Origin of the sequence: Nocardioides caldifontis, assembly GCF_008087345.1 — a bacterium.
In the GTDB taxonomy this organism is placed as follows: Bacteria; Actinomycetota; Actinomycetes; order Propionibacteriales; family Nocardioidaceae; genus Marmoricola_A; species Marmoricola_A caldifontis.
Map to the genome: position 1 here is coordinate 169,573 of NZ_VHIB01000008.1, position 57,671 is coordinate 227,243.

General features: G+C 72.9%; 52 protein-coding genes and 1 tRNA gene (1 of these 53 running past the window's edge). 9 read left to right on the forward strand and 44 right to left on the reverse strand.

The window, feature by feature from the left end; genetic code table 11:
- Positions 1–10: the 5' portion of a DUF4192 domain-containing protein gene (locus FIP57_RS15085; RefSeq protein ID WP_162529823.1), read on the reverse strand. Its footprint begins 1,019 nt before the window's first position; only the first 10 of its 1,029 coding nucleotides appear in the window; its start codon is at positions 8–10; its stop codon lies beyond the left edge, outside the window.
- 159 nt (positions 11–169) lie between these two features.
- Between FIP57_RS15085 and FIP57_RS15090 the strand changes: the two genes are divergently transcribed.
- Complete coding sequence (locus FIP57_RS15090) at positions 170–1,480, forward strand: DNA polymerase IV (protein WP_148574367.1); 1,311 nt, start codon at positions 170–172, stop codon at positions 1,478–1,480.
- Here FIP57_RS15090 and FIP57_RS15095 read toward each other — a convergent pair.
- From FIP57_RS15095 to FIP57_RS15105, 3 genes are read right to left on the reverse strand one after another with little or no spacing between them, the layout of a single operon-like run.
- Positions 1,455–2,315, reverse strand: a complete 861-nt coding sequence (locus tag FIP57_RS15095) for a 5-oxoprolinase subunit C family protein (RefSeq protein ID WP_148574368.1) — start codon at positions 2,313–2,315, stop codon at positions 1,455–1,457. The two genes, FIP57_RS15090 and FIP57_RS15095, sit on opposite strands and share 26 nt — an antisense overlap.
- Positions 2,312–2,926 carry a 5-oxoprolinase subunit B family protein gene (locus FIP57_RS15100; RefSeq protein ID WP_148574369.1) on the reverse strand — a complete coding sequence of 205 codons (615 nt, stop codon included), beginning with the start codon at positions 2,924–2,926 and terminating at the stop codon, positions 2,312–2,314. Before FIP57_RS15100 ends, FIP57_RS15095 begins: the two co-directional genes overlap by 4 nt.
- Positions 2,923–3,630, reverse strand: a complete 708-nt coding sequence (locus tag FIP57_RS15105) for a 5-oxoprolinase subunit PxpA (protein ID WP_238993496.1) — start codon at positions 3,628–3,630, stop codon at positions 2,923–2,925. Before FIP57_RS15105 ends, FIP57_RS15100 begins: the two co-directional genes overlap by 4 nt.
- A gap of 31 nt (positions 3,631–3,661) precedes the next feature.
- On the opposite strand from FIP57_RS15105, the gene FIP57_RS15110 reads away from it, so the two are divergent.
- Both FIP57_RS15110 and FIP57_RS15115 read left to right on the forward strand, forming a co-directional pair.
- Positions 3,662–5,767 carry a S9 family peptidase gene (locus FIP57_RS15110; protein WP_148574371.1) on the forward strand — a complete coding sequence of 702 codons (2,106 nt, stop codon included), beginning with the start codon at positions 3,662–3,664 and terminating at the stop codon, positions 5,765–5,767.
- Between the two features lie 155 nt (positions 5,768–5,922).
- Complete coding sequence (locus FIP57_RS15115; RefSeq protein ID WP_148574372.1) at positions 5,923–6,873, forward strand: sigma-70 family RNA polymerase sigma factor; 951 nt, start codon at positions 5,923–5,925, stop codon at positions 6,871–6,873.
- A 25-nt stretch (positions 6,874–6,898) separates the two neighbouring features.
- On the opposite strand, the gene coaE is transcribed toward FIP57_RS15115, so the two are convergent.
- Together coaE and rpsA are read right to left on the reverse strand one after the other, a co-directional pair.
- Positions 6,899–7,495 carry a dephospho-CoA kinase gene (gene coaE, locus FIP57_RS15120; protein ID WP_148574373.1) on the reverse strand — a complete coding sequence of 199 codons (597 nt, stop codon included), beginning with the start codon at positions 7,493–7,495 and terminating at the stop codon, positions 6,899–6,901.
- A gap of 78 nt (positions 7,496–7,573) precedes the next feature.
- Positions 7,574–9,031: a 30S ribosomal protein S1 gene (gene rpsA, locus FIP57_RS15125; protein WP_148574374.1), complete on the reverse strand. Its 1,458-nt coding sequence runs from the start codon at positions 9,029–9,031 to the stop codon at positions 7,574–7,576.
- A gap of 257 nt (positions 9,032–9,288) precedes the next feature.
- Here rpsA and FIP57_RS15130 point away from each other — a divergent pair, with 257 nt between their 5' ends.
- On the forward strand, positions 9,289–10,110 hold the full coding sequence (locus FIP57_RS15130; RefSeq protein ID WP_238993497.1) for a class I SAM-dependent methyltransferase: 822 nt from the start codon (positions 9,289–9,291) through the stop codon (positions 10,108–10,110).
- Positions 10,111–10,189: 79 nt separating this feature from the next.
- Here the strand turns inward: FIP57_RS15130 and FIP57_RS15135 are convergent, their stop codons facing one another.
- Both FIP57_RS15135 and FIP57_RS15140 read right to left on the reverse strand, forming a co-directional pair.
- Positions 10,190–12,676: a hypothetical protein gene (locus FIP57_RS15135; protein ID WP_148574375.1), complete on the reverse strand. Its 2,487-nt coding sequence runs from the start codon at positions 12,674–12,676 to the stop codon at positions 10,190–10,192.
- Positions 12,673–13,245 carry a hypothetical protein gene (locus FIP57_RS15140; protein WP_148574376.1) on the reverse strand — a complete coding sequence of 191 codons (573 nt, stop codon included), beginning with the start codon at positions 13,243–13,245 and terminating at the stop codon, positions 12,673–12,675. The genes FIP57_RS15135 and FIP57_RS15140 overlap by 4 nt, the downstream gene beginning before the upstream one ends.
- 218 nt (positions 13,246–13,463) lie before the next feature.
- On the opposite strand from FIP57_RS15140, the gene FIP57_RS15145 reads away from it, so the two are divergent.
- Positions 13,464–14,699 (forward strand): lipopolysaccharide biosynthesis protein, encoded by a 1,236-nt coding sequence (locus tag FIP57_RS15145; protein WP_238993498.1) that lies wholly within the window; start codon positions 13,464–13,466, stop codon positions 14,697–14,699.
- A 23-nt stretch (positions 14,700–14,722) separates the two neighbouring features.
- Here FIP57_RS15145 and polA read toward each other — a convergent pair whose 3' ends face one another.
- The 9 genes from polA to FIP57_RS15190 all read right to left on the reverse strand — a co-directional run bounded on the left by polA (position 14,723) and on the right by FIP57_RS15190 (position 24,210).
- On the reverse strand, positions 14,723–17,419 hold the full coding sequence (polA, locus tag FIP57_RS15150) for a DNA polymerase I (RefSeq protein ID WP_148574377.1): 2,697 nt from the start codon (positions 17,417–17,419) through the stop codon (positions 14,723–14,725).
- A gap of 47 nt (positions 17,420–17,466) precedes the next feature.
- A complete protein-coding gene (locus FIP57_RS15155) occupies positions 17,467–18,051 on the reverse strand; it encodes a GNAT family N-acetyltransferase (protein WP_238993545.1) in 585 nt (194 codons plus the stop codon).
- 209 nt (positions 18,052–18,260) lie between these two features.
- On the reverse strand, positions 18,261–18,980 hold the full coding sequence (locus FIP57_RS15160) for an ABC transporter ATP-binding protein (protein WP_148574379.1): 720 nt from the start codon (positions 18,978–18,980) through the stop codon (positions 18,261–18,263).
- Entirely contained in the window at positions 18,970–19,764 is a 795-nt protein-coding gene (locus FIP57_RS15165) for an ABC transporter ATP-binding protein (RefSeq protein ID WP_203231287.1), read from the reverse strand. Before FIP57_RS15165 ends, FIP57_RS15160 begins: the two co-directional genes overlap by 11 nt.
- A complete protein-coding gene (locus tag FIP57_RS15170) occupies positions 19,757–20,896 on the reverse strand; it encodes a branched-chain amino acid ABC transporter permease (protein ID WP_148574380.1) in 1,140 nt (379 codons plus the stop codon). The genes FIP57_RS15165 and FIP57_RS15170 overlap by 8 nt, the downstream gene beginning before the upstream one ends.
- Entirely contained in the window at positions 20,893–21,894 is a 1,002-nt protein-coding gene (locus FIP57_RS15175) for a branched-chain amino acid ABC transporter permease (RefSeq protein ID WP_238993499.1), read from the reverse strand. Before FIP57_RS15175 ends, FIP57_RS15170 begins: the two co-directional genes overlap by 4 nt.
- 95 nt (positions 21,895–21,989) lie before the next feature.
- Positions 21,990–23,156, reverse strand: a complete 1,167-nt coding sequence (locus FIP57_RS15180; RefSeq protein ID WP_148574382.1) for a branched-chain amino acid ABC transporter substrate-binding protein — start codon at positions 23,154–23,156, stop codon at positions 21,990–21,992.
- A gap of 195 nt (positions 23,157–23,351) precedes the next feature.
- The gene (locus tag FIP57_RS15185) at positions 23,352–23,978 is read right to left on the reverse strand and encodes an ANTAR domain-containing response regulator (protein WP_203231288.1); all 627 of its coding nucleotides are present in this window, start codon (positions 23,976–23,978) and stop codon (positions 23,352–23,354) included.
- A 25-nt stretch (positions 23,979–24,003) separates the two neighbouring features.
- Entirely contained in the window at positions 24,004–24,210 is a 207-nt protein-coding gene (locus FIP57_RS15190; RefSeq protein WP_148574383.1) for a hypothetical protein, read from the reverse strand.
- A gap of 108 nt (positions 24,211–24,318) precedes the next feature.
- Here FIP57_RS15190 and FIP57_RS15195 point away from each other — a divergent pair.
- Positions 24,319–24,391: transfer RNA gene (locus FIP57_RS15195), tRNA-Leu, on the forward strand.
- A 14-nt stretch (positions 24,392–24,405) separates the two neighbouring features.
- Here FIP57_RS15195 and FIP57_RS15200 read toward each other — a convergent pair.
- Together FIP57_RS15200 and pyk are read right to left on the reverse strand one after the other, a co-directional pair.
- Positions 24,406–25,155 carry a helix-turn-helix domain-containing protein gene (locus tag FIP57_RS15200; protein WP_148574384.1) on the reverse strand — a complete coding sequence of 250 codons (750 nt, stop codon included), beginning with the start codon at positions 25,153–25,155 and terminating at the stop codon, positions 24,406–24,408.
- A gap of 52 nt (positions 25,156–25,207) precedes the next feature.
- The gene (gene pyk, locus FIP57_RS15205) at positions 25,208–26,653 is read right to left on the reverse strand and encodes a pyruvate kinase (RefSeq protein WP_148574385.1); all 1,446 of its coding nucleotides are present in this window, start codon (positions 26,651–26,653) and stop codon (positions 25,208–25,210) included.
- A 194-nt stretch (positions 26,654–26,847) separates the two neighbouring features.
- On the opposite strand from pyk, the gene FIP57_RS15210 reads away from it, so the two are divergent.
- On the forward strand, positions 26,848–28,743 hold the full coding sequence (locus tag FIP57_RS15210; RefSeq protein WP_148574386.1) for an SGNH/GDSL hydrolase family protein: 1,896 nt from the start codon (positions 26,848–26,850) through the stop codon (positions 28,741–28,743).
- Positions 28,744–28,771: 28 nt separating this feature from the next.
- Here the strand turns inward: FIP57_RS15210 and FIP57_RS15215 are convergent, their stop codons facing one another.
- The 14 genes from FIP57_RS15215 to FIP57_RS15280 all read right to left on the reverse strand — a co-directional run bounded on the left by FIP57_RS15215 (position 28,772) and on the right by FIP57_RS15280 (position 45,612).
- Positions 28,772–30,229 carry a glutamate synthase subunit beta gene (locus tag FIP57_RS15215; RefSeq protein WP_148574387.1) on the reverse strand — a complete coding sequence of 486 codons (1,458 nt, stop codon included), beginning with the start codon at positions 30,227–30,229 and terminating at the stop codon, positions 28,772–28,774.
- Positions 30,222–34,760: a glutamate synthase large subunit gene (gltB, locus tag FIP57_RS15220; protein ID WP_148574388.1), complete on the reverse strand. Its 4,539-nt coding sequence runs from the start codon at positions 34,758–34,760 to the stop codon at positions 30,222–30,224. Before gltB ends, FIP57_RS15215 begins: the two co-directional genes overlap by 8 nt.
- 168 nt (positions 34,761–34,928) lie before the next feature.
- A complete protein-coding gene (locus FIP57_RS15225; protein ID WP_238993500.1) occupies positions 34,929–35,654 on the reverse strand; it encodes a VIT1/CCC1 transporter family protein in 726 nt (241 codons plus the stop codon).
- A 31-nt stretch (positions 35,655–35,685) separates the two neighbouring features.
- The gene (gene lgt, locus FIP57_RS15230; protein ID WP_148574389.1) at positions 35,686–36,594 is read right to left on the reverse strand and encodes a prolipoprotein diacylglyceryl transferase; all 909 of its coding nucleotides are present in this window, start codon (positions 36,592–36,594) and stop codon (positions 35,686–35,688) included.
- Between the two features lies 1 nt (position 36,595).
- On the reverse strand, positions 36,596–37,288 hold the full coding sequence (locus FIP57_RS15235) for an SCO family protein (protein WP_148574390.1): 693 nt from the start codon (positions 37,286–37,288) through the stop codon (positions 36,596–36,598).
- The gene (gene trpA / locus FIP57_RS15240) at positions 37,281–38,081 is read right to left on the reverse strand and encodes a tryptophan synthase subunit alpha (RefSeq protein ID WP_148574391.1); all 801 of its coding nucleotides are present in this window, start codon (positions 38,079–38,081) and stop codon (positions 37,281–37,283) included. The genes FIP57_RS15235 and trpA overlap by 8 nt, the downstream gene beginning before the upstream one ends.
- Entirely contained in the window at positions 38,078–39,334 is a 1,257-nt protein-coding gene (gene trpB, locus FIP57_RS15245; protein ID WP_148574739.1) for a tryptophan synthase subunit beta, read from the reverse strand. The genes trpA and trpB overlap by 4 nt, the downstream gene beginning before the upstream one ends.
- Before the next feature lie 32 nt (positions 39,335–39,366).
- On the reverse strand, positions 39,367–40,155 hold the full coding sequence (gene trpC, locus FIP57_RS15250) for an indole-3-glycerol phosphate synthase TrpC (RefSeq protein WP_148574392.1): 789 nt from the start codon (positions 40,153–40,155) through the stop codon (positions 39,367–39,369).
- A gap of 99 nt (positions 40,156–40,254) precedes the next feature.
- Positions 40,255–40,707 carry a DUF2752 domain-containing protein gene (locus FIP57_RS15255; RefSeq protein WP_148574393.1) on the reverse strand — a complete coding sequence of 151 codons (453 nt, stop codon included), beginning with the start codon at positions 40,705–40,707 and terminating at the stop codon, positions 40,255–40,257.
- 16 nt (positions 40,708–40,723) lie between these two features.
- Complete coding sequence (locus FIP57_RS15260) at positions 40,724–40,927, reverse strand: HGxxPAAW family protein (protein WP_148574394.1); 204 nt, start codon at positions 40,925–40,927, stop codon at positions 40,724–40,726.
- A gap of 60 nt (positions 40,928–40,987) precedes the next feature.
- Positions 40,988–41,575 carry a Trp biosynthesis-associated membrane protein gene (locus tag FIP57_RS15265; RefSeq protein WP_162529825.1) on the reverse strand — a complete coding sequence of 196 codons (588 nt, stop codon included), beginning with the start codon at positions 41,573–41,575 and terminating at the stop codon, positions 40,988–40,990.
- Positions 41,572–41,925 (reverse strand): phosphoribosyl-AMP cyclohydrolase, encoded by a 354-nt coding sequence (hisI, locus tag FIP57_RS15270; RefSeq protein ID WP_148574396.1) that lies wholly within the window; start codon positions 41,923–41,925, stop codon positions 41,572–41,574. Before hisI ends, FIP57_RS15265 begins: the two co-directional genes overlap by 4 nt.
- A 7-nt stretch (positions 41,926–41,932) precedes the next feature.
- Complete coding sequence (locus FIP57_RS15275; RefSeq protein WP_338039925.1) at positions 41,933–43,768, reverse strand: ABC transporter ATP-binding protein; 1,836 nt, start codon at positions 43,766–43,768, stop codon at positions 41,933–41,935.
- Positions 43,765–45,612 (reverse strand): ABC transporter ATP-binding protein, encoded by a 1,848-nt coding sequence (locus FIP57_RS15280; protein WP_338039926.1) that lies wholly within the window; start codon positions 45,610–45,612, stop codon positions 43,765–43,767. The genes FIP57_RS15275 and FIP57_RS15280 overlap by 4 nt, the downstream gene beginning before the upstream one ends.
- Before the next feature lie 92 nt (positions 45,613–45,704).
- Between FIP57_RS15280 and FIP57_RS15285 the strand changes: the two genes are divergently transcribed.
- Positions 45,705–46,349, forward strand: coding sequence for a TIGR03085 family metal-binding protein (locus FIP57_RS15285; protein WP_148574397.1), 645 nt, complete (start codon positions 45,705–45,707; stop codon positions 46,347–46,349).
- Here FIP57_RS15285 and FIP57_RS15290 read toward each other — a convergent pair.
- From FIP57_RS15290 to hisD, 10 genes are all read right to left on the reverse strand, one after another.
- On the reverse strand, positions 46,262–47,107 hold the full coding sequence (locus FIP57_RS15290) for a putative protein N(5)-glutamine methyltransferase (protein ID WP_148574742.1): 846 nt from the start codon (positions 47,105–47,107) through the stop codon (positions 46,262–46,264). The two genes, FIP57_RS15285 and FIP57_RS15290, sit on opposite strands and share 88 nt — an antisense overlap.
- Complete coding sequence (gene hisF, locus FIP57_RS15295; protein WP_148574398.1) at positions 47,104–47,865, reverse strand: imidazole glycerol phosphate synthase subunit HisF; 762 nt, start codon at positions 47,863–47,865, stop codon at positions 47,104–47,106. The genes FIP57_RS15290 and hisF overlap by 4 nt, the downstream gene beginning before the upstream one ends.
- Positions 47,862–48,575, reverse strand: a complete 714-nt coding sequence (gene priA, locus FIP57_RS15300) for a bifunctional 1-(5-phosphoribosyl)-5-((5-phosphoribosylamino)methylideneamino)imidazole-4-carboxamide isomerase/phosphoribosylanthranilate isomerase PriA (RefSeq protein WP_238993547.1) — start codon at positions 48,573–48,575, stop codon at positions 47,862–47,864. Before priA ends, hisF begins: the two co-directional genes overlap by 4 nt.
- On the reverse strand, positions 48,476–49,840 hold the full coding sequence (locus FIP57_RS24100) for an MFS transporter (RefSeq protein ID WP_162529826.1): 1,365 nt from the start codon (positions 49,838–49,840) through the stop codon (positions 48,476–48,478). Before FIP57_RS24100 ends, priA begins: the two co-directional genes overlap by 100 nt.
- The gene (locus FIP57_RS15310) at positions 49,837–50,991 is read right to left on the reverse strand and encodes a type III PLP-dependent enzyme (protein WP_203231289.1); all 1,155 of its coding nucleotides are present in this window, start codon (positions 50,989–50,991) and stop codon (positions 49,837–49,839) included. The genes FIP57_RS24100 and FIP57_RS15310 overlap by 4 nt, the downstream gene beginning before the upstream one ends.
- Positions 50,992–51,075: 84 nt before the next feature.
- Positions 51,076–51,420 (reverse strand): hypothetical protein, encoded by a 345-nt coding sequence (locus FIP57_RS15315; RefSeq protein ID WP_148574400.1) that lies wholly within the window; start codon positions 51,418–51,420, stop codon positions 51,076–51,078.
- A 12-nt stretch (positions 51,421–51,432) separates the two neighbouring features.
- On the reverse strand, positions 51,433–52,077 hold the full coding sequence (gene hisH / locus FIP57_RS15320; RefSeq protein ID WP_148574401.1) for an imidazole glycerol phosphate synthase subunit HisH: 645 nt from the start codon (positions 52,075–52,077) through the stop codon (positions 51,433–51,435).
- Positions 52,074–52,694, reverse strand: coding sequence for an imidazoleglycerol-phosphate dehydratase HisB (gene hisB / locus FIP57_RS15325; RefSeq protein ID WP_148574402.1), 621 nt, complete (start codon positions 52,692–52,694; stop codon positions 52,074–52,076). Before hisB ends, hisH begins: the two co-directional genes overlap by 4 nt.
- Complete coding sequence (locus tag FIP57_RS15330) at positions 52,691–53,776, reverse strand: histidinol-phosphate transaminase (protein WP_148574403.1); 1,086 nt, start codon at positions 53,774–53,776, stop codon at positions 52,691–52,693. Before FIP57_RS15330 ends, hisB begins: the two co-directional genes overlap by 4 nt.
- Positions 53,776–55,095, reverse strand: a complete 1,320-nt coding sequence (hisD, locus tag FIP57_RS15335; protein ID WP_148574404.1) for a histidinol dehydrogenase — start codon at positions 55,093–55,095, stop codon at positions 53,776–53,778. The genes FIP57_RS15330 and hisD overlap by 1 nt, the downstream gene beginning before the upstream one ends.
- A gap of 107 nt (positions 55,096–55,202) precedes the next feature.
- Here hisD and FIP57_RS15340 point away from each other — a divergent pair, with 107 nt between their 5' ends.
- On the forward strand, positions 55,203–55,877 hold the full coding sequence (locus FIP57_RS15340; RefSeq protein WP_148574405.1) for an LON peptidase substrate-binding domain-containing protein: 675 nt from the start codon (positions 55,203–55,205) through the stop codon (positions 55,875–55,877).
- A gap of 13 nt (positions 55,878–55,890) precedes the next feature.
- Here the strand turns inward: FIP57_RS15340 and FIP57_RS15345 are convergent, their stop codons facing one another.
- The gene (locus FIP57_RS15345; protein WP_148574406.1) at positions 55,891–57,588 is read right to left on the reverse strand and encodes a hypothetical protein; all 1,698 of its coding nucleotides are present in this window, start codon (positions 57,586–57,588) and stop codon (positions 55,891–55,893) included.
- Between the last annotated feature and the right edge of the window lie 83 nt (positions 57,589–57,671).

A 57,671-nucleotide genomic window follows, 5' to 3' on the forward strand; every position in this document is an offset into this window, starting at 1 on the left:
CGGTCGTCATGGCCGGTGAACCTGCCCCAGGACGAACGCCGGCGCGCAATGCCGAGAACGCCCTGTGGACAAGGGGATCGGCGGCGGGCTGTGCATGGTGGACGGCCTCGACCAGGGGAGCGGTCACTCGCCGGAGCCGGTGAGCAGGGGCTCGCGTCATGATGTGCGCGTGCGCGCCGAGCCGACGATCCTCCACGTCGACCTCGACGCGTTCTACGCCGCGGTGGAGCAGCGCGACAAGCCGTCGTTGAGGGGCAAGCCCGTCGTCGTGGGCGGCGTGGGCGGGCGCGGGGTCGTCGCCACGGCGTCCTACGAGGCCCGGGCGTACGGCGTGCGGTCGGCGATGTCCACCCGGGAGGCGAGGTCACGGTGCCCCCACGCGGCGTACCTCTCGGGACGGCACCACGTCTACCGCCAGGTCAGCGACCTGGTGATGGCGGAGCTCCGCGCGCTCTCCGCGCTCGTGGAGCCGCTCTCGCTCGACGAGGCGTTCGTCGACCTCGCCGCCGCCGACCTGCCGGACCACACGGTCGCGACCGTGACCCAGGTCGGCGAGGAGCTCAAGGAGCGGGTCCGGGAGGTCACCGGAGGGCTGACCGCGTCGGTGGGGATCGGCACCTCCAAGCTGGTCGCCAAGATCGGCAGCGACCTGCGCAAGCCGGACGGGCTCGTCGTCGTCCCGCCGGGCGAGGAGCAGGCGCTGCTCGACCCGCTGCCCGTGACCACGATCCCCGGCGTCGGCCCGGCCACCGCCGAGCGGCTCCGTCGGGTCGGTGTCACCACCGTCGCGGACCTCGTCCGCAGCTCGGAGGAGGAGCTGGTCCGGCTGGTCGGCCAGGCGCACGGCCACGGGCTGTACCTCCTGGCCCGCGCCCGCGACGACCGCCCCGTCGTGGCCGAGCGGGAGGCCAAGTCGATCAGCGCCGAGGACACCTACGACACCGACATCGTGGACCGGCGGCTCCTCGAGGGGCTCCTCGAGCGCCAGGCCCAGAAGATCGCCGCGCGGCTGCGCGAGGCCCGGCTCTCCGGCCGGACGGTGACGATCAAGGTGCGGCTCCACGACTTCACCACCCACAGCCGCTCCACGACGCTGGCGGCGCCGACCGACAACCCCGCGGTCGTCGCGCGGCTCGCGCGGTCGCTCCTCGCCGAGGTCGACACCACCGACGGGGTGCGGCTGCTCGGCGTGGGCGTCTCCGGGCTCGCCGACTGGATCCAGGAGGACCTGTTCGGCGAGGAGGCCCCGGCCACCGAGGAGCCGGTGGTGCCCGACGCCGAGCTGGAGCGGTTCGCCCGTCGCCGCGGCTGGCACCCCGGCATGGACGTCGTGCACGCCGAGCACGGTCCGGGCTGGGTGTGGGGGTCCGGCGTCGGCCGGGTGACGGTCCGGTTCGAGACCGCCGAGAGCGGACCGGGACCGGTGCGCACCTTCCGCGCCGACGACCCGCAGCTCAGCGCGGCGCCCCGCGAACCCTGAACCGGAGCTGCTCCCCCGGCCGCAGCTGGGCGCAGCGCCAGACCGAGGTGCGGTCGACGACTGCGACCACCGGGTAGCCGCCGGTGGTCGGGTGGTCGGCGAGGAACACGACGGGCTGCCCGTCGGGCGGCACCTGCACGGCCCCCAGCACCATCCCCTCGCTGGGCAGCTCCGCGGTCACCGCGCGCCCGAGCGGCGGCCCCGAGAGCCGCAGCGCGACGCGGTCGGACGCCGGCTCCACGGTGTACGCCGAGGTGGCGAGCGTCCCGAGCGCCGCCGCGGTGAACCAGTCGGCGCGGGGACCTGGGGTGGCCTCGAGCACCGCAGGACCCGGCTGTCCGGGCACGGCCTCGGCGGCGGACGGCTCCCCGGTGGCGGCGCCGACTGGGAGCACGTCGCCCGCCGCCACCGTGGGCGGACCGGTGCCCGACAAGGTGTCCGTGGCCCGGGAGCCGAGCACCGGCTCGACCGCCACTCCCCCGGCGAGCGCCACGTAGCTGCGCAGCCCGGCCGGTGGCGTCCCGAGCGAGAGCCGGGCGCCGGCGCGCACGGGCACCGCCGCACCGTGGGCGACGGACCTGTCGCCGACCCGCACCTCGGCCGGGGCCCCGGTCACCGCGACGGCCATGGCGGCGGTCGGCTCGAGCACCAGCCCACCGAGGACCACCTCGAGCACGGCCGCGTCCTCGGGGTTGCCGACGAGCCGGTTCGCGAGCCGCGCCGCGGGGTCGTCGAGCCACCCCGACCGCGGCACGCCCAGGTGTGCGAAGCCCACGCGTCCGGCGTCCTGGACGGTCACCAGAGGGCCGGTGGCCACCACCCGGACCGCCCTCACGAGACCTCCTCGAACCGGACCACGGTGCCGGGGGCGAGGAGCGCCGGCGGCTCGGCCGCCGCGTCCCACAGCCGCGCGTCGGTGCGCCCGAGGAGCCGCCACCCGCCCGGCGAGGTGCGCGGGTACACGCCGGTGAAGGGCCCCGCGACACCGACCGACCCGGCAGGCACCCGCACCCGCGGCCGCTCGAGCCGGGGAACCGCGAGCTCCTCGGGCAGCCCCGTGCAGTAGGCGAACCCGGGTGCGAAGCCGCAGAACGCGACCGTGAACTCCGTGCCGCTGTGGGTGGCGACCGCCTCGGCGCGGGTCATGCCCCAGGCCCTCGCGACGTCATCGAGGTCCTCGCCGTCGTAGACGGTCGGCAGCACCACCGGGTCGCGCCGCTCGTCCGCCGGCCGGGCCGCGAGGTCGACGCCTGCGAGCCACCGCTCCAGAGCCTCGCGGTCGCGCACCCCGTCGAACAGCACGGTCCTGGCCGCGGGCACGACGTCGCCCACCCCGACGCGGGCCCCCACGGACGCCGACCGGGCAGCGGCGTACAACGAGGTGGCCTCCTCCGCCGAGGCGACCTCGACGAGCAGCGCGTCGACGCCGACCGGGAGCACCCTCACGCGAACGGCTCCACGGACAGCCCGGAGCCCTCGAGCGCCTCGCGGACCGCGCGGGCCGCGGCCACCGCGGTCGGGCCGTCACCGTGCACGCAGAGCGAGTGCACCCCGTCGGCGAGCTCGACCGCCCGGGCCGCGATCTCGGCGGGCTCGTGCAGCACGGCCCCGGGGCGGTCGCGCGGCATCAGCCGGCGGGATCCGTCCGCCCCCTCGACGTACGCGCGGTCCGGGAACGCCTCGAGGAACGTCGCCCGCCCCGCCTGCGCCGCGAGGGCGAGCAGCCGCCCGCCCGGCAGGCCGAGGACCGGCAGCCGCCCCGAGCCCTCGAGCACCGCACGAGCCTGCTCCTCGTCGTCGACCACGCGGTTGTAGAGCGCGCCGTGCGGCTTGACGTAGGCGACCTCGACACCTGCCGTGGCCGCGATCTGCGAGAGCACGCCGACCTGCTCGGCCACCTGCTCGCGCAACACGTCGGTGGGCACGTCGAGCGGGCGGCGGCCGAACCCCTCGCGGTCCGCGTACGACACCTGGGCGCCGATCCGGACGCCGCGCTCGGCTGCGCCCTCGCAGACCAGCCGCATGGTGGTGGCGTTGCCCGCGTGGAAGCCGCAGGCGACGTTGGCGGAGGTGACGACGGCGAGCAGCGCCTCGTCGTCGGTGACCTCCTCGCCGAGGTCGGCGTTCAGGTCCACCCGACGGCTGCTCACGCGCCGATTGTGCACCCGTATCCTCGCCCCCATGCTGAGACCTCCCGTCGCCAAGCGGGTGCCGAAGGAACGGGTCCACCACGGCGACGTGTTCGTCGACGAGTACGAGTGGCTGCGCGACAAGGAGTCGCCCGACACCCTCGCCTACCTCGAGGCGGAGAACGAGTACACCCGGGAACGCACCGCGCACCTCGCGCCCCTGCGCGAGACCCTCTTCGAGGAGATCCGCAGCCGCACCAAGGAGACCGACCTGTCGGTGCCGGTCCGGATCCGCGGCCACTGGTACTACAGCCGCACGAAGGAGGGGAAGCAGTACGGCACCTCCTGCCGTCGCCCCGTCACCGACCCCGACCAGTGGCTGCCGCCGACCGACGGCGACGAGGGGCCCGTCGAGGGCGAGGAGGTGCTCCTCGACGTCAACGAGCTCGCCGAGGGCCACGAGTTCTTCTCCCTGGGCGCGAGCTCGGTGAGCCCGGACGGGACGCTGCTCGCCTTCAGCACCGACACGACCGGTGACGAGCGGTTCCTGCTGCAGGTCAAGGACCTCACCACCGGCGAGCTCCTCCCCGACCAGGTCCCCGGCACGTCGTACGGCGCCACCTGGTCGCTCGACGGGAAGCACCTCTTCTACACCACCCACGACGACGCCTGGCGCAACGACAAGATCTGGCGGCACCGCCTCGGCACCGACCCGTCAGAGGACGTCGTGGTCCACCACGAGACCGACGAGCGGTTCTGGGTCTCGGTCGGCCGCACTCGCAGCAACCGGTTCATCGTGGTCGCCAGCGGCAGCAAGACGACGACGGAGTACCTCCTCCTCGACGCCGACGACCCGACGGGGAAGCCCCGCGTCGTGGCGCCCCGGCGGCCCGGCGTCGAGTACAGCGTCGAGCACGCGGTCATCGGCGGCGAGGACGTCCTGCTGGTGCTCCACAACGACGGCGCGGAGAACTTCGAGCTCGCCGTCGCCCCCGTCGACGCGACGAGCCACGAGCAGTGGCAGCCGCTGCTCCCCCACGACCCGGCCGTGCGGCTCGAGGACGTGGACGCCTTCGCGACCCACCTGGTGGTCTCCCAGCGCAGCGACGGGCTCACCCAGCTGCGGCTGCTCCGCCTCGGGGACGACGGCATCGCCTCCGACGAGCTGGTGGAGATGGAGCACCCGCTCTACACCGTCGGGCCGGCCGGGAACCCCGAGTTCGACCAGCCGGTCCTGCGGTTCGCCCACACCACGATGGCCACCCCGCCGGCGGTCCACCAGCTCGACCTGCGCACCGGGGAGCGCACGGTGCTGAAGCAGACCCCGGTGCTCGGCGACTTCGACCCGTCGAGGTACGAGCAGCACCGCGCCTGGGCGACCGCCGACGACGGCACCCGGGTGCCGATGTCGATCGTCGTGCCCGCCGGCGCCCCGCGCGACGGCTCGATGCCGTTCCTGCTCTACGGGTACGGCGCCTACGAGACCTCGATCGACCCGTACTTCACGATCTCCCGGCTCTCCCTGCTCGACCGCGGCATGGGGTTCGCGATCGCCCACGTGCGAGGTGGCGGCGAGCTCGGCCGGCGGTGGTACGACGAGGGCAAGATGCTCCACAAGCGCAACACGTTCACCGATTTCATCGCGTGCGCACGCCATCTGGCCGCCGACGGGTGGACGGCTCCCGACCGGCTCGTCGCGGAGGGCGGCAGCGCGGGCGGGCTGCTGATGGGCGCTGTGGCGAACCTCGCTCCGGAGGCCTTCGTCGGCATCGTCGCCGACGTGCCGTTCGTGGACGCGCTCACGACGATCCTCGACCCGTCGCTGCCGCTGACCGTCGGCGAGTGGGAGGAGTGGGGCAACCCGCTCGAGGACCCGGAGGTCTACGCCTACATGAAGTCCTACACGCCGTACGAGAACGTCGAGGCCAAGCGCTACCCGGCGATCCTCGCGGAGACCTCGCTCCACGACACCCGGGTCTTCTACGTCGAGCCGGCGAAGTGGGTGGCGCGGCTGCGGGCCACCGCCGAGAACGGCGACGACGTGCTGCTGAAGACGGAGATGGCCGCCGGCCACGGAGGGGTCAGCGGCCGTTACAACGCGTGGCGCGACCGGGCGTTCAGCTACGCGTGGGTGCTCGACCGCGTGGGGCTCGCCTGAGAGTTCCCTGAAACCTTCCCCGCACCGCAACTTCGCAGGGTTGCCGGTCGTCCGAACTGGTGACTGAGAACGGGAATCCGACGCCACTCGGAGGCGTTGTGAAGGATGCGTGAGACGCACGTTTTGGCGCATCCGCACAGGGAAAGGGATGGGACGTGGCAGCTACTACTTCGCACCAGCGCGAGATCGAGGGACGCGACAGCGTCGGTCTGTACCTCGACGAGATCGCGCGCACTCCGCTGCTCGACGCCATCACCGAGGTCGAGCTGGCGAAGACGATCGAGGCCGGGCTCTTCGCCGAGCACCTGCTTGCCACCGGCCGCGTCGGCCGCCGCAAGGGTGGTGCCCCCAAGCGTGCCACCCAGGAGGAGCTCGAGTGGATCGCTGAGGAGGGCCGTCGGGCCGTCCAGCAGTTCATCACCGCGAACCTCCGGCTCGTCGTCTCCATCGCCCGGAAGTACGGCCGCAGCCAGATGCCGATGCTCGACCTGGTCCAGGAGGGCAACACCGGCCTGATCCGGGCGGTCGAGAAGTTCGACTACACCAAGGGGTTCAAGTTCTCGACGTACGCCACCTGGTGGGTGCGTCAGGCGATCACCCGCGGCATCGCCCAGCAGGCCCGTGTCGTCCGGCTCCCCGTCCACGTGGTCGAGGAGATCAACCAGGTCAACGCCGCCCGGCGCACGCTCGAGCGGCAGCTCGGCCACGACCCGGAGCCGGAGGAGATCGCCACCGAGCTCGGGATGGACCTCGACCGCGTCATCGACCTGATGACCTGGAGCCGGGAGCACGTCAGCCTCGACACCCCGGTGGACGAGGACGGCGACACCTCTCTCGGCGACCTGATCGCCCAGGAGACCGCCCCGGGCCCCGACGCGAACTTCATCGACGTCGAGTCCCGTGACCGGCTCAGCCACCTCGTCGAGCGGCTCGACGAGCGCGCGGCCGACATCATCCGGGCGCGCTACGGCCTCGTCGACGGGCGGGTCCACAAGCTGGCCGACATCGGCGCGAAGCACGGCATCTCCGCCGAGCGGGTCCGCCAGCTCGAGCGGGAGGCGCTGCAGAAGCTCCGCACGCTCGCCGACCCGGACATCGCCGCCTGACCTCGGCACCGAGCAGCCGCTGGCCTCACCCCTCCCGGGGTGGGGCCAGCTTCGCGTAGAGAGCCGTCACCTGGGCGCGCAGCTCCTCGAGCGTGCCGCTGTTGTCGATGACGTGGGTGGCGATCGCCCGCCGCTGCTCGCGGGTGGCCTGGGCCGCCATCCGCGCCCGGGCCTCCTCCTCCGTCCAACCGCGGCGCTCCACCATCCGCTGCACCTGCAGCTCCTCGGGAGCGTCCACGACGAGCACCGCGTCGAAGGTGCCGGCCCGACCCGACTCCGCGAGCAACGGAAGGTCGTGGACCACCACCGCACCCTCGGGGGCCTCGGTCTCCAGCCGGCGGACCTCCTCGTAGACCAGCGGGTGGACGATCGCCTCGAGCCGCTTGCGGGCCTCCTCGTCGGAGAAGACGATCCGCGCCATCGCCGGCCGGTCGAGCTCGCCGTGGGCGGTCAGGACGGCGTCGCCGAACTCCTCGACGACCGCGTCGAGCCCCGGCGTCCCCTTCGCGACCACCTCACGGGCCAGCTGGTCGCCGTCGATCACGACCGCGCCGAGCTCCCGGAGCACCGCCGAGACGGCGCTCTTCCCCGACGCGATCCCGCCCGTGAGTCCTACTCGCACGCGCCCGAGTATGACCGACGGGCGGCCACCCCTGAGGGTGACCGCCCGTCGTGAGCGCGCTCCGGTGGAGTCAGTGGGTCACTGACCGCCGGTGAGCTTGTCGCGCAGCGCCTGGAGCGCCTCGTCGCTGGCGAGCGAGCCGCCCTCCTGCGCCGGGGCCTCGGAGGAGTACGACGTGGCCTCGCCGGCCTCCGCGTCGGCCTTCCGCGCCTCCTGCTGCTGCTTGACGTGGGCCTCCCAGCGGGCGTGGGCCTCGGCGTACTGCTTCTCCCAGGCCTCCCGCTGCTCCTCGTAGCCCTCGAGCCACTCGCCCGTCTCCGGGTCGAACCCCTCGGGGTAGATGTAGTTGCCCTGCTCGTCGTAGGTCGCCGACATGCCGTAGAGCGTCGGGTCGAACTCCTCGACGTCCGCCGCGGTGGCGGTCTCGTTGGCCTGCTTCAGCGACAGCGAGATCCGGCGACGCTCGAGGTCGATGTCGATGATCTTGACCATGACCTCGTCGTTGACCTGGACGACCTGCTCCGGGATCTCGACGTGGCGCTCGGCGAGCTCGGAGATGTGGACGAGCCCCTCGATGCCCTCCTCGACCCGGACGAACGAGCCGAACGGCACCAGCTTGGTGACCTTGCCCGGCACGATCTGGCCGATCTGGTGGGTCCGCGCGAAGTGCTGCCACGGATCCTCCTGCGTCGCCTTCAGCGACAGGGAGACCCGCTCGCGGTCCATGTCCACGTCGAGGACCTCGACGGTGACCTCGTCACCGACGGTGACGACCTCGCTCGGGTGGTCGATGTGCTTCCACGACAGCTCGGAGACGTGCACCAGGCCGTCGACGCCGCCGAGGTCCACGAACGCACCGAAGTTGACGATCGAGGAGACGACACCCTTGCGGATCTGGCCGCGCTGCAGCTGGGTGAGGAAGCCCTGCCGGACCTCGCTCTGGGTCTGCTCGAGCCACGCCCGGCGGGACAGGACCACGTTGTTGCGGTTCTTGTCGAGCTCGATGATCTTCGCCTCGAGCTCCTTGCCGACGTAGGGCTGGAGGTCGCGCACGCGCCGCATCTCGACCAGCGAGGCCGGGAGGAAGCCGCGGAGGCCGATGTCGAGGATGAGGCCGCCCTTGACGACCTCGATGACGGTGCCGGTGACGACGCCGTCCTCCTCCTTGACCTTCTCGATCGTGCCCCAGGCGCGCTCGTACTGCGCGCGCTTCTTGGACAGGATCAGCCGGCCCTCCTTGTCCTCCTTCTGGAGGACCAGGGCCTCGACCTGGTCACCGACCTCGACGACCTCGGCGGGGTCGACGTCGTGCTTGATCGAGAGCTCGCGGCTCGGGATGACACCCTCGGTCTTGTAGCCGATGTCGAGCAGGACCTCGTCCCGGTCGACCTTCACGATGGTGCCTTCGACGATGTCGCCGTCGTTGAAGTACTTGATGGTCTCGTCGATGGCGGCGAGGAAGTCCTCTTCCGAGCCGATGTCGTTGACCGCGACCTGCGGCAGCTGGCTGGCCGGAAGAGTGGGAGTGCTCGTCATAAGGAGTAGGGAACCTTCGGGTGGGTCTCGTCGTTCGGGCGCACGCGAAGTCCGGTTTCACTACCTGAGGTTTCCTCGACCCGACGGGGCCGTTCACGAGTAGCGAGCGGGAGCCACCTCTGTCCGTAGCCCGGCAGACTCCACACGCACCCGCCAGTCTACGTGCTGCCCTCCGGTGGAGTCCAACCCGCCGCCGCGCCCCCTCCTCCCCCCGGACACCGGAGCCCCCGGGTCGCACCTTGGGGTACAACCCAGGAGTGACCACCACGCCCGACAGCGTCCACCCCGTGCGGCGCGACGTCTCCGAGGACGACTCGCGGCGGGCCAACCGCGGCGACTGGGACCTCTACGCCGACGAGTACCAGCAGATGCACGGGGAGTTCCTCGGCGACGTCGGGTTCGTCTGGGGCCCCGAGGGGCACCAGGAGGCCCAGCTCCAGGTGCTCGGCGACCCAGCCCAGCACGTCGGGAGACAGGTGCTCGAGCTCGGCAGCGGCGCCGGCCAGTGCGCCCGGTGGCTGCGCAGCCAGGGCGCGCTCGCCTACGGCCTCGACCTCTCCGAGCGGCAGCTGCAGCACTCCCGGCGGATCGACGAGGCGACCGGCATCACGGTCCCCTCCGTCTGCGCCACGGCGACCGCAATCCCGTTCGCCGACGGGGTGTTCGACATCGTCTTCTCGTCGTTCGGCGCGCTGCAGTTCGTCGCCGAGGCGCAGCCGATGGTCGACGAGGTCGCCCGGGTGCTCCGCCGCGGGGGCACCTTCGCCTTCTCGGTCACCCACCCGGTGCGCTGGTCCATGCCCGACGACGCCGGCCCCGAGGGGCTCCGGATCACCAGCAGCTACTGGGACCGGACGCCGTACGTCGAGGAGGACGACGACGGGACCCCGAGGTACGTCGAGCACCACCGCACCCTGGGCGACTGGGTGGCCCACCTGCACCGGTCCGGGTTCGCCCTCCGGGCCCTCCACGAGCCGCAGTGGCCCGAGGGGCTGGACCGGGTGTGGGGCGGGTGGGGGCCGCTGCGCGGCAGGCTCGTCCCCGGGACGGCGATCTTCGTCGCCGACCTGGTGCTCTGACTGCGCGTTCCCAAGGCCGACGGACGGGGCGCCGGCGAGTGGCACGCCCCATCCACGTGCCGTGGGCCCGCTGCTCCTGTCAGAGCAGCCGACGACGCAGCGCGAACACCCCGGCTCCTGCTGCCATGATCGCGAGCCCTGCAATGCCACGGGCGACGTTGCGGCCGCCCTCGCCGTCCTCGCCCTGGATCTCGAAGCTGTATGCCGCCAGTCCCAACGCGCCCTCCGGCGCGCCGACGACCATCTTGCTCTCGCGGGCTCGCTCCGCGCCGGCTTCGAGAGCGGCGTACATCGCGCCGTACTCCTGCGCCGTGGCCTCTCCTGCATCCACGAGCTTCGAGGTGCCCTCGTCGGAGAGCCGCTGCGCGCCGTCCCGGAGCTGGGGAGCGCCGTCAGCCGCCTCACCCACACCGTTGGCCAACAGCTCGGAACCGTCGGCCGCGCCGACCAGGCCTTCTGCGAGATCACCCGCGCCGTCAGCCAGCTGACCTGAGCCGTCGTACGCCTCGGCAGTCCCGTCGGCCAGCTCACCCGCGCCGTCGGCGAGGTCCCCGGCCCCGTCCGACAGCTCGCCGGAGCCCTCCGCCAGCGTTCCAGCGCCATCAGCGAGGTCCCCAGCCCCGTCGGCGATCTCACCCAGCCCGGCGGCCAGCTCCCCGCTGCCGGTGACAGCGTCGCCCGCACCGCTGTTGAGCTGCAGGACCCCGTCGACGGCCGAGGCGAGTCCGACGCCGAGCTGGTCGAGCCCAGCACGGACGTCCTGCACCCCGCCCCGCAGCAGTTGCGCGCCGCCGAGCAGCCGGGTGCTGCCCGCCTTCGCATCGGTCAGCCCCGCCTGGATTGCCAGGGCGCCCGCCATGATGCGGCCTGCCGGTTCGGTGAGCTCCGCGATGGCTCCTCCGAGGCCGTCGGAGACCTCGCCCAGCCCCTGGACCGCCGTTCCGAGCCCTCCGAGCTGGCCGAGCAGCCCCTCGACCTGCTGGGCGATGGTCAGCAGCGTCTGCTGACAAGTGGGGTCCGCGCTGCAGGCGGGGTTGCTGTTCGCCACGCCGCGGAGAGCGGTGACCAGCTCGCCGGCGCCGCCGGCCTGCTCGATCGCCGCCGCGAGGCCCTGGCGGACAGCGTCGACGCCGCCCTTGGCGCTCCCCAGACCGTCCCTCAGCGTGGTGAGGCCGGTGACCAGCTCGCCGGAACCAGCCGAAAGCTGCACCAAGCCTGCGTCGAGCTCGGTCAGCCCGCCGATGAGCGACTCGGGATCGCCTGCATCGCCGAAGCCTTCGAGGATCGTGTCGACACCGTCCTGGAGCTGGACCACCCCTTCCTGTGCTGCAGGCAGCCCTTCGACGCCGGCCAGCTGATCGAGTCCTTCACTGATCCTGCTCAGCCCTCTCGTGAGCTCACGGCCACCACGGGCTGCCTCTCGGGAACCGACCGAGAGCTGGCGGGAACCGCCGGCAACCTTCCCGGCGCCGTCCTCGACCTCCTCGGCGCCGTCGGCCACGCGCCGGGTACCGTCAGCGAGCCGACCGGCGCCGTGCTCGAGTCGACCGAGCCCCTGTCGGAGCTCCGCGGCGCCGTCCGAGAGCAGCCCGGCGCCGGGAACGGCGTCCTCGGTGAGCCCCTGCTTCAGCTGGTCGGCACCGTCGCGGAGCTGCAGGAGCCCGGCAAGCAGGTCCGCGGCCCCGTCACGGAGCTTGAGGAGGTTCTGGTCGATCTGCGTGGCGCCCTGGGTGAGTTCTGCCCCCGTGGCGGCACCAGCCTGGTAGGACTCGCCCGCAGAGGCGAAGGAGGGGGTGTCGAAGGGGTCGACGGGAAGGACCGAGATGGAGGTGTCCGGCACCAGCCCGTCGACGACCTCGGCGCTGTAGCCGAACGTCGCCGTGTCCGAGCCCACAGGGGCCAGCAACGTCATCGTGTAGCTGAGGCGCGTTCCGCCCTTGCCGTCCCCTGCCAGGTTGGCACCTGGGGCTTCCACGTCGCGGAAGCTGCCCGGCAGCTCGGTGGTGAGGCTACCGACAAGGGGCAGCATGACCTCAGCTTCCTGGCTGACGGTCCCTCCCTTGCCGTCCGGGAACGTGAGCGTCTGCATCTCCCGCGTCACGTTCCGGATCGTGTAGGTGACTTCGAGGTCGCCGGACGCACCCACGACGTCCTGAGGGTCGACCTCTTCGCCGTCCAACCGGTACTGGACAACCACCTCCAGCGGCAGGTCTCCCTCGTAGTCGCTCACCGACCGCAGGTTCTCCTCACCATCGACGGAGAGATTGACGACCTGCTCGTCGCCCTTCGTCTTGAATCCACCGAAACCGTCGAGGTTCCGCAACCCGTCGACGACGACGGGGTTCGTGAGGTCGACTGTGCCGTTGCCCGTCAACGCCACCTGCTCGTAGATCCGCGAGCTCCTCACGTCACCGGTGGCGTCCATGTACACCTGGACCGTCTCGGTGTTCACCACTTCGACGTCGCCGCCCGCGGCGAAGGCGGGATACGCGGTCAGGGCTGCGGCGATCGAGCTCACGGACGCCAGCGCGGCTGCCGGCGCCCACAGCCTCAGGGTCGTGTTCATCGGTTGGTCTCCAGGATCGAGTCGAGCGCGACGACGTCGTCGTCGCCGTCAGGGGGGTGGCGGTGACCCTTCGGCACGCGCGGCGGCGCCTCGGGCGCCGACCATGCGACCGCCAGCCACCCAAGACCGACGCTCAGTACGAGCGCGGTAGCGGTGCTGAGCGACGTGGACAGAACCTCCGGGGGTGCCTCGTCGTAAGTGCGTTCGTAGGCGCCGACGTAGGCGGCCACGCCGAAGAGCAGCATCCACAGCTGCATCCGACGGCGCGCCACCACGGTGATCCCGAGGCAGACCAGCACGATCGAGGCGGCCGCCACGGCGTGGCCGGCTGCGACGTCAGGAAGCAACGAGGCGCGGAGCACGTAGCCGACCCAGGCGACGCTGGCGCCGGCGAAGAGGCCGCTCAGCCGCGCCGCAGCACTGCCGACGGGTACGAGGGCAGCCACTGCACCCGTGCACGCCCCGAACAACACGACGGGCTCGACCTCGAGGTCGAGCCAGTCGCCCACCATGATGAGCAAGGCGACCGCGGCCGCCAAGCCCACACCCACCACAACGCGTGCGCGCACGTGTACGCACTCCTCCCGGCCCTCCGGCCCCGTGATCTGTCTCACGCCATCCCGGCGCGGAGGTCACAGTAGACGTTGTTACTGGGAAGTACGAATCCGATGCGGGCCGCGCGCCGGAAACGCTCGACGTGACGGCGCTCTCGACCGGAGAGGCTACGCACATGCGCACAAGGGACGGGACGTAGGTGCCCTCCCGCGACTGTCGTAGCGTTGCGCCCGTGCCAGGGTCCCGACAACTGCCGTCGTGGTTGGTGGGAACGGGGATCATCGCCGTCGCGATGGGCGTGATGAACGTCGCGACGTACGGCTTCACGATCATCGCTGCGCGCTACCTCGGTCCCCGGGAGTACGGCGCCCTCGCGGCGCTCATGGGGCTCCTCCTCGTGGTCAACGTCGTCTCCCTCGGGCTCCAGGCGACCGCGGCCCGCCGGGTCTCGGCCTCGCCGAACGACCAGGTGCACCGCATCGAGTCCGACATCCTCGCCGCCACCTACCGCTCCGCGGCCGCGCTGGGGCTCCTCTGCCTGGCGGCCTCGCCGGTGGTGACCCTCGTGCTGCGGCTCGACAGCTGGGTGCCCGCGGCGCTCATCGCCGTGACCGCCGTGCCGCTCACGATCATGGGCGGCCAGGCCGGGCTCCTCCAGGGCGAACGCCGCTGGCTCCCCCTGGCGGCCATCTACGTCGCCGTCGGGCTCGGCCGAGTGGTGATGGGGCTGGCCCTCCTGGTGCTCCTCGGCGGCGCCACCGGGGCGATGGTCGGCGTGGCGGTCGGCGCCTTCGCGCCGGTCGTCCTCGGCTTCTTCCTGCTGCGCCACCCGGCACGGCGCGACCGCACCGCCGCTCCCCAGCCGGGCAGCAGCCGCCGCGTGGTGCGCGAGCTGTTCCACAACTCGCTGGCGCTGCTGGCCTTCTTCGCGCTGTCGAACGCCGACGTCGTCATCGCCCGGATCACCCTCGACGAGCACGACGCCGGGCTCTACGCCGGCGGGCTGATCCTCGCCAAGGCGGTGCTCTTCCTGCCCCAGTTCGTCGTGGTCGTGGCGTTCCCGTCGATGTCGTCGGAGGCCAGCTCGCGCGCGATGACCCTGCGGGCCCTCGGCCTGGTGCTCGCCATCGGCGCGGTCGCCACCGCCGGCGCCTGGCTGCTCCAGGAGCTCGCCGTGCAGTTCATCGGCGGCCGGGAGTACGAGGAGCTCGCCTCCGACCTCTGGGCGTTCGCCGCCGTCGGCACGATCTGGGCGATGACCCAGCTGCTCGTCTACAACGTCGTCGCCCAGCAGGACCGCTGGCTCGTCGGCGTCGTCTGGGTCGGGCTCGCGGTGCTGGTCGCGCTCACCCTCGGCGCCGGGTCGCTGCACGGCCTGCTGGTGACGGTGGTCGCCGTGGAGGCGGTGCTGCTCGTCGTGCTGGTGCTGCTCACCCTGCGGCGGCAGCAGCAGCCCGCGGCCACCTGAGGCGTTGCTGCCGCGGACCGCGCCTAGTGCGCGGCCTCGTGCCAGCTCGCGCCGGTGCCCACCGACACGTCGAGGGGTACGGCGAGGTCGGCCGCACCGGCCATCTGCTGCCGGACCAGCACCTCGAGCGCCTCGACCTCTCCCGGCGCGACCTCGAACACCAGCTCGTCGTGGACCTGGAGGAGCATCCGGGAGGCCATGCCCGCCGCCCCCATCGCCTCACGCACCCGGAGCATGGCGACCTTGATGATGTCGGCCGCCGAGCCCTGGATCGGGGCGTTGAGCGCCATCCGCTCGGCCATCTCCCGACGCTGCCGGTTGTCGCTGGTGAGGTCGGGGAGGTAGCGCCGCCGGCCCAGGATGGTCTCGGTGAACCCGCTGCGCCGGGCCTCGTCGACGATCCCGCCGAGGTAGTCGCGGACCCCGCCGAAGGTCTGGAAGTACTCGTCCATCAGCCCGCGCGCCTCGGAGGGCTCGATCCGCAGCTGCTGCCCGAGCCCGTAGGCCGACAACCCGTAGGCAAGGCCGTAGTTCATCGCCTTGATCTTCGCCCGCATCGGCCCGGTGACCTCCTCGGCGGGGACGTCGAAGACCCGCGCCGCGGTCACCGAGTGGAAGTCCATGCCGGAGCGGAACGCCTCGATCAGCCCGGCGTCCTCGGACATGTGTGCCATGATCCGCATCTCGATCTGGCTGTAGTCGGCGGTCATCAGCGTCTCGTATCCCGGCCCGACGACGAACGCCTCGCGGATCCGGCGCCCCTCCTCGGTGCGGATCGGGATGTTCTGCAGGTTGGGGTCGGTGCTCGAGAGCCGCCCGGTCGCCGCGATCAGCTGGTTGAACGTGGTGTGGATGCGTCCGTCGGGCATGACCGTCTTCAGCAGCCCCTCGACCGTCTGCCGCAACCGGGCGACGTCGCGGTGGCGCAGCAGGTGGAGCAGGAACGGGTGCTCGGTCTTCTCGAACAGGCTCTGCAACGCGTCGGCGTCGGTGGTGTAGCCGGTCTTGGTCCGCTTCGTCTTCGGCATCCCGAGCTCGTCGAAGAGCACCACCTGCAGCTGCTTCGGCGACCCGAGGTTGATCTCCTTGCCGATGACCGCGTAGGCCTCCTCGGCGGCGTCCCGCACCCCGGCGGCGAACTCGCCCTCGAGCGCCTCGAGCCGCTCGACGTCGACCGCGATCCCCGTCTGCTCCATCTCGGTGAGCACCATGACCAGCGGCAGCTCCACGTCGGTGAGCAACGAGGTGCCGCCGCGGTCGGCGAGCTCCTCGTCGAGCGCCACCGCGAGGTCCAGGACCGCGCGCGCCTTCAGCATGGCGGTCTCTCCCGCCGTCGTGTCGCCGACGTCGTCGAGGGTCAGCTGGCCATCGTCCTCGGCCTCGGCCTTCAGCTCGCGCTTGAGGTAGCGCACCGTCAGGTCGGCGAGGTCGTAGGAGCGCTGGTCGGGGCGGGCCAGGTAGGCCGACAGCGCCGTGTCGCGGGCCAGTCCCTGGAGCCGCCATCCCCGCGCGGCGAGCGCGAGCATCGGCCCCTTCGCGTCGTGGAGCACCTTGTGGCGCGACTCGTCGGCGAACCAGGCCGCCAGGGCCGCGTCGTCCTCCGGGGTCACGGTCGTCGCGTCGAGCCACGCCGCCCCTGTCTCGGTGGCGAGCGCCAAGGCGTGGACGTCACCGCTGCCGGCACGCCAGCTGCCGTCGACCTGCACCCCGACCCAGTCGGCGCCGGTCTGGGCCTCGAGCCACCCCGCGACCTCGCCGGGGGCGAGCCGCACGGTCTCCATCGTGAACCCGCCGGCGTCGATGACCTCCTCCGACTCGAGCGTGGCGAAGAGCCGCTCGCGCAGCACCCGGAACTCCAGCGAGTCGAAGACGGTGTGCACCTCGTGGCGGTCCCAGGGCTGCACCGCGAGGTCCTGCGGCCGCAGCGGCAGCTCGAGGTCGCAGACCAGCGCGTTGAGCTGGCGGTTGCGCATCACGTCACCGAGGTGCTCGCGGAGGGCCTCCCCCTTCTTGCCGGTGATCTTGTCGGCGTTCGCGATCACGCCGTCGAGGTCGCCGTACTGCTTGAGCCACTTGGCGGCGAACCCTTGCCCGACCCCGGGGACGCCGGGAAGGTTGTCGGAGGTCTCGCCGACGATCGCGGCGAGCTCGGGGTACTGGTGGGGGGGCAGCCCGTAACGCTCCTCGACCGCGGCCGGGGTCATCCGCTTCATCTCCGAGACCCCGCGCATCGGGTAGATGATCGTCGTCCGGTCGTTCACGAGCTGGAACGAGTCGCGGTCGCCGGTGCAGATCAGGATTTCGAAGTCGTCCTCCATCGCCTGGGTGGCGAGGGTGCCGAGGACGTCGTCGGCCTCGAAGCCGGGCTTCTCGAGGAAGGGGATCCGGAGGGCGTTGAGCACCTCCTTGATCAACGGGATCTGGCCGGAGAACTCCGAAGGTGTCTTCGAGCGGTTGGCCTTGTACTCGACGTACTCCTCCGAGCGGAACGTCTGACGGGAGACGTCGAAGGCGACGGCGACGTGGGTCGGCTGCTCGTCGCGGAGCAGGTTGATCAGCATCGAGGTGAAGCCGTAGACCGCGTTGGTCGTCTGCCCCGTCGTCGTCGAGAAGTTCTCCGCGGGCAGCGCGAAGAACGCCCGGTAGGCCAGTGAGTGGCCGTCGAGCAGGAGCAGCCGGGGACGGCCGCTGGTGGTCGTGGCTGTCGTGGTCGCGGGCACGCGGCGACTCTAGTCGGCGCCGCCGACAGCCCGGTGGCCCGGCAGCCTCAGAGGACGACCTCGCCGCGGCGGCGGCGCTGGGAGCGGCGGGCGGCCACCACGTGGCCCACCATCCGGCCGTTGCGGCCGGACTGGCGCGCCGCGACCGGCGGCGCCGTCGGGAGCTTCGAGCGGACCGCGACGACGGTGGCGCCGCGGAGCACCGCGACCGAGGCGAGCCCGAGCCGGGCCAGGAACCGGTTGGCCTCGCGGTCGTTGGCGCCCGGCGCCGCGACGATCCCCTCGACGCCGCTCTGCTCCGCCCAGGCGACGGCGGCGTCGACGAGCGCCCGGCCGATCCCCTGCCGGGTCCGGCGGGTGTCGACCTGCAGGTGGCTCAGGTGCATCACGGGCTGCTCGGCGAGCGGCGAGACGGAGGCGATGCGGAGGTAGACGCACCCCGTCACCTCGCCGTCGGTCACCGCCACCACGATGCGGGCGCACGGGTCGTCCGCAGCGCGGGCGATCGCCCGGGCGGTCGTCACGTCGGGCTGCTCCACCCCGTCGGAACGGTGTGCCGTCAGCATCTCCGCCCACAGGAGCGCGAGCGCGCCGGCATCCCCTGCCACGGCGTCACGTACCTGCACCGGCACACGGGTCAACGAGGGCCTCCCAACCATTGGATCCACCACCCCACCGGACGAATCCGCACCACCCCTGGCGCCGTCCCGGTGAGCCTGCCCGCGACCGGCCGCCCCCCGACCAGCAGCACGCGCAGGGGAGAATCGTTCACCCGTCAAGGGTCCTGAGTCAACCTGGCCCCCTCTCCTGGGGAGCCAGTGACGGATGGGACGTCAGCGTGTCAGACGTCTCCGCCCAGGTAGGCGGCCTTGACCGCCTCGTCGCCGGCCAGCTCCGCGCCGGTCCCCGACCGCACGATCTGGCCGGTCTCCAGGATGTGCGCGGTGTGCGCCCGCTTCAGCGACTGCGCGGCGTTCTGCTCCACCAGCAGCACCGTGGTGCCCTGCTGGTTGATCTCCGTGATGATGTCGAAGATCTGCTGGATCAGCTTCGGCGCCAGCCCCATCGACGGCTCGTCGAGCAGCACCAGCCGCGGCCGGGCCATCAGCGCCCGCCCGATCGCCAGCATCTGCTGCTCGCCGCCGGACATCGTGCCGGCCACCTGCTGGCGCCGCTCCGCGAGCCGCGGGAACAGCGTGAACACCCGCTCGAGGTCCTGCTCGTAGGCGGTGCTCTTCCGGTCGCGCCGGACGTAAGCCCCCATGTCGAGGTTCTCGGTCACAGTCATCCCGGGGAAGATCCCGCGCCCCTCGGGCGACTGGCTGATCCCCATCTCGACCCGCTCGTAGGGCGGGATCGACGTGATGTCGCGCCCCTCGAACTTGACCGTGCCGGCACGCACCTTGCGGAGCCCGGACAGGGTCTTCAGCGTGGTGGTCTTGCCGGCGCCGTTGGCGCCGATCAGCGTGGTGATCGTCCCCTCCGGCACGCCGAAGGAGATGTCGCGGATGGCCTCGATGTGCCCGTAGTTGACGCAGAGACCTTCGACCTCAAGAAGCATCTTCTTCGTCCACTCCCAGGTAGGCCGCGATGACGGCGGGGTTGTCGCGGATCTCGTCGGGCAGCCCTTCGGCGATCTTGCGGCCGAACTCCAGCACCACGATCCGGTCGGTGACGCCCATGACCAGCCGCATGTCGTGCTCGATCAGCAGCACGGTGTAGCCCTGGTCGCGCACCTTGCGGATCAGCTCCATCAGCTGGACCTTCTCGGCCGGGTTGAACCCGGCGGCCGGCTCGTCGAGACAGATCAGCTTGGGGTCGGTGGCCATCGCGCGGGCGATCTCGAGCCGCCGCTGGTCGCCGTAGGACAGGTTGGCGGCCAGCTCGTCGGCGTGCCGGTGGATCCCCATGAATCGGAGCAGCTCCATGGCGCGGTCGTGGCCCTGCTGCTCCTCGACCCGGTGGCGAGGCAGCCGGAACAGCGCGCTCAGCATCCCCGTCTTGTGGTTGGCGTCCGCGCCGACCATGACGTTCTCCAGCGCGGTCATCGACCGGAAGAGCCGGATGTTCTGGAAGGTGCGTGCGATCCCCATCTGGGTGATCTGGAACCGCTTCCGGCCGACGATCGACTCGCCGTTGAACCTGATGTCGCCGCCCGTGGGCCGGTAGACCCCCGTGACCGCGTTGAAGCAGGTGGTCTTGCCGGCACCGTTGGGGCCGATCAGCCCGAGGATCTCGCCCTCGTTGATGTGGAACGACACGTCGTCGAGCGCGCGGAGACCCCCGAACTGCAGCGTCAGGGCGTCGACCTCGAGCACTCGCCTGCCAGGCGCTGACTCAGCCACGGGCCGCCTCCTCCTCCTCGAGCTGGCCCTCTTCGAGGGCCTCGATCTCGTGCTCCAGCTGCTTGGCCCGGACGGTACGCCGCGGCGGCAGCAGCCCCTCGGGGCGGAAGCTCGAGAGCAGCATCAGCGCGAGGCCGAACACCAGCACCCGGAACTCCGAGAACTCCCGGAACCGCTCGGGCAGGTAGGCCACCACGATCGCGCCCACGATCACGCCCCACCGGTTGCCCTGCCCGCCCACGACGACCGCTGCGAGGAACAGGATCGAGAAGAGCAGCAGGAACGACATCGGGTTGATGAAGCTCTGCCGGCTCGCGTACAGCGCCCCGGCGAGACCGCCGATGAAGGCGCCGGTCGAGAACGCCAGCAGCTTGAACCGGAAGGTCGGGACGCCCATCAGCTCGGCGGCGTCCTCGTCCTCGCGGGTCGCCTCCCACGCCCGGCCGACGCGGCTGTCCTTGATCAGCCGGTCGGCGAAGAGCAGGACGATGACGACGGTCAGGCCGAGCCAGTAGTACGGGATCTGGTCGAGGACGCCGAACTCGAGGAACGTCGTCGTGTCGTCGGGGTCGACGAGCGGCACCGCGCCGTCCCAGAACAGGTGCGGGATCTCGAAGAGCTCGATGCTCGGCGGCCGCTGGATCGCCGAGATCCCCTTCGCCGCACCGAGCCACTCGATGTTCACCGCGGTGAGCCGGATGATCTCGCCGAAGCCGAGGGTCACGATCGCGAGGTAGTCGCCCCGGACCCGCAGGGTCGGTGCGCCGAGCAGCACGCCGGAGACCATCGTCACCGCGACGGCGACCGGGATCGCCAGCAGCAAGGGCCAGCTCGCGTGGAACGAGGTCAGGATCGCCGCGGTGTAGGCGCCGATGGCGTAGAAGCCGACGTAGCCGAGGTCGAGGAGTCCGGCGTAGCCGACGACGATGTTCAGCCCCAGCGCCACCATGCAGTAGACCGTGACGGTGAAGAGCACACCGCCGAAGTCGGTGCCCGGGGTGGAGATCAACGGCGGCTCGAGGAGCGGCAGCGCGTAGGCGAGGACGGCCAGCGCCACCCACAGGGCGATCTTGGCGGGCTTCGGCAGCGCGATGATGCGCTGGCGGAACCCGGCCGACGACTTGTTGGTCATGTGCGGGCCTTTCCGAGCGACTCGCCGAGGATGCCGGTGGGGCGGAACAGCAGGATGACCACCAGCAGCACGAACGCGACCACGTGGCGCCACTCGGAGCCGAGGATCGCCGACCCCCAGTTCTCGACGACGCCGAGGACCAGGCCGCCGACGAGCGCACCGCGCAGGTTGCCGATGCCGCCGAGGACCGCGGCGGTGAACGCCTTGACGCCGAGCAGGAAGCCGACGTCGAACTTGGTGACCTCGATCTTGAGCATGTACAGGAACGCCGCCACGCCGGCCATCAGGCCGCCGAGGAGGAAGGTGAGCTGGATGACCCGGGTGGAGTTGACGCCCATCAACGCCGCGGTCTCGGGGTCCTGCGCGGTGGCGCGGATGCCTCGACCGAGCCTCGAACGGCGGACGAACTGGTCGACGGCCACCATCATGACGATCGCGGCGACGATCACGATCACGTCGACCATGCGGACGTCGGCGTCGCCGATGCTGAACAGCACCTTGTTGTCGACGATGTTCGGCATGCTGTTGTTGATGCGGGCGCGACCGACGTAGTCCCGAAGGTCGTCGTCGAGCCCGACCCACCCGGTGACCCGGTCGCGGAGCCCCATCAGCTCGGCGAGCACGAACGAGGCGCCGATCGCCGAGATCAACGCGATCAGCCGCGGGGCGTTGCGCTTGATCAGCGGCCGGTAGGCGACCCGCTCGAGGATCAACGCGATCAGGGCCGACATCGCCATGGCCGACAACAGCGCACCGATCAGGATCGCGAGCGTCTGGAACCCGCCCGGATTGCCGCCCCCGACGGTCGCCATCGTGAACCACAGCGCGGCGAAGGTGCCGTACATGAAGACTTCGGAGTGCGCGAAGTTGATGAGCTGCAGCACGCCGTAGACCATCGTGTAGCCGAGCGCGATCAGCGCGTAGATCGCGCCGAAGGCCAGGCCGGTGACGGTCAGCTCTGGGAAGTTGCTGAAGAAGAAGGAGAAGTTCAGGTCCACCAGGCCTCCTCGGCCCGAGAATCGCATGGTTGCGGCCGGGGAGCACGCTCCCCGGCCGCACTTGTCATGCCGGCCCAGTGGCCGTCACAGCAGTGTCACTCGATCTCTTGGTCGGAGACGATCTCGCCGTTCTTGACGCTGTAGGCGTAGACGTGGACGTCGGACGGCTCACCGGTCTCGTCGAACTTGAGCTGCTTGGTGACGCCCTGCTCGTCGTACTCGTTCACGAACGTGAGCATGTCCTCGCGGTTGTCGATCCCCTCGGCGATGCCGTCGAGGAAGATGTTCGCCGCGTCGTAGGCCTCGGCCGCGTAGGTGCCCGGCGCCTCGCCGAACTCCTCCTCGTACGCCGAGGCGAACTCGGCGACCGCCGGGTCCTCGGCCGGGATGCAGGGGCAGGTGATGATCGTGCCCTCGGCCGCGTCCTTGGCGCCGTCGAGGTAGCCGGGGTCCTTCACGCCGTCGGCGACGACGAACGTGCCCTCGTAACCACGGTCGCGCAGCTGCGAGACGATCAGCGCCGCCTCGGCGTAGTAGCCGCCGAAGAACACCGTGTCGGCGTTGGAGGAGGTCACCGCGGTGACGGTCGCCGAGAAGTCGGTGTCACCGACCTGGATGGTGTCCTCACCCACGACGGTGTCGCCGAGCTCCTCCTTGACGATGTCGGCGAGGCCGGCGCCGTACTCGGAGGCGTCGTCGATCACGAAGACCTGCTTGGCCTGCAGGGTGTCCTGGATGTACTTCGCAGCCGCCGGGCCCTGCGTCGCGTCGTTGCCGAGCGCACGGTGGAAGGTGTCCCAACCGTTGTCGGCCAGCGCCGGGTTGGTCGCCGACGGGCTGATGGTCGGGAGCCCGGCCTCGGCGAAGATCGGGCCCGCGGCGTCGGACTCACCGGAGAAGGCCGGGCCGACGACGCCGATGATCGCCTCGTTGCCCGCGGCCTCGGTGGCCAGCGAGGGCGCCTGGTCCGGGCTGCCCTGCGAGTCGATCAGCTCGTAGCCGACCTCGCACTCGGCGTCCGCGTTGTACTGGTCGATCGCCAGCTGGGCACCCTGGATGATCGGCTGGCCGAGGCCGGCCGCGGGGCCCGTCTGAGGACCGAAGAAGGCCAGGCTGACGTCGCAGGCAGCGTCCCCGCCGCCGCCACCGGCGTTCTCGTCGTCGCCGCCGCCTTCGTCGTCGGTGGTGCCGCAAGCGGCCAGCGTGAGCCCCGCGGCGACGGCCGCGGCGGCGATGCGCCAGCTCCGGGTAGTGCGGATCATGGATCCTCCGTGGTCGGTGGGTGAGGAACTCGGAGCACCCGCAGACCAGCGGGAGCCGTTCGTTGCGCGGGAACCTAGCACCGCGCGGAGGCGCAGAGCGATCACTCGGGGCCGATCGATCGAGCGTGTTGTCAAGTTGTGACCAGACCAGGATCGGGGCCGCGACCAGTGGCCCGGATCACGCGCCGAAGGTCCCTAGGCAGGAGGTCCGGCGTCGGCGACACCGGGGCCGTGGGTGAGCACGCCCTCCGCCACCTCGCGCATCGAGAGCCGCAGGTCCATCGCGGTCTTCTGGATCCAGCGGAAGGCGTCGGGCTCGCTCAGCGACAGCTGCTGCTGGAGGACCCCCTTCGCGCGGTCGACCAGCTTTCGGGTCTCGAGCCGCTCGGTGAGGTCGGCGACCTCCGCCTCCAGCATCTGCAGCTCGGAGAACCGGCTGACCGCCATCTCGACCGCGGGGACCAGGTCCTCCTTGGTGAACGGCTTGACCAGGTAGGCCATCGCACCGGCGTCGCGCGCCCGCTCGACGAGCTCGCGCTGGCTGAACGCCGTCAGGATGACCACCGGCGCGATCCGCCCCGCCGCGATCCGCTCCGCCGCCGCGATGCCGTCGAGCTTCGGCATCTTCACGTCGAGGACCACGAGGTCCGGCCGGTGCTGCTCGGCGAGCTCCACCGCGGCTTCGCCGTCGGCCGCCTGACCCACGACGTCGTACCCCTCCTCGGCGAGCATCTCCGCGAGGTCCATGCGGATCAGCGCCTCGTCCTCGGCGATCACCACCCGACGGGAAGGGTGCGGCTGGCCGACGGATGCAGAGGTCACGTCGGAGAAGCGTAGCCGCGCGGGGTCAGCGCGGCAGGGCCTGCCCCTGCACCGCAGTGACCGTCAGCGTCGGGCGTCGGCGGGCGGCGCGGTCCTCGAGCCGCCCGAGGAACAGCTCGACCTCCTCGCGCTCCACGCGCTGTCCCGAGAGTGCCGTCGCGGCGGTCCGGGCGTTGGCGACGGCACCGTCCTGGCTCACGAGGGCCCACAGCAGCTTCTTCACGATGGCCACACCCTATGTCCTCGGCAGTGGGACCTCAAAGTCAACAAGACCACTGGACCAAAGCCCAGGTCTGCCTCTCGGTGCGACGAACCCGTCGGCTAGCGTTGACCCGCCCGAGCCCCGGTACTCCAACGGCAGAGAGAGTGGTCTCAAACACCATCCAGTGTGGGTTCGAATCCCACCCGGGGCACCCGCGAGAGCCGTTCACACCTTCAGCCCGATGAGCCGGTCGAGCGCCTCGACACCGCGCCGGCGCGAGACCGAGATCGTCTTCCAGTTCGAGGCGCGCCACGGGATCCCCAGCACGTCGAGGGCGAGCGTGCACCACTCCCGGATCTCCTCCGAGTGGTTGACGAACTGCCAGCGCGCGTACTCGTAGATGCGGGTCGTGCCTTCGACATGGTGCGAGGTCCAGTTCGCCACCCGGCACCCGTCGGAGTGGAACAACCCGCGGAGGAAGTCGGCGGGGTGCGACCGCAGCGCCTCGCGCTGCCAGTCGGTGAGTGTCAACGCCCGCTCGTGCTTGCGCCCCGGGCCGTGCTGCGGGAACACGCAGGGCCAGTGGCTCCAGTAACCGACGACGACGATGCAACCCGGCGCTCGCACGTGCCCGACAGGTCCGGCACCACGGACGGCCGCGACGAGCCGCCCGACGTCCTCGACGATCCCGGGGTAGCCGGCGTCGCAGCTCACCCGCAGGGAGTAGGTCGACCGCTGACGAGAGACGTAACCGTCGCCGAGGTAGTAGCCGAGCAGTGCAGCGTAGGCACCGGGCACCGGAAGCGGCTCCCCGGCGCAGACGAAGCACGGTCGCCTGCGGACGGGCTCGATGCCGGAGTCCCTCCACGACCGGAGGGTCGACCTGGCGATCCCGAGCTCCGCGGCGACCGACGACAGGGAGCGGCCGTCGGCAAGCATCTTCATCGCCGCCTCCCGGACCGCTCTCCCGTGCACGGAGCGATCCTGTGCCCCACCACCGACAACGCGTGGCCGAGCGACCGAAGCGCTAGCGGCGGCGGTACGCCGGGGCGACCTCGTTGATCGCGTCGCCCATCCGGTGGATCCGCAGCGCGTTGGTCGAGCCGGCGATGCCGGGCGGGCTCCCGGCGATGATCACGACGAGGTCACCCTCCTTGACCCGGCCGATCCGGAGCAGCGCCTCGTCGACCTGCCGGACCATCTCGTCGGTGTGCTCGACGTACGCCCCGATGAAGGTCTCGACGCCCCACGACAGCGAGAGCTGCGACCGCACCAACGGCACGGGGGTGAAGGCGAGCATCGGGATGTGGCTGCGGTGGCGTGCCAACCGGCGCGCAGAGTCGCCGGAGGTGGTGAACGCGACGAGGTAGAGCGCACCGACCCGCTCGGCGACCTCGACGGCCGCCTTGGCGATGACGCCGCCACGGGTGCGGGGGTTCCACTCGATGGAGGACATCCGGGCGAGGCCGTGGTCCTCGGTGGACTCGATGATGCGGGCCATCGTGGCGACGGCCTCGATGGGGTACTCCCCCACGCTGGTCTCGCCGGAGAGCATCACGGCGTCGGCGCCGTCGAGCACCGCGTTGGCCACGTCGGAGGCCTCGGCCCGGGTGGGCCGGGGGGCGCTGATCATCGACTCGAGCATCTGGGTGGCGACGATGGCCGGCTTCGCGATGCGACGGGCGGCCTCGATCACCCGCTTCTGGAGGAACGGGACGTCCTCGAGCGGGCACTCGACCCCGAGGTCGCCGCGGGCCACCATCACGCCGTCGAACGCGTCGACGATCTCGTCGATGTTGTCGATCGCCTGCGGCTTCTCGATCTTGGCGATCACCGGGAGGAGGACCCCCTCCTCCTCCATGATCGCGCGGACGTCCTCGACGTCCTTCGCCGAGCGCACGAACGACAGGGCGACCATGTCGACGGTGAGGTGGAGGGCCCAGCGGAGGTCCTCCTTGTCCTTCTCCGACAGGGCCGGGACCGAGACCGCGACGCCCGGGAGGTTGATCCCCTTGTTGTCGCTGACGCGGCCGCCGACGACGACCCGGGTCCGGACGTCGTCGCCCTCGACCGCCACGACCTCGAGCCGGACGCGTCCGTCGTCGACCAGGACCTGGTCGCCCGGTGCGACGTCGCCCGGCAGCCCGGCGTACGTCGTCGACGCGACGTGCGCGTCCCCCGGCACGTCGCGGGTGGTGATCGTGAACTCCGCGCCCTCCTCCAGCAGCACGGGGCCGCCGGCGAACCGACCGAGGCGGATCTTCGGCCCCTGGAGGTCGACGAAGACGCCGACGCCGTGGCCGGTGGCGTCGGAGGCCTGGCGCACCATCCGGTAGACCCGCTCGTGGTCCGCGTGGCTCCCGTGGCTCAGGTTGAGCCGGGCGACGTCCATCCCGGCCTCGACGAGCCCGCGCACCTTCTCAGGCGTCGACACTGCCGGACCGAGGGTGCACACGATCTTGGCTCTCCGCACGGATCGACCCTACCGACCCTCTCTTGATCGTTCCAACGATCCGCCGGACGGAGGGCCCTAAGTCTCTGCGAACGGGAAGGAAGCGGACGTAGCCTGTGTGGGCCCTCGGGACCTTGGGGGACGGGACGAGGCTTGGAGCAGCAGTGGTGAGGGGTGGACGGCGCACTCGGGCGCGCCGGTCCGGTGACCGGCTGGTGACAGCGGCCCTGGTGGCGCTGCTGTCGTGCCTGGCGGCGACGTTCGTGGTGGCTCCCCCGGTCTCGGTCGCCGGCGCGCCGCTCACCCCCGACCCGACCCCGGCCGTCGACGGCGTCGTCACGGCGCTCGCCGCGGCGGGTGACCGCGTCGTGCTGGCCGGCGACTTCGGCGAGGTCGGTGGCGAGCAGCGGAGCAACGTGGCCGCGCTGACCGCCGACGGCGGGCTCGACCCCCGGTTCGCCCCCGAGGTCGACGGGCCGGTCGCCGCGGTCGCTGCCTCCCCGGACGGCGGCACGGTCTTCCTGGCCGGCTCCTTCGACGAGGTCGACGGCGTCGCCCGCGACGGGCTGGCGGCGGTCGACGCGACCACCGGCAGGCTCCTCCGCCGCTGGCACCCGGACCCCCACGCCGGGGTCGCGGCGCTGGCCGTCCACGGCGGCCGGCTGCTCCTCGGCGGCGAGGACGGCGTGCGGTCGGTCCGGCTCGACGACGGCACGGCGGCCGGGTTCCGGCTCAGCACCGACGGCCCCGTCCGCGCCCTCGTCACGCACGGTCGCCGCGTGCACCTGGGCGGCGACTTCACCACGGTCGAGGACCTGCCGCGCGCTGGGCTCGCCACGGCGCTCACCGGCGGCACCCTGACCTCCTTCTCGCCCGCGGAGCTCGGCGACCCGGTCCGTGCGCTCGCGGTCAGCGGCGAGCGGCTCTTCACCGCCGCCGGCGACCAGGTGGCCGCCTACCTGCCCGGGCGCTCCGACCTGCCCACGTGGACGAGCCGCCAGCCGGGTCCGGTCCGCGCCCTGGCCGCGGGCACCCACACCGTCTTCGTCGGCGGCGCGACACTCACCGGGCTCGGGCTGCCGGACGGCAGCGCCTCGACGTGGAAGCTCCCGGTGACCGGCGGCGACGGCCCGGCCGCCGCGCTGCTCACCGCGCAGGGGCTGGTCGTCGGCGGCGGGTTCGACGCGGTGGGCGGCCACGCCCGCACGAACCTGGTCCGCGTCCCCACCGGCCGCCCCGACGCGGTCGTGTGGGCAGGCCAGGACCTGCGGCTGCGCGACGACGCGCCGGTCACCCTCGCCGGGACCGTGCGGCTGCCGGCCGCGACCGACCCGGTCGAGGTCACGTGGCGGCAGACCGCGGGCGCCGCCGTCGCGCTCACCCCGGTGGGCCCGGCCGTCGCGACCTTCACGCCGAACCCCGGCCGCGACACCCTTGCCTTCGAGCTGGTCGCCACCGACGCCCGCGGCAACCGCTGGCGGGACGCGGTGACCGTCGACATCGTGGCCACGCCGACCGTCGCCGTCATCGGCGACTCCTTGACGGCCCGGGTCGACGCCCGTCGTGACCCCCCGACCCGGGAGAGCACGACCCGCGCGCTCCTGGTCGACGCCGGCTGGGACCCGGGATCGATCTTCTGGTGGGCCCGCGGCGGCAAGACGCTGACCACCCCCGACCGTGCGGGGCGCACGACGTTCGGCGACGTCCGCGCGGCGACCGCCGCGCTCGGCGGCCCCGTCGACCTGGTGTACGTCGGGCTCGGCACCAACGACTCCTCCACGACCGCCGAGGAGTTCGGACGGCGGCTGGCCCCGGTCCTCGACGCGCTCGACGCCTCCGGCGCGGGCCACGTCGTCTGGATGGGGCTGGGGTTCCGCGACCTCGACGACCCGCGGGCACAGCGGCTGACCCCGGTGCTCGAGGAGCAGGTCGCCGCGCGCGGGTGGACGCTGGTGGACTTCGCCGCCCAGATGCACGCCGAGGACGTCTTCGACCCGCAGGACTGGCTCTTCGCCGACCAGCCGGCGGACCGGGTGCACCTCACCGCGCAGGGCTACGCGAAGCGCGACGCCCTGATGGTCGAGGCGCTGGTGGCGGCCCGGGACCGCTGATCCCGGACCGCCCGGTCGGACGGGAGGGTCAGACCGCCAGCGGGCGCTCGGTCGGCGGGATCGGCGAGGGCAGCGTCGTACCTCCGGTGAGGAACCGGTCGACCGCGGCCGCGGCGGCGCGGCCCTCGGAGATCGCCCACACGATGAGCGACTGGCCGCGCCCGGCGTCGCCGGCCACGAACACGCCCGGGACCGAGGACTGGTAGTCCGAGCCCCGCGCGACGTTGCCGCGCTCGTCGAGGTCGACCTCGAGCTGCTCGAGCAGCCCCTCCTGCTCCGGACCGAGGAACCCCATCGCGAGGAGCACCAGGTCGGCAGGGATCTCCCGTTCGGTGCCAGCGACCTCCTGGAACTTCGCGTCGACCTCGACCAGGCGCAGCGCACGCACCCGGCCCTGCTCGTCGCCGACGAACTCCTTGGTGGAGACCGAGTAGACCCGGTCGCCGCCCTCCTCGTGGGCCGAGGAGACCCGGAAGAGCATCGGGTACGTCGGCCACGGCTGCGTCGGCGGGCGGTCCTCGCCCGGCATCGGCATGATCTCCAGCTGGGTCACCGACTTCGCGCCCTGGCGGTGCGACGTACCGAGGCAGTCCGCGCCGGTGTCGCCGCCGCCGATGATCACGACGTGCTTGTCCTCGGCGGTGAGCTGGTCGGGGACCTCCTCGCCGAGCGCGACCCGGTTCGCCTGCGGCAGGAACTCCATCGCCTGGTGGATCCCGTCGAGCTCGCGGCCGGGCACCTGGAGGTCCCGCGGCCGGGTCGACCCGATGGCGAGGACGACGGCGTCGAAGCGCTGCACGAGCTGCTCTCCCGTCACGTCCTTGCCGACGGCGACGCCGCTGCGGAAGACCGTGCCCTCGCGCTCCATCTGGCGCAGCCGCCGGTCGAGGTACTGCTTCTCCATCTTGAACTCGGGGATGCCGTAGCGGAGCAGCCCGCCCGGCTTGTCGGCCCGCTCGTAGACCGCGACCGTGTGGCCCTGGCGGGTCAGCTGCTGGGCGGCCGCCAGCCCGGCGGGGCCGGAGCCGACGACCGCGACGCGCTTGCCGGTCAGCCACTCGGGCGGCTGGGGCCGGACGAGCCCGCGGTCCCACGCCTGGTCGGCGATGGTGACCTCGACGTTCTTGATGGTCACCGCGGGCTGGTTGATCCCGAGCACGCACGCGGTCTCGCACGGCGCCGGGCAGAGCCGTCCGGTGAACTCCGGGAAGTTGTTGGTCGCGTGGAGCCGCTCGCTGGCGTCCTCCCAGTCGTCGCGCCAGACCAGGTCGTTCCACTCGGGGATGAGGTTCCCGAGCGGGCAGCCCTGGTGGCAGAACGGGATGCCGCAGTCCATGCAGCGCCCGGCCTGCGTGTTGATGATCGGCAGCAGCGCCCGACCCATCCCGCCGGGGTAGACCTCGTTCCAGTCCCGGACCCGCTCCTCGACGGGACGCCGCTCCGCGACCTCGCGGTCGTGCTTCAGGAATCCGCGTGGGTCAGCCATGCAGCACCTCCATGATCCTGGCCGCAGCCGCGTCGTCGTCCAGTCCGTCCTCGATCGCCTCGGCGCGTGCCTCGAGGACCCTCTTGTAGTCGCTCGGCATCACCTCGGTGAACCGGGCGAGCGCCGCCGGCCAGTCGGCCAGCAGCTCCTCGGCGACCGTCGACCCGGTCTCCTCGTGGTGGCGGCGGACCAGCTGGTGCAGCTCCTCCGCGGCCTCCCCCGCGACGGCACCGAGCTCGACGAGCTCGGGGTTGACCCGCCCCTCGTCGAGGTCGAGCACGAACGCGTAGCCGCCGGACATCCCGGCGGCGAAGTTCCGCCCGGTCGGGCCGAGCACGACGACGCGGCCGCCGGTCATGTACTCGCAGCCGTGGTCGCCGACCCCTTCGACGACCGCGGTCGCCCCGGAGTTGCGCACGCAGAACCGCTCGCCGACCTGTCCGCGGACGAAGATCTCGCCGCCGGTCGCGCCGTAGCCGATCACGTTGCCGGCGATGATCTGCTGCGAGGCGTCGAACGTCGCCGCCTGGTCCGGGCGTACGACGATCCGGCCGCCCGACAGCCCCTTGCCGACGTAGTCGTTGGCGTCGCCCTCGAGCCGCAGCGTGATGCCCGGCGGCACGAACGCACCGAACGACTGGCCGGCCGACCCGGTGAACGTGAGGTCGATCGTGCCGTCCGGGAGCCCCGCGCCGCGGTAGCGCTTGGTCACCTCGTGGCCGAGCATCGTGCCGACCGTCCGGTTGACGTTGCGGATCGGGAGCCGTGCCCGCACCGGCTCGCCCCGCTCGAGGGCGTCGGCGGCGAGCGCGATCAGCTCGTTGTCCAGGGCCTTGTCGAGCCCGTGGTCCTGGGTGGTGGTGTTGCGCCGCGGCGAGTCCGCCGCGAGCTCGGGCACGTGGAGGATCGGCGTCAGGTCGAGCCCCGAGGCCTTCCAGTGGTCGATCGCCGCGGTCGCGTCGAGTGCCTCGACGTGGCCGATCGCCTCGTCCAGCGAGCGGAAGCCGAGCTGCGCGAGGAGCTCCCGCACCTCCTCGGCGACGTACTCGAAGAAGTTGACGACGAACTCGGGCTTGCCGGTGAACCGCTCGCGGAGCACCGGGTTCTGCGTCGCCACTCCGACGGGGCAGGTGTCGAGGTGGCAGACCCGCATCATGATGCACCCCGACACCACGAGCGGCGCGGTGGCGAAGCCGAACTCCTCGGCGCCGAGCAGCGCGGCGATCACGACGTCGCGGCCGGTCTTCAGCTGGCCGTCGGTCTGCACCACGATCCGGTCGCGCAGCCCGTTGACGAGCAGCGTCTGCTGGGTCTCGGCGAGCCCGAGCTCCCAGGGGCCGCCGGCGTGCTTGAGCGACGTCAGCGGCGAGGCGCCGGTGCCTCCGTCGTGGCCGGAGATCAGCACGACGTCGGCGTGCGCCTTCGAGACGCCGGCGGCGACCGTGCCGACGCCGACCTCCGCGACCAGCTTCACGTGGATGCGGGCCGAGGGGTTGGCGTTCTTCAGGTCGTGGATCAGCTGCGCGAGGTCCTCGATGGAGTAGATGTCGTGGTGCGGCGGGGGCGAGATCAACCCCACCCCCGGCGTGCTGTGCCGGGTCTTCGCCACCCACGGGTACACCTTGTGGCCGGGCAGCTGCCCGCCCTCACCGGGCTTCGCGCCCTGCGCCATCTTGATCTGGATGTCGTCGGAGTTGGTGAGGTACTCCGCCGTCACGCCGAACCGGCCGGAGGCGACCTGCTTGATGGCGCTGCGCCGCTCCGGGTCGTGGAGCCGGTCGGGGTCCTCCCCGCCCTCACCGGTGTTGGACTTGCCGCCCAGCCGGTTCATCGCGATCGCCAGCGTCTCGTGCGCCTCCTGGCTGATCGAGCCGTAGGACATCGCGCCGGTCTGGAACCGCTTCACGATCTCGGAGACCGGCTCGACCTCCTCGATCGGCACCGGCGTGCGGCCGAGCGCCGCCGCGTCCTTGAACTTCAGCAGCCCGCGGAGCGTCATCAGCCGCTCGGACTGCTCGTCGACCCGCTTCGTGTACTGCTTGAACACGTCGTAGCGTCCGGTGCGGGTCGAGTGCTGGAGCTTGAAGACCGTCTCCGGGTCGAACAGGTGCGGCTCGCCCTCGCGGCGCCACTGGTACTCACCGCCGACCTCGAGCCGGCGGTGCGCCGGCGGGAGCCCGTCGACCGGGTAGGCCTTGGCGTGCCGGCGGGCGACCTCCTCGGCGACGGTGTCGATCGTGATCCCGCCGAGCTTGCTCGTCGTGCCGGTGAAGTACTTCTCGACCAGGGCGTCGGAGAGCCCGACGGCCTCGAAGATCTGGGCTCCGGTGTACGACGCGACGGTCGAGACGCCCATCTTGGACATCACCTTGAGGACGCCCTTGCCGAGCGCCTTGACGAGGTTCCTGACCGCGAGCTCGGGGTCGACGTCGACGAAGTACCCCTCGCGGGCAAGGTCCTCCACCGACTCCATGGCGAGGTAGGGGTTCACGGCGGCGGCGCCGTACCCGACGAGCAGCGCGACGTGGTGCACCTCGCGCACGTCGCCGGCCTCGACGACGAGCCCGACCTGGCTGCGGGTCCGCTCGCGCACGAGGTGGTGGTGGACCGCGGCGGTCATCAGCAGCGACGGGATCGGCGCGAGCTCGGCGTTCGAGTGCCGGTCGGAGAGCACGATGATCCGGGCGCCGTCGCGGATCGACGCGGAGACCTCCGCGCAGATCTCGTCGATCCGCGCGGCGAGCGCGTCGCCGCCGCCGGTGACCTCGTAGAGCCCCCGGGCCACGTGGGTGACGAACCCCGGCATGTCGCCGTCCTTGTTGAGGTGGCGCAGCTTGGCGAGCTCGTCGTTGGTGATCACCGGGAAGTTGAGCACGACGCGGCGGCACGAGGCGGCCGCCGGCTCGAGGAGGTTGCCCTCCGGGCCGATGGTGCCCTGCAGCGAGGTGACGAGCTCCTCGCGGATCGCGTCGAGCGGCGGGTTGGTCACCTGGGCGAACAGCTGGCTGAAGTAGTCGAACAGCAGCCGGGGGCGGCTCGAGAGGGCCGCGATCGGGGTGTCGGTGCCCATCGAGCCGATCGGCTCGTAGCCGGTGCGCGCCATCGGGCTGAGGAGGATCCGCTTCTCCTCCTCGGTGTAGCCGAAGACCTGCTGGCGGCGGGTGACCGAGGCGTGGGTGTGGACGATGTGCTCGCGGTCGGCGATCTCCTCGAGCCGGATCAGCCCGGCGTGGAGCCACTCGTCGTAGGGGTGCTGCTCGGCGAGCTCGCCCTTGATCTCCTCGTCCTCGATGATGCGGTGCTCGTCGGTGTCGACGAGGAACATCCGGCCCGGCTGCAGCCGGCCCTTGCGGACCACGGTCGCCGGGTCGATGTCGAGCACGCCGACCTCGGAGGCCAGCACGACGAGCCCGTCGTCGGTGACCCAGTAGCGGCTGGGCCGGAGACCGTTGCGGTCGAGCACGGCGCCGACCTGCGTGCCGTCGGTGAAGACCACGCACGCCGGGCCGTCCCACGGCTCCATCACGGTGGAGTGGAACTCGTAGAAGGCGCGCCGCTTGGCGTCCATCTCGGCGTGGTTCTCCCACGCCTCCGGGATCATCATCAGCACCGCGTGCGGCAGCGAGCGGCCGCCCATGTGCAGCAGCTCGAGGACCTCGTCGAAGGTCGCCGAGTCGCTGGCGCCCGGCGTGCAGATCGGGAAGAGCCGCTCCATGTCGCCGGGGATCACGTCGCTGGACAGCACCGCCTCGCGGGCGCGCATCCAGTTCCGGTTGCCCATCACGGTGTTGATCTCGCCGTTGTGGGCGATGAAGCGGAACGGGTGGGCCAACGGCCAGCTCGGGAAGGTGTTGGTGGAGAACCGCGAGTGCACCACGCCGACCGCGGACTCGACCCGCTCGTCGGTGAGCTCGGGGAAGAACCGGTCGAGCTGGTCGGTGGTCAGCATCCCCTTGTAGACGAGCGTCCGCGAGGACAGCGAGGGGAAGTAGACGTCGGTCTCGTGCTCGGCCCGCTTGCGGAGGCAGAACGCCCGCCGCTCGAGCGCCATCCCGAGCTCGCCGGGGCAGCTGAGGAAGAGCTGCGAGAAGGTCGGCATCACGGCCCGGGCGCGGCTGCCGAGGAGCTCCGGCGTGACGGGCACGTCGCGCCACCCCAGGACCGTCAGCCCCTCCTCGGTCGCGAGCTCCTCGATCCGGGCCCGGGTCTTGGCGACCTCCTCCTCGTCGCCGGGGAGGAACGCGGTGCCCACGGCGTAGCGCCCCTTGCCGGGCAGCTCGAAGTCGACGACCTCGCGGAGGAACCGGTCCGGCACCTGGATCAGGATCCCGGCGCCGTCACCGGTCTCCGCCTCGGCGCCGACGGCGCCGCGGTGCTCGAGGTTGCGCAGCGCCTGGACCGCCTTCGCCACGATGTCGTGGCTCGGCACCCCGGTGAGGGTGGCGACGAAGGCGACGCCGCAGGCGTCGTGCTCGTGGGAAGGGTCGTAGAGCCCCTGGGGCGACGGGAGTGCGTGCCCGACCTGCTGCATGGCGAGCCCTTTCGTCGTAGGCATCCGGACGGGCGGTGACGGTCCCGGACGGGACACGGCACGAGAGCCGGCTGGTGCAGATGCCGTGGATGGCAGCGCGGGACGACGTTGGCCCAAGCAGAATTCGGATCGTACCTCAGCCCCGGGCGAGGGTCAGCCCGGCAGATGTCACCCGAGACCGGCCCCTCCGACGAGCGAGCCGACCAGGTAGGTCACCCCGGCGGCCCCGCCCCCGAGGAGGACCATCCGGAGCCCGCCGTACCACCACGGACGGATGGTGACCCTCGTCACGGCCGCACCGCAGCAGAAGAGCGCCAGGAGGGTGAGCAGCACCCCGGGCAGCAGCGCGCCCGCACCGAACAGGTACGGCAGCAGCGGCACGAGCGCCCCGAACGCGAAGGCCGCGAACGACGAGACCGCGGCCAGCATCGGCGAGGCCAGGTCGTCGGGGTCGACCCCCAGCTCCTCCTGGGCGTGCACGTGGACGGCGGTGTCCACGTCCCGGTGGATCTGCCGGGCGACCTGCAGGGCCAGGGCGGGTTCCACCCCCTTCTCGACGTACGTCGCGGCCAGCTCGGCGGTCTCGCCCTCGACGTTGGCGGTGATCTCCCGGCGCTCCTTGGCGATCTCCTTCAGCGCGGCCTCGGCCTGGGAGGCGACGGAGTTGTACTCCCCCACCGCCATCGAGAACGCCCCGGCGGACAGCCCAGCGAGCCCCGCCAGCAGGACCGCCGTCGAGTCGCTCGAGCCCGCCGTGCCGCCCGCGACACCGGCGACCAGCGCGACGTTGGAGACCAGCCCGTCCATCGCCCCGAACAGTGCCGGCCGGAGCCAGCCACCGGTCACGTCGGCGTGCTCGTGACCGATCTCGGGAGTGACGACAGGAGTGCTCACACCTCAACGGTAGAGCGGCTCCCGCCACATTTCACCGAAGGTGAGCCTCGCCTGCCTCGTCCTCCTCGGGCTCGACCGAGCCTTCCGTCAGCACGCTCTCCTCCCGCCCCGGGCGCCGCTTCGCGGACCACAGGAAGTACGCCGCCGCGAGCAGGAACAGCACGATCGAGGTCCACACGTTGAGCCGGAGCCCGAAGACGTCGTCGCCCTGGACGGGGTCGATGCGGAGGTACTCGATCCATCCGCGGCCGGCGCAGTAGCCGGCGACGTACAACGCGAAGACCCGGCCGTGGCCGAGCCGGAACCGGCGGTCGGCCCAGACGATGAGCACCGCGACCGCGAGGTTCCACAGGCACTCGTAGAGGAACGTGGGGTGGAACGTCGTGAACTGCTCGTAGCCGGAGGGCCGGTTCTCGACGTCGGGGATCTCCAGCGCCCACGCCACGTCGGTCGGCTTGCCGAACAGCTCCTGGTTGAACCAGTTGCCCCACCGGCCGATCGCCTGCGCGACGAGGATCCCGGGGGCGAGGGCGTCGGCCATCGGCAGGAACTTGATCCCGGCCCGGCGGCCACCGATCCAGGCACCGAGCGCGCCCAGGGCGATCGCGCCCCAGATGCCGAGCCCGCCCTGCCAGATGTACAGCGCGGTGATCGGCTCCTTGCCCTCGCCGAAGTAGTTCCCGTAGTCGGTGATCACGTGGTAGAGCCGGCCCCCGACGATGCCGAAGGGCACCGCCCAGATCGCCACGTCGCCGATCTGGCCGGGCTTGCCGCCCCGGGCGACCCAGCGTCGCTCGCCGATCCAGACCGCGGCGACGATGCCGGCGATGATGCACAGGGCGTACGCGCGGACCGGGAACGGGCCCAGGTGCCACACGCCCTCCGACGGGCTCGGGATGGTCAGCGCGACCTGCTGGAGCTGCTGGAGCTGCTGGAGCACCTCACCCCTCCTGACGCTCGGGGATGCCCTCGCCGAGGGCCGTGGCGACGTCCTCGGCGAGCTTGGCGGCGGAGGTGCCCTCGGTCCACAGCATCGGGACCGTGCCGTCGGGCTCGACCGCGAGGATCGGCGTGCCGTGGGTGACGTCGTATCCGCCGGTCTCGAGCCGCTCGCCCTTCTCGATCGGCACGTGCACGGCGGTGGCCACGTCGACGATCGTGTCGAGCGGGCCGGTGAGCCCCTCGAAGTCCGGGTCGAAGCGGTCGACGTACTCCCCCACGGTGGCGGCGTCGTCACGCGCGGGGTCGGTGGTGACGAACCAGACCTGCACCCGCTCGGCGTCGTCGTCGGCGAGCCGGGCCTTCGCCGAGGCGAGGTCGGCCATCACCGCCTGACAGATGTCCGGGCAGTTGGTGTAGCCGAAGAAGACCAGCGTGAGGTCGGCCTCGGCGAACCCGTCGTGGAGGGCGACGTCGTCGCCGGTGGAGGTGGTGAGCGTGGCGTCCGGGACGGAGTACGGCTGGTCGAGGACCGCGCCGTGCATCCCGTCGTCGTCGCTGACCTTCAGCCCGGTCACCACGCCCTGGTCGTCGTCGCCGCCGCCTGCGCACCCCGCCAGAAGCGCGGCAAGCGCGACGACGGGGGCAGCGCGCCGGAGCCCGTCCAGGCGGCGCGGCGTCGTGCGGTCAGCCACGCCGGACCCCCTCGGCGAGCTCCTCGGTCAGGGCACGGAGCTCCTTCGCGGCCAGCCCGGCGTCGCCGCCGGCGTCGAGGATGCGGCGCACGAACGCCGAGCCGACGATGACCCCGTCGGCGTAGCCGGCGACCTCGGCGGCCTGGTCGCCGTCGGAGACCCCGAGCCCGACGCCGACCGGCAGGTCGGTGGCCTGCTTCGTGCGGGCGACCAGCGGTCCGGCGAGCTCGCTGGTGGTCGTCCGGGCGCCGGTGACCCCCATGACCGCGGTGGCGTAGACGAACCCGCTGCAGTGTGTGGTGGTGTAACGGATCCGCTCGTCGGTCGAGGACGGCGCGACCAGGAAGATCCGGTCCAGGCCGTGCTGCTCGGACGCCTCGAGCCAGGGTCCTGCCTCGTCGGGGGTGAGGTCGGGGGTGATCAGCCCGGAGCCACCGGCGGAGGCGAGGTCGGCGGCGAACCTCTCGACGCCGTACTTCTCGACGGGGTTCCAGTAGGTCATCACGACGGTCGCCACTCCGGTCGCGGCGGTCGCCTCGACGACCCGCAGCACGTCGGCGGTCCGGACCCCGCGCTCGAGCGCCTGCTGGGCGGCGGCCTGGATGGTCGGGCCGTCCATGACGGGGTCGGAGTAGGGCAGCCCGACCTCGATGACGTCGCACCCCGACTCGGCGAGCACGCGGATGGCGTCGATCGAGCCGTCGACGGTCGGGAACCCGGCGGGGAGGTAGCCGACCAGGGCGGCCCTGCCTTCCGCCCGGGCGCGAGCGAAGGCGTCGGAGAGCGCGGTCACGAGTCCTCCTCCGGGGTGCCCGCAGGCTCCTCCGTCGCGGTGTCGGCGAGCTCCTCGCCGCGGTCGCGGCCCAGCCCGAACCACTCCATGGCGGTCCCCATGTCCTTGTCGCCCCGTCCCGAGAGGTTCACCAGCAGCGTGGCGCCCGGCATCTCGCGGGCCAGCCTGAGGGTGCCGGCCACCGCGTGCGCGGACTCGATCGCCGGGATGATCCCCTCCGTCCGGGCGAGCAGCGCGAAGGCCTCCATCGCCTCGGCGTCGGTGACGGGGAGGTACGACGCCCGCCCGGTGGCGGCGAGGTGCGCGTGCTCGGGGCCGACCCCGGGGTAGTCCAGGCCGGCGGAGATCGAGTGGGAGTCCTTGGTCTGGCCGTCCTCGTCCTGGAGCACGTAGGTGCGGGCGCCGTGCAGGACCCCGACCTCCCCTGCGGTGATCGTGGCGGCGTGCCGGCCGGTCTCGACCCCGTCGCCCGCGGCCTCGAAGCCGTAGATGCGGACGTCGGCGTCGTCGAGGAAGGCGGTGAACAGCCCGATGGCGTTGGAGCCCCCGCCGATGCACGCGGTCACCGCGTCGGGAAGGGCGCCGGTGAGCTCGAGGCACTGGGCCCGGGCCTCGTCGCCGATGCCGCGCACGAACGAGCGGACCAGGGCGGGGAAGGGGTGCGGCCCCGCGGCGGTGCCGAAGAGGTACGCGGTGTGGTCGACGGTGCTCACCCAGTCGCGCAGCGCCTCGTTGATGGCGTCCTTGAGGGTGCGCGAACCGCTCGTCACGGGCACCACCTCGGCGCCGAGCAGCCGCATCCGGGCGACGTTGAGCGCCTGCCGCTCGGTGTCCACCTCGCCCATGTAGACGGTGCAGTCGAGGTCGAGGTACGCCGCCGCGGTGGCCGAGGCGACGCCGTGCTGGCCGGCGCCCGTCTCGGCGATGACCCGGTGCTTGCCCATCCGCTTCGTGAGCAGCGCCTGACCGAGGACGTTGCGGACCTTGTGCGCCCCGGTGTGGAGCAGGTCCTCGCGCTTGAGCAGGATCCGCGCGCCGGCGACCTCGGAGAGCCGGGTCGCCTCGTAGAGCCGGCTCGGCGTCCCGGCGTACTCGCGGAGCATCCGGTCGAGCTCGGCGGTGAACGCCGGGTCGGCCATCGCGTCCTGCCAGGCCTCGGTGAGCTCGTCGAGGGCGGCCTGGAGCGCCTCGGGCATGAACCGGCCGCCGAACCGCCCGAAGTGGCCGGTCGCGTCGGGGCCGGCGCTGTCCACCGCCAGTGGTGCCCGTTCGGTCGCCTGGTCCGTCACCGCGTCGCTCCTGCCTCGATCATCGCCGCCACCGCGCCCTTCGGGTCGCCACCGGTCACGAGCGCCTCGCCCACCAGCACCACGTCGGCGCCCTGGGCCGCGAACGTCTCGACGTCGCCGGGGCCGGTGACCCCGGACTCGGCGACCTTCACCACGCCCTCCGGCACCAGCGGCGCGACGCGGGCGAAGGTGCCCGGGTCGACCTCGAGCGTCTTGAGGTTGCGGGCGTTGACCCCGACCAGCCGTGCACCGGCCGCGAGCGCGCGCTCGACCTCGGCCTCGTCGTGCACCTCGACCAGGGGCGTGAGCCCGACCTCGACGGCCTCGCGGTGCAGCTGCTCCAGCAACGGCTGGTCGAGCGCGGCGACGATCAGCAGGATCAGGTCGGCGCCGGCGGCCCGGGCCTCCCACAGCTGGTAGGAGGTGACCACGAAGTCCTTGCGCAGGACGGGGATCTCCACCGCCGTGCGGACCGCCCGGAGGTCGTCGAGGCTCCCACCGAACCGGCGCTGCTCGGTGAGCACGCTCACCGCGGCGGCACCGCCCGCCTCGTAGGCGGCGGCCAGCGCGGCCGGGTCGGGGATGTCGGCCAGGTCGCCCTTGCTGGGGCTGCGCCGCTTGACCTCGGCGATGACGCTGACGCCCGGCGAGCGGAAGGCCGGCATCGGGTCGAGCGTGGGCGGCGCGTGCTCGACGAGCACCTGCAGGTCCTCGAGGGCAGTCGAGGCCTCGCGTTCCGAGAGGTCCGCGCGCACCCCGTCGATGATGTCGTCGAGGACGCTCATGTGGTTCCGCTCCCTGCCTTCTCTACCCGTGCCGAGCCCCCGGCCCGGCTGTCCCGCGGTCTAGCCTCTCACGCACGCCGAGCCCGGTCGGGCGGCGGTTTACGGAGCGAGCCAGCTGCCGGCCGGGACGTTGCGGACCACCCAGAAGACGGCGATCAGCGCCACCGTGGTCGCCCCGAGCACCGGGGCCGTCCACGGGGGCAGCGGGCGGTGGCTCCCGCGCCAGCGGACGGCGACGGAGCGGACCCAGGCCCCAGCCAGGAACGGCAGCGAGGCGACGAAGAGCAGGTTGCTCGACGCGGCGGCGAGGACCTCGCCGTTGGTGAGGTCGTTGACCGCGCGGAGCCCGCCGCAGCCGGGGCAGTAGGTGCCGGTGACGGCGTACCAGGGGCAGAACCCCCAGCTGCCCGCCTGGTGGGGGTCGCGGAGGTGGAGCGCGACGCTCGCCACGACCAGCCCACCGGCGAGGAGCAACGGGGGCGAGAGCCGCCGGAGCCTCGACCCCGGGAGCGTGCTCCGGGGCGGGAGCGTGGGCGGCGCCGTGGCGGTCATGACCGGGACGGGTCGGTCAGCGCTCGACCGGTTCGCCGCCGAGCCCCATCTTCGACATGACGTAGCCGACGATCGCACCGATCGGGGCGAGGGCCACGCCGATCCAGAAGACCGGCATCGACTCGATCACCAGCCCCAGGCCGCCGACCACGAAGGCCAGGAAGACGATGCCGGTGCCTGTCCACGCCGCGGGGGTGCTGCCGTGGTGGGCGCTGCTCATGTCAGGGGCTCCTCGGTGTTCTGGGCGGGACCGGCCCCATCCTAAGCGCAGCCCTCCCGCTCAGGCGGTCGGGTCGCGCCCCTCGTCGAGGGCCTTCCAGAGCTCGGCGTCGGTGCGCGGCTCCGCCGGGGCCTCGCCGTCGCCCCCGGTCGGGGCGTCGTAGCGGGCGCTCATCTCCGGCCACGCCGGCGCCCGCCACCAGGCCACCACCGCCGCGGCCGTCGAGAGCAGGAACCCGACCGCGGCGACCACCGGCCACGCGGTCGTCGACGAGGTGGCGTCGGGCAGGTCGCCGAGCGCCTCGACCGCCGCTCCTCCGGCGTCGGAGACCCCGGCCAGGGCGGCGACCGCTCCGGCGACCCCGGCCGCCGCGGCGAGCACCGCCACCACCCGGCGCCCGCGGCGCCGCAGCACCAGGACGGTCCCCCACGACGCGAGGGCGACCAGCGCCACCGGCAGCACGAGCGGGGCCACGGCGGAGCCGTCGACGGTCGCCGTCCGGAGCCCGGTGTCCCGGGTGGTCGCCTCGCCCCAGGTGGAGGTGGCGCCCACGGTCGCCAGCGCCGCGCCGGCGAGCCCCACCGCGACGGTCGGCCCGAAGGAACGACGCCCCCGGCTCGCCTCCGGCCGGTTCACGGGCTCGTTCACGGGCTGGTTCCCGGGCTGAGCAGCCCCTCGTCGAAGCAGGTGCGCGCCCCGGTGTGGCAGGCCGGCCCCTCCTGGTCGACCGCGACCAGCAGCGTGTCGCCGTCGCAGTCGAGCCGCACCTCCTTGACCCACTGCCGGTGGCCGGAGGTCTCGCCCTTGACCCAGTACTCCTCGCGGGAGCGGCTCCAGAACGTCGTGCGTCCGGTGGTCAGGGTGCGGTGCAGCGCCTCGTCGTCCATCCAGCCCACCATCAGCACCTCGCCGGTGTCGTGCTGCTGGACGACGGCGGGTACCAGTCCGGCGGCGTCGCGCTTGAGCCGGGCGGCGATGGCGGGGTCGAGGGAGCTCACCCCCCGATCATCCCTCGCGGTCGACGCGCGGCTCGTGCTGGGCCACCCAGCTCGCGTGGAGCCGGCCGTAGACCCCGCCCTCGCCGACCAGCTCGGCGTGGGTGCCCTGCTGCACCACGCGGCCCTTGTCGACCACGACGACGAGGTCCGCGCGCTCGGCGGTGGTCATCCGGTGGGCGATCGTCACCGAGGTCCGCCCCTCGGTGAGCCGGTCGAGGGCGGCGTTGATCCGCATCTCCAGCGACGGGTCGACCGCGCTGGTCGCCTCGTCGAGGACCAGCACGTCGGGGTCGGCGAGGCGGGCCCGGACGAGCGCGACGAGCTGCCGCTCCCCCGCCGACAGCGACTCCCCGCGCTGGCCCACCCGGCTGTCGAGGCCGCGCGGCAGCCCCTCCAGCCAGTCACGGAGCCCGAGCTCGTCGACGGCGGCGAGCAGCTCCGCGTCGTCGGCGCCGGTGCGGCCGTAGCGGAGGTTGGCGCGCAAGGTGGAGTCGAAGAGGAACCCCTCCTGGGGCACCAGCACGACCCGCTCGCGCAGCTGGTCGAAGGGCACCTCGCGCAGCTCGACGCCGCCGAGCCGGACCGCCCCCTCCACCGGGTCCATCAGCCGGGTCAGGAGCTTGGCCAGCGTCGTCTTCCCCGAGCCGGTCTCCCCCACGACGGCGACCCGGGTCATCGGCGGCAGCGTCAGCTCGACCTCGTGGAGCACCGGCGGCCCGCCGGGGTAGGCGAAGGTCACCCGGTCGAAGGTGATCTCGAGCGGCCCCTCGGGCAGCCGGGTGCCCGAGGCGCCCGGGTCGACCACGTCGGCCGGGGTGTCGAGGATCCCGATCACCCGCCGCCACCCGGCGAAGGCGTTCTGGGCGTCGGTGAGCACCTGGGTGCCCATCTGCACCGGCCCGACGAACAGGGTCACGAGGAAGGCGAAGGCGAGGATCGTGCCCGGCGTCATCCCGTCGCCGAGCAGCAGCACGCCGAGGACGATGACGCCGGCGTTGGCGAGCCCGGCCGAGACACCGCCGAGCGAGAACGAGAACGCGGTCAGGGCCTGGGCGCGGCTGCTCGCGTCGAGGTGCCGGTCGACGGCCTCGTCGATGCGCTCCTGGGTGCGCGCCTCCACGGCGTAGCTGCGGACCACTGCCGCCCCCACCACCGGCTCCGAGACCGCCGACAGCAGCGCGCCGACCTGGCGGCGCACCGTGGCGTAGGCCTGCGAGAGCCGGCGCTGGAAGTAGCGCAGCGACAGGAAGAGCGGCAGGAAGCAGAGCCAGACGAGGATCGTCAGCTCCCAGCTGTAGACCAGCATCACCACGGTGGCGACGAGGATCTGGCCGACGCTGACGATGGCGATCACACCGCCGAAGACCAGGAACTGCGAGACCTGGTCGACGTCGCTCGTCACCCGGGAGACCAGCGAGCCGCGCCGCTCGGTGTTCTGGGTCAGGATCGGCAGGTCGTGCACGTGGCGGAACGCCTTGGTGCGCAGGGTGGCCAGCCCGTGCTCGGCGGCCCGGAAGAGCCGTGCGGTCATCAGGGCCGACGAGATCCCGGTGAGCACCACGCCGGCCGCGGTCACCGCCACCATCGCGGTGACGAAGCCCGCGTCGGGCCCGCCGGGCGCGTCGATGCCCCGGTCGACGGCCTGCTGCACGGCGATCGGCACGAGCACCCGGCCGAGCGTCGCGACGACGGCGAAGACGATCGTGAGCCCGAGCCCCTTCGCGAGCTCGGGCGAGAGCTCGACGCCGCGGCGGAGGGTCGCCATCGCGGTGGCCGCCTCGCCGCTGAGCATGTCGGTGCCGGAGCCCTGGGTCCCGGGCCGGCTGGCGGTGGGCGTGCTCACCCCAGCACCTCCTCGTCGACCTGCTGGTCCTCGTAGGCGTTGACCAGCTCGGCGTACGCCGGGTTGCGGGTGAGGAGCTCGTGGTGCGGGCCCTGGTCCACGATGCGGCCGCCGGCCAGGAAGACGACCTCGTCGGCGAGGCCGATCGTCGCCTTGCGGTAGGCCACGACGACCACCGTGGAGTCGCGCGCCCCCGACCGGAGCGCGGCCAGGATGCGGGCCTCGACCTCGGGGTCGACCGCGGAGGTGGCGTCGTCCATCACCAGGAGCCGGGGACGGCGCACCAGCGCACGAGCGAGCGAGAGCCGCTGGCGCTGGCCGCCCGAGAGCGTCGCGCCGCGCTCTCCCAGCCGGGTGTCGAGCCCGTCGGGCAGGGCGGCGACGAAGCCGTCGCCCTGGGCGGTCCGCAACGCCTCCCAGACCTCGTCGTCGCCGACGTCGGCGCCGAGCGTGATGTTGCCGCGCACGGTGTCGTCGAAGAGGAAGGCCTGCTGCGGGACCAGCGCGGCCTGGGTGGCCAGCGTGCCGGGCGCGAGGTCGCGGAGGTCGCGGCCGTCGAGCGCGATGGTGCCGCGGTCCGGGTCGACGAGCCGGAACAGCAGCGTCGCCAACGTGCTCTTGCCCGCCGCTGTCGCCCCGACGAGCGCGACCGTGCGGCCGGGCTCCACGGTGAACGTCACGTCGTCGAGCACCGCCGCGCCCGGCTCGCCGTGCTCGTCGACCGCGTCGGGGTAGCGGAACCCCACGTGGCGGACCTCGAGCCGCGCCCCGCCGGAGCCGGCCGGCGCGGGCTCGGGGCCGTACTGCATCTCGCCGTGCTCGTCGAGCACCGAGCGCACCCGTCGGAACCCGACCACGCTGCGGGGGAACTCGCCGAGCAACCACCCCAGCGAGCGGATCGGGAAGGCCACCACCATGAGGAGGTAGGCGACGTTCACGACGTCGCCCGCCGCCGTCGAGCCGCTCTCCACGCGAGCGACGCCGACCGCGAGCACCACCAGCACGCCAAGGCTCGGCAGCGCCTCCAGGACCGGGTCGAACACCGCACGGACGAAGCCGGCCCGCACCGTCGTGTCGCGCAGCGTGGAGGCCTTGTCGGCGAAGCGCTCGGTCTCCTCGGTCTCGCGCCCCAGGGACTTCACGACGAGCGCGCCGTCGAACGACTCGTGGGCGATCTCGCTCAGCTCGGCGCGCAGCGCCTGGACCCGGGTCATCAGCGGTGACTGGAACCGCTGGAACACCAGGTTGCTCAGGATGACGAGCGGGAAGACCATCAGCCCGACGACCGCGAGGACGAGGTCGCTCAGCAGCATCTGGACGACGGCGATCACCATCATCGCGACCGTGCCGACCGCCATCGGCAGCGGCGCGATCGGCGCCCAGGCCGCCTCGACGTCGGAGTTGGCGTTGGAGAGCAGCTCGCCCGTGGGGTGGCGCTGGTGCCAGGCGAGCGGGAGGCGGAGGTACTGCCGGGTGACGGCGCGGCGGTCGTGGGCCTGCATGCGGTACTGCATGACGCCGGCACCCCAGCGGCGGGCCACGATGCTGGCCCCGCGCACGACGGCGACACCGACGAACATCGCAGCGGCGGTGATGAGCGCGCCGGTGGGCGTGACCCCCTCGTCCTGCGCCGGGACGATGACGTGGTCGGTCGCCCAGCCGAGCACCCAGGCGTCGGCCACGGTCAGGGCCCCGAAGACCACGGCGCCGATCGTGGAGAGGGTGAAGACCCACGGCTCCCGCTTGATCGCGACCCAGAGGACGGCGAACCCCTCGCGCAACGTGCTGTGCGTCGTGCGGCTGTGCATCGGCGGCGCGGGCCGCTCGGCACCGGCTGCGGTCACGCAGGTCCCTCCGTCTCTCCGGGCCGGCGACGACCGGCCCCGAACAGCGTACGGGGGGCCACCGACAGCCCCGCGCTCCCTAGGATCGACCGGTGACCACGATCGCGGCGTACGAACGCACCCACCTCGCGGCCCTGGCCCAGCAGCTGGGTCCCGACGCCCCGACGCTCTGCGAGGGGTGGTCGGTACGCGACCTCGTCGTGCACCTGGTCGTCCGGGAGCGCAGCCCCGCCGCGGCCGGCATCCTGGTGCGCCCGCTGGCCGGGGCGCTCGACCGGGTGAGCCGGCGCGAGGCGGCGAAGGACTTCGACGACCTCGTCACCAAGCTCCGCCACGGTCCGCCGCCCTGGTCTCCCTTCGGGCTCCCCGCGCTCGGGGACCTCCTCAACACCGTCGAGCTCTTCGTCCACCACGAGGACGTGCGCCGCGCCCAGCCCACGTGGCAGCCACGCGCCCTGCCGCCGAAGGTCGAGGACGCGCTGTGGCGCGCGCTGCGGGCGGCCGGGCGCGGGCTCACGGTGCGCACGCCGGTGGGGCTCGTCGCCGAGCGCAGCGACACGCGGGAGCGCACCCGGCTGCGGTCCCGGCCCCGAGGCACCGACCGCGACGTGCTGCTCAAGGGACGGCCCTCGGAGCTCGTGCTCTACGTCTACGGCCGCAAGGAGCACGCGGAGGTGGTGCTCGAGGGTGACGCCGAAGACGTCGCCTCCGTCGCGGGCACCCCGATGGGGATCTGACGCGCCACCACCACCGACGCCTCCTCGGTGGTGTCGCCGGACGCCTCGAACCCGTGGCCCCGGAAGAGCTCGACGGCGGCCGGCGCCTGGCGCGGGCTGGTCTCCACCAGCACCACGCCGCCCGGGGCGAGCCACCGCGGCGCAGCGGCCGCGATCCTGCGGACGACGTCCAGCCCGTCGGTCCCGCCGTCGAGGGCGCGACGCGGCTCGTGGTCCCGGGCCTCCCGTGGCAGGAGCGCGACCTCGTCGCTCGGGACGTACGGCGGGCTCGCGAGCAGCACGTCGACCCGACCGGCCAGCGTGGCCGGCAGGGGGGCGTCCAGGTCGCCGAGGTGGGTCGTGCCACCGACCGGCCCGAGGTTCCCGGTGGCGCAGCGCACGGCGCGTTGGTCCACGTCCGCGGCGTGCAGCTCGACGGGCACCCGTGTCGCGACCGCGAGGCCGACCGCCCCCGTCCCGCAGCACAGCTCCACGACCACCGACCCCGGCCGCACGTGGGCGAGGGCGACCTCTACCAGGTGCTCGCTGCGGCGCCTCGGGACGAACACCCCGGGGGCGACCGCGACGTCGAGACCGTGGAACCGGGCCCGGCCCAGGACCACCTCGAGCGGGGCCCCCTCGACCCGGCGCGCGACGAGGGCGGCCAGGTGCTCGGCGTCGGACGCGGCGGTCGCGAGCAGCGCGGCCTCCTCCTCGGCGAGGACGCAACCGGCCGCGCGCAGTGCGGCGACGACCTCGGGCGGGGGCGGCTCTGTCAGCGGACCGGGTGTCCTGACTCGGCGAGGGTCTTCTTCACCTCGCCGATCCGGAGGGTGCCGAAGTGGAAGACCGTGGCTGCGAGCACCGCGTCGGCGCCCGCGTCGACCGCCGGCGGGAAGTGCTCGAGCGCGCCGGCGCCGCCGCTGGCGACCACCGGCACGGTGACCGCCTCGCGGACCAGCCGGAGCAGCTCGAGGTCGAAGCCGTCCTGAGTGCCGTCGGCGTCCATCGCGTTGAGCAGGATCTCCCCCGCTCCCAGCTCGGCGCCTCGGGCCGCCCACTCGACCGCGTCGAGCCCGGCGCTGCGGCGACCGCCGTGGGTGGTCACCTCGAAGCCGCTCGGCGTGCCGGGGGCCCGGCGGGCGTCGACCGACAGCACCAGCACCTGGCTGCCGAACCGGTCGGCGATCTCCGCGACGAGCTCGGGGCGCCGGATCGCCGCGGTGTTGACCGCGACCTTGTCCGCGCCGGCCCGGAGCAGGGTGTCGACGTGCTCGACCGAGCCGACGCCGCCGCCCACCGTCAGCGGGATGAACACCTGCTCGGCGGTCCGCGACACGATGTCGAGGGTGGTGGCCCGCCCCTCGTGGGAGGCGGAGATGTCGAGGAAGGTCAGCTCGTCGGCCCCCTCCGCGTCGTACACCTTGGCGAGCTCGACGGGGTCGCCGGCGTCGCGGAGCTCCTGGAAGTTGATCCCCTTGACGACCCGTCCCGCGTCGACGTCTAGGCAGGGGATCACCCGGACGGCAAGGCTCATGCGGCGCCCCGGGTGAGCGCGAGGGCCTCCTCGAGGGTGAACCGGCCCTCGTAGAGCGCGGTCCCGACGATCGCGCCCTCCACGCCGTCGTCGAGCAGCCCCTGCAGCGCCTCGAGGTCGGCGAGCTCGGTGATCCCGCCCGACGCGACGACCGGCCGGTCGGTCGCGGCGCAGACGTCGCGCAGCAGCTCCAGGTTCGGCCCCTGCAGCATCCCGTCCTTGTTCACGTCGGTGACGACGTAGCGGGCGCACCCCTCCGAGTCGAGCCGGGCCAGCACCTCGAAGAGGTCGCCGCCCTCGCGGGTCCACCCCCGGGCCGCCAGCGTGCGGCCACGGACGTCGAGCCCGACGGCGACGCGGTCGCCGTGCTTCGCGATCGCCGCGGCGCACCACTCCGGCTTCTCCAGGGCCGCGGTGCCGATGTTGACCCGGCGGCAGCCGGTGGCCAGGGCAGCCTCCAGCGACTCGTCGTCGCGGATGCCGCCGCTCATCTCCACCTTGACGTCGACCCGGCCGACGATCTCGGCGAGCAGCTCCCGGTTGGACCCACGCCCGAAGGCGGCGTCGAGGTCGACCAGGTGGATCCACTCCGCGCCCCGTCGCTGCCAGTTCAGGGCAGCCTCGACGGGGTCCCCGAAGGTCTTCTCGGAGCCGGCAACTCCCTGGACGAGCTGGACGGCACGGCCGCCCTGGACGTCGACGGCGGGCAGGAGCTCGAGGTAGGCGGAGCGGGTGGAGGACATGGGGGAACTCTAGGCGGCGCAAGGGCTCCGCTCCGCCGCCACCCGAGTGGCGGGACGGCGCCGGAGAGCGCCACGACGGCTGCTCCGCCGCCGACGGCGACCAAGGCGGTGCGGGCGCCGACGAGGTCCGCCAGCGGCCCGGCCAGGAAGGACCCGACCGCCACCGCACCCACGTTCACCTGGTCGTAGAGCCCCATGACCCGGCCGAGCAGCCCGGCGTCGGCGCCCTCCTGCAGCGCGGTCACGGCGGCCACTTCTGCGACCAGCGTCGTCGCGCCCGCGAGCAGCACGAGCGCCGCGCCTGCGAGCCCTGGCCCGGCCACCCCGAGTGCCGCCACCGACGCGGCGAAGACGGCGAGCGTCACCGGCAGGAGCGCCGGTCCCGCGTGCTGGGCCAGCCGGTTGACCACCACGACGGCCGCGACCGCACCCACAGCGAGCGCGGCGTTCAGCCGGCCGAGCCCGCCGGCCCGGTCCTCGGTGAGCACCACCACCGCGACCACGAGGTAGCCGTAGAGCAGGTTGTCGAGGACCGCCCACCCCATCGGCCTGCGGATGGCGGGCGTGGCGACCACCGTCCGGGCGGCCCCGGCGAGCTCCGTCCAGGCGCCGGCCCGCGGCCGGCGCACGGGGCCGAGCCCTGCCGCGGCGGCGCACCCCGCGGCAGCGGCCAGGAGGACCGCCGCGAGCAGCACGGCGCCCGACGAGGGGACGCCGAGCGCCACCAGCGATCCGAAGACCCCGGGCCCGGCGATCCAGCAGCCGTTCTCGACCGAAGTCGCCAGGGCGTTGGCGGCCGGGAGGTGCTCGCGGCCGACGCACTGCGGGGTCGCCGCGGCGAGCGCCGGGTACGACGGGGTGGCGACGACCGCACCCGCGGCCGCGACCGCGACGACGACCGGGACGGGCCACCCGTGCCAGCACCCGAGCGCCGCCAGGCCCGTCAGGACGGCACGTGTCCCGGACGTGGCCGCCATCAGCGCGCTCCGCGACGTCCGGTCCACCAGCACCCCGGACAGCGACGAGAACACCGCGTAGGGCAGGAACGACAGCGCCACGACCGCCGACAGCCAGAACCCCGACCCGGTGCGCTCGAGGACGGCTACCCCGACGGCGAGCACGAGGACGAGCTGGGCGGTGGTGGCGAGGCCGTGCGCGAGGAGGAGCAGGGCGAAGGGGCGGGACCGGAGGGCTCCGAGGTAGCCGGGCCGGGCACCGCCCCCGCCGGTCACCGGAACTGCTCCCGCAGCGGCCGGAACCCGTTGAACCCGACGGAGGAGCAGGTGGTCGTGTAGGCGCCCGCTGCCCGGAACCGAAGCCGGTCGCCGGGGCGGAGCGAGACCGGGAGGGCCGGCCGGTGGCGGCGGTACAGCACGTCGAGGCTGTCGCAGGTCGGCCCGGCGACGACGACGGGTGCGACCGCGCCGGTGAGGGACGCCCGGCCCCGGTGGGCGGTGATGCGGTAGCGGATCGCCTCGCCCATCGTCTCGGCCAGCCCGGAGAACAGCCCGGCGTCGACGTACACCCAGCGGACGCCGGCGCGCTCGGTCACCAGCACCACCTCGGTCTCGAGGAACCCGGCGTCGGCGACGAGGAACCGGCCGGGCTCGGCCATCAGCGCCGGCAGGTCGTCGCCGAGGTGACGGCGCAGCGAGGCGCGGATCCCCTCGCCGAAGCGCTGCGCGACGGGGACGGGGTCCACGGTGCCGAGCGCCGGGAAGCCGCCACCGAGATCGACGACGTCGAGGTCGGCACCCATCGCCCGCAGCGCGTTGCGGAGCCGGCCGGCCGCGGCGAGCGGCTCGTCCCAGGCGTGCGGGTCGTGCTGCTGGCTCCCGACGTGGAAGCAGACGCCGACCGGGTGGCCGTGGGCGACCGCCCGGGCCAGCAGCCGTGCGGCCTGCACCTCGGGGCAGCCGAACTTGTGGCCGAGCGCCCAGTCGGCCCCGGCGCCGCTGGTGGCCAGCCGCACCAGGAGCGTCGCCCCCGGGGCCAGGGCGACGAGCTTGTCGAGCTCGGCGTCGCTGTCGAGCGCGAACTGCTGCACCCCGCGCGCATGGGCGTGCGCGATGTCGGCGGCCTTCTTCACGGTGTTGCCGTAGGAGAGCCGCTCCGGGCGGGGGTCGACCTCGAGCACCGCGTCGATCTCGCCCGGGCTCGCCACGTCCCAGGACGCGCCGTGCCGGGCGAGCACCTCGAGCACCGGGCGCGCCGGGTTGGCCTTCACCGCATAGTGCAGCGCGACGCCGGGAAGAGCCCGGCGCAGGGTGCGGTACGCCGAGCCCACCGCCGTCAGGTCGACGCTGACGAAAGGGGTCGCCCCGGAGCCGGTCAGGGCTGGCGGCGTCGACGGGTCGGAGGTCGTCGCGGTGGTCGTCGTCACGTGCGGGAGGAGTGCCGCCCCGAAGGGGTGATACGGCCACCGGCCCGACCGCACCCGGTGGACCAAACCGGCCGGGTCCCGGCCTCAGCGACGGGAGAACAGCAGCAGCCGCAGCACCGGGAACGCCAGCACGGTGAGCACCGCCGCGCCCAGCCGGGCCTCCCAGTCGGGGCGGACGAACCAGAGCAGGGCGTTCGCGACGACCAGCCCCGCGACCAGCCACCAGGTCTGCCGCCGGCGGCGCGCCGCCAGGCTCCCGGTCGGGCGCCCGACCGGTGTCACCCGGACCCGCCCCGAGGTGCGCGCCTTGAGCGCCCGGACGCGCGCCTCACGTCGCTCCCGGCGCTCCTGCTCGGCCGCCCGCGCAGCCGCCCGCAACGCCGCCTCGTGCTCGCGGGCGGCACGGCGGCGGGCCCGCTCCTTGCTCATCGCGACCTCACGTCACGACAGGGACTGCACCCAATTGCGCAGCAGCGCGGCACCGGCGTCGCCGGACTTCTCCGGGTGGAACTGGGTGGCCGCCAGCGGACCGTTCTCGACCGCCGCGACGAACCGGTCGCCGGAGTACTCCGCCCAGGTCACCGTCGGCGGCCGGGTGCGCCCCTTCGTCTCCAGCACCCACTCGCGTACGCCGTAGGAGTGGACGAAGTAGAACCGCTCGTCCTCGATGCCGGCGAACAGCCGCGACCCCTCGGGCACCTCGACGGTGTTCCACCCCATGTGCGGGACCACCGGGGCCTGGAGCCGCTCGACCGTGCCCGGCCACTCCCCCAGCCCCTCGCTGTGCACGCCGTGCTCGACGCCGTGCTCGAACATCACCTGGAGCCCCACGCAGATGCCGAGGACGGGCCGTCCACCGGCGAGGCGGCGGCCGATGACCTCGTGGCCGCGGACCGCCCGGATCCCCTCGACGCACGCGGCGAAGGCGCCGACGCCGGGGACGACGAGCCCGTCGGCCCCCATCGCCCGGGTGCGGTCGGCGGTCAGCTCGACCCGCGCCCCGGCACGCTCGAGCGCGCGCACGGCGGAGCGGACGTTGCCGAAGCCGTAGTCCAGGACGACGACGTCCCGCCCGGCTCCGGTCACAGGGTGCCCTTGGTGCTCGGCACGCCGGTCTCGCGCGGGTCGAAGGCGATCGCGTCGCGCAGCGCGCGGGCGACGGCCTTGAACTGGGTCTCGACGATGTGGTGCGGATCGCGCCCGGACAGCACCCGGACGTGCAGGGCGATCTGCGCGTGGTGGGCGATCGTCTCGAAGACGTGGCGCGTCAGCGACCCGACGTAGCCGACCCCGGAGCCGCCGATCGTGACGAACTGCTGCCCCTCCGGCTCGCCGACGTGCACGCAGTACGGGCGGCCCGAGACGTCGACGACCGCCTGCACGAGCGCCTCGTCGAGCGGCACCGTCGCGTCACCGAACCGGCGGATCCCCTTCTTGTCGCCGAGCGCCTCCAGCAGGGCGTCGCCGAGCACGATCGCAGTGTCCTCGACCGTGTGGTGGGCGTCGATGTGCACGTCGCCGTCGGTCTGGACGGTGAGGTCGACCAGCGAGTGGCGGGACAGCGAGGTCAGCATGTGGTCGTAGAACCCCACGCCGGTGTTGATGTCGGCGCGTCCGGTGCCGTCGAGGTCGAGCTCGACGAGGACCTTGGACTCCTTCGTCACGCGCTCGATCCGGGCAGTGCGCGTCGTCGTGCGGCTCATCTGATGACCTCCAGCAGGGCGGCCCGGAAGGCCGCCATCTCGTCGGGGGTGCCCACGGACACGCGCAGCCACCCGTCGGGACCAGTCTCCCGGATCAGCACGCCGCGCTCCAACAGCCCCTGCCACACGCCGTGGCGGTCCGCGAACGTCCCGAAGAGCACGAAGTTGGCGTCGCTGTCGGCGACGGTGAGCCCCTGCTCGCGGAGCCAGTCGACCAGCCGGTCGCGCTCGGCCCGCAGGGCGTCGACCTTGCCGAGCAGCTCGTCGGCGTGGCGGAGTGCGGCGACCGCGACCGCCTGGGTGACCGCCGACAGGTGGTACGGCAGCCGGACCACGCGGAGCGCGTCGCAGAGCTCGGCGCTCGCGGCGAGGTAGCCGAGCCGGCCGCCGGCCAGCGCGAACGCCTTGCTCATCGTGCGGGTGACCACGAGGTTCGGCGTGGTGGGCAGCAGCTCCAGCGCGCTGGGGGTGCCCGCGCGGCGGAACTCGGCGTAGGCCTCGTCGATGACGACCACGCCGGGCACGTCGGCCGCCGCCTGGCACAGCGCGTGGGCGGTCGAGAGCGGCAGGGCGGTGCCGGTCGGGTTGTTCGGCGAGGGCAGCAGCACCACCGAGGGCCGGACCTCGCGGACGCGCGCGACCGCCGCGTCGACGTCGATCTCGAAGTCCTCGGCGCGGTGGCCGGTCACCCAGGCGGTGTTCGTGTCGCGTGCGTACTCCGGGTACATGGAGTACGTCGGCGCGAACGACAGCGCGGTCCGACCGGGCCCCCCGAACGCCTGCAGGAGGTGGAGCATCACCTCGTTGGAGCCGTTGGCCGCCCACACCTGCTCGGGTGTGAGGTCACGGGCACCGTCCCCGGACAGGTAGGCGGCGAGCTCCTTGCGCAGCTCGGTGAACTCCCGGTCGGGGTAGCGGTTCAGCGTGCGGGTGACGTCGGCCACCGCGGCCGCCACGTCGGCGACGACCGCCTCGGACGGGCCGTAGGGGTTCTCGTTGACGTTGAGGGCGACGGGCACGTCGAGCTGCGGCGCGCCGTACGGCTCGATGCCCCGCAGCTCCTCGCGGAGGGGCAGCTCCATCAGCCCTCCTGCACGCGCACGCGGACCGCGGCGCCGTGGCCCGGGAGGTCCTCGGCGTCGGCGAGCGTCATCACGTGGCCGGCGACGTCCCGCAGCGCCTCGGCGGTGTACTCCACGACGTGCACCGCCTTGAGGAACGAGCGCACCGACAGCCCCGAGGAGTGGCAGGCGCACCCCGCGGTCGGGAGGACGTGGTTCGAGCCGGCGCAGTAGTCGCCCAGCGACACCGGCGCGTGCGGGCCGACGAAGATCGCGCCCGCGTTGCGGACCCGGGCCGCCCAGGCCGCCGCGTCGCGGGTGTGGATCTCGAGGTGCTCCGCGGCGTAGGCGTCGACCACGGCGAGCCCCTGCTCGAGGTCGCCGACCAGCACGATGCCGGACTGCTGGCCGCCGAGGGCGGTGCGGATCCGGTCGACGTGCTTGGTGGCGGCCACCTGCTTGTCGAGCTCGGCGACGACGTCGTCGGCAAGCGCCTCCTCGGTGGTGACCAGGACCGAGGCGGCGAGCGGGTCGTGCTCGGCCTGGCTGATCAGGTCGGCGGCGACGTACGCCGGGTCGGCGGTGTCGTCGGCGAGGATCGCGATCTCCGTCGGCCCCGCCTCGGAGTCGATCCCGACGACGCCCTTGACCAGCCGCTTCGCGGTGACCGTGTAGATGTTGCCCGGCCCCGTGACCAGGTCGACCGGCCGGCACGGGCCGGCGCCGTAGGCGAACATCGCGACCGCCTGCGCCCCGCCGACCGCGTAGACCTCGTCGACGCCGAGCAGCGCGCACGCCGCCAGCACCGTCGGGTGCGGGAGCCCGCGGAACCTCGGGTCGTCGGAGTCCTTCTGCGGCGACGAGGTGAGCGCGATCGACTCCACGCCGGCCACCTGGGCGGGGACGACGTTCATCACGACGCTGGAGACCAGCGGCGCGAGGCCACCCGGGACGTAGAGCCCGACCCGGCGGATCGGCACCATCCGCTGCGTCACGCGGCCCCCGGGCACCACCTCGGTGGTCACGTCCGTCTCGAGCTCGGCCTCGCAGGTCGTCCGGAGCCGGCGGATCGACTCCTCGAGCGCCGCGCGGACCGCCGGGTCGAGGGTCTCCAGCGCGGCGTCGAGCGCCTCGCGCGGGACCGCGATGCCGTCCTGCTGCACACCGTCGAACCGGGCGGAGTACTCCAGCACCGCCTCGACGCCGCGGTGCCGCACGTCCTCGACGATCGGGCGCACCACGTCGGAGGTGGCGGCGACGTCGGTCTCGGCGCGCGGGACGACGGAGCGGTAGTCGACGTCACCGCCCGTCGGGGAGCGCAGGTCGATGCGGCGGATCATGCGGCCAAGTCTAGGTGCGCACCACCGACCCCACGGCCGCACTGCCACAGCGCGGACCGCCACAGCGCGACCGCCGCGGGGCGGGGGGCGCGGGTAGGTTGAGCGCGATGCCCGAGCTGCTGCCGCTCTTCCCGCTGAACGTCGTCGCGTTCCCGGGGATGAGCGTGCCCCTGCACGTCTTCGAGGAGCGCTACCGGGCGATGGTCCGCGACCTGCTCGCCCTCCCCGACCCGGCCACCCGGCTGTTCGGGATCATCGCGATCCGCGAGGGGTACGAGGTCGGCAGCCACGAGGCGAAGTCGATGTACCGGACCGGCTGCGTGGTGCAGCTGAGCAGCGTCGAGGAGTACGACGACGGCCGCTACGACATCACCGCGGTCGGCCGGCACCGCATGCGGGTCGTCGGGACGGACTCCAGCGCGCCGTACCTCCGGGGTGAGGTGGAGCACCTCCTGGACGACGGCACCCCGTCGGTCGACACCGCCCGGGCCGCCGCGCGCGCCCTGGCGGCCTTCGGCGACTACCGCGCCCTCGTCAGCGCCCTGCGCGGCGACGACGTGATGAGCGGTGCACTCCCCCGCGACCCCGACGTGCTCTCCTACGCGCTGGCCGCGACCGCGGCGCTGACCCTGCGCGAGCGGCAGCAGCTGCTCGAGGCGCCCACCACGGCCGAACGGCTCGGCCTCCTGCGGCGGATGATGCTGCAGGAGGTCCGAGCCATGCGGGCGGTCCCGTCCCTCCCGGCCACCGAGGTGGCACGGACGGGGTGGAACCCGAACTGACCCGGGGTGCCGGTCAGTCGGTGCTCAGCCGGAGCACGCCCCGGACGACGTCGCCGTCGAGCTCGCCGGTCGCGCCGAGGCTGTCGAGCGGCTCGAAGTTCGCCTTGAGCTCCTCGTCGCCGTCGGACTCGAGCGCCGGCTCGAGCCAGTCGCCCGCGTCGAAGTCGACGAAGAAGCCGCCGGCGCTGTCGCCGAGGTCGGGCAGGGCCGACTTGAAGCCGTCCTGGCCGCCGAGGTCACCGTCGCCGACGAGCTCGGCGACGTAGTCGGCGTCGAACCCGACCGCGACGGCGCTGTCGCTGCTCTCGACCTGGAGGACGCCGTCGGCACCCGCGGCGGTCACGAGCTCCTCGAGGACGGGGAGGATCGTGTCGGGGTCGCCGTCGATCCGGATCCCGGCCGGCACGTCGATGCCGCTGCTGGAGGAGAAGATCGACTCGAGGTCCACCGAGGAGTCGAGGGCCACCGAGACGCCGTCACCGAGCAGCTCCTGCAGCTTCTCCGGCGTCAGGCCGGTCTCGGCCTCGACCTGGTCGACGAGCTCGTCCACCGCGTCCTGGCCCATCGACTCGGCCATGCTGGCGAGCATGTCCTCGACGACGCTGTCACCCACGCCGAGCCCGAGGGCGACGGCGGTGGTGGCCGGCAGCTCGCTGAGGCCACTGTCCGAGGCCTCGGAGGGATCGAGCTCGCCGACCGCGCTCATGGCAGCCTCGACCTCGAGGGCCCCGTCGTCGAACCGCGCGACGACGGCCGCACCCTCGAACTCCTCGAACGCCTCACGGAGCTGGTCGACGTCGGGCTCCATGAAGTCCGGACCCGGGTCGAGGTCGAGGTCGGTGTCGTCCTCCATCTCGAGCTCGCCGAGCTGCTCCTCGAGCTCCTCCGGCGTCATCGTGGCGAGGTCGGAGGGGTCGTCGAGCTCGCCGGTGGCCGGGGCGACGCGACCGGCGACGGTGCCGGCGGTGGCGTCCTCGCCGAAGTCGCCGAACTCCTCGAGGAGGAGCTTCGGCCCCTCGGCGGCGAGGTAGCCGGTGACGATGCCGCCGCCGCCCGCCTCGTCGACCCACGTGGTGTAGCCGTCGTCGTCGGCGAGCGAGCTCTCCGCGGACGCCTTCGCGACACCCTCGGCGGTCTCGTCGTCCTCGGCGAGGACCATGTAGTCCTCGACGAACGCCATCCCGGGGAGCTCCGGGTCCTCCTCGCCGCAGGCGGCGATCTCCTCGACCGCGTCGGTGGCCTTCGTCTCGTCGGTGACCTGGACGACGACGAACGGCACCGGCTCGTCACCACCCGGGCGTACGCCGGCCCCGAGCCGCTGGCCCAGCCACGGCTCGAAGTCGTCGTTCCAGGTGAGGTCGTCACAGGGCGCGTCGGTCAGGAACGCCTCGACCAGCGAGCGGCGGAGGTTCTCCTCGCCTCCCAGCCGGTCGGCGAGGGCGGGGAACTTCTTCAACGTCTTGTAGGCCTCGACCTTCTGGCCCGCCCCCGGGTCGAGGTCGACCGCGAGGAACGCCAGCGTGTCGGCGGGGGCGGCGACCGCCGCGCCCGGCCCACCGCCGAGGAGGGTGCTCACCCCCCAGGCGCCGGCGCCGGCGACGGCGAGGACACCGACGGTCGCACCGGCGACGAGCCCCCACCGACGTCCGGAGCGGCTCGGCTCCGACGGCTCACCGTCGAGGTACTCGGGCTGCGGCGTCTCGCTGGACATGGTTCCCCTTCGCTCTCCACGGGTCCGCGTCGACCCACGCGCGCGGCCCCCGCCGTCCGCGGACGGCTTTCTCGAATTCCACC

What these genes read in the sequence shown, in the direction of transcription:
- FIP57_RS15135 (WP_148574375.1), bottom strand. Translation starts at nt 12,676, where the DNA reads ATGAACACGACCCTGAGGCTGTGGGCGCCGGCAGCCGCGCTGGCGTCC.
- FIP57_RS15260 (WP_148574394.1), bottom strand. Translation starts at nt 40,927, where the DNA reads ATGAGCAGCGCCCACCACGGCAGCACCCCCGCGGCGTGGACAGGCACC.
- hisF (WP_148574398.1), bottom strand. Translation starts at nt 47,865, where the DNA reads ATGAGCCTTGCCGTCCGGGTGATCCCCTGCCTAGACGTCGACGCGGGA.
- FIP57_RS15160 (WP_148574379.1), bottom strand. Translation starts at nt 18,980, where the DNA reads ATGCTTCTTGAGGTCGAAGGTCTCTGCGTCAACTACGGGCACATCGAG.
- FIP57_RS15345 (WP_148574406.1), bottom strand. Translation starts at nt 57,588, where the DNA reads ATGTCCAGCGAGACGCCGCAGCCCGAGTACCTCGACGGTGAGCCGTCG.
- rpsA (WP_148574374.1), bottom strand. Translation starts at nt 9,031, where the DNA reads ATGACGAGCACTCCCACTCTTCCGGCCAGCCAGCTGCCGCAGGTCGCG.
- FIP57_RS15340 (WP_148574405.1), top strand. Translation starts at nt 55,203, where the DNA reads ATGCCCGAGCTGCTGCCGCTCTTCCCGCTGAACGTCGTCGCGTTCCCG.
- trpC (WP_148574392.1), bottom strand. Translation starts at nt 40,155, where the DNA reads ATGAGCGTCCTCGACGACATCATCGACGGGGTGCGCGCGGACCTCTCG.
- FIP57_RS15110 (WP_148574371.1), top strand. Translation starts at nt 3,662, where the DNA reads ATGCTGAGACCTCCCGTCGCCAAGCGGGTGCCGAAGGAACGGGTCCAC.
- FIP57_RS15255 (WP_148574393.1), bottom strand. Translation starts at nt 40,707, where the DNA reads ATGACCGCCACGGCGCCGCCCACGCTCCCGCCCCGGAGCACGCTCCCG.
- FIP57_RS15215 (WP_148574387.1), bottom strand. Translation starts at nt 30,229, where the DNA reads ATGGCTGACCCACGCGGATTCCTGAAGCACGACCGCGAGGTCGCGGAG.
- gltB (WP_148574388.1), bottom strand. Translation starts at nt 34,760, where the DNA reads ATGCAGCAGGTCGGGCACGCACTCCCGTCGCCCCAGGGGCTCTACGAC.
- FIP57_RS15170 (WP_148574380.1), bottom strand. Translation starts at nt 20,896, where the DNA reads ATGACCAACAAGTCGTCGGCCGGGTTCCGCCAGCGCATCATCGCGCTG.
- FIP57_RS15180 (WP_148574382.1), bottom strand. Translation starts at nt 23,156, where the DNA reads ATGATCCGCACTACCCGGAGCTGGCGCATCGCCGCCGCGGCCGTCGCC.
- hisD (WP_148574404.1), bottom strand. Translation starts at nt 55,095, where the DNA reads ATGATCCGCCGCATCGACCTGCGCTCCCCGACGGGCGGTGACGTCGAC.
- FIP57_RS15315 (WP_148574400.1), bottom strand. Translation starts at nt 51,420, where the DNA reads ATGAGCAAGGAGCGGGCCCGCCGCCGTGCCGCCCGCGAGCACGAGGCG.
- FIP57_RS15330 (WP_148574403.1), bottom strand. Translation starts at nt 53,776, where the DNA reads ATGGAGCTGCCCCTCCGCGAGGAGCTGCGGGGCATCGAGCCGTACGGC.
- hisB (WP_148574402.1), bottom strand. Translation starts at nt 52,694, where the DNA reads ATGAGCCGCACGACGACGCGCACTGCCCGGATCGAGCGCGTGACGAAG.